We start from the raw sequence: 49,911 nt of genomic DNA on the forward strand, positions 1-49,911 counted from the left end.
GCTCCCATCAGTCCCGATACCCCGACGATTTCCCCCTCTCTTACTTGGAAACTCACATTTTCGAACACACCTTTTCGCGTCAGCCCTTTGACTTCAAGGATGATTTCCCCGGGGTTGCTGGTTCTCTCTGGGAAGCGATCGGTCAATTCCCTCCCGACCATCTTCCTCACCACGTCGTTGAAGTTCGTTTCAGGAATCGGTGTCGTGTCTACCGTCCGTCCATCACGCATGACGGTGATGGTGTCGCAGATGGTGAAGATTTCTTCCATCCGATGAGAAATATAAACAATCGAGACGCCCGACTTTTTCAAGGAGCGGATCACATCAAATAGCTTCTCGATTTCCCTGTCGGTTAGGGCTGCAGTCGGCTCATCCATGATGATCACTTTCGCATCGGTCATCAGGGCCTTGGCAATCTCAATCATCTGCTGCTCCCCGACCGAGCACTTCCCTGCTTCCTTATGAAGCGGGATGGAGATGGCCAGGCGGTCGAACTGCCTTTTGGCAACCGCTTTCATTTTATTGGTCTGAATGAGCCCGAATGACGTGATCGGCTCTTTGTTGATGAAGAGGTTTTCCAGCACCGTCATCTCAGGCCAGATGTTCAACTCCTGGTGGATGAAGGCTATGCCGAACTCTTCTGCCTCTTTTGGGTTATCAAAGGTTCTTTCCACACCGTCGATGGTGATGGTACCCTGATCTTTTTTGTGAAGACCCGTCAAAATGTTCATGAGGGTGGACTTCCCTGCTCCGTTCTCACCCATCAATGCGTGGATTTCTCCTCCACGGATATGGATGTCCACACCTTCAAGGACCTTATTTTGACCGAAGGCTTTATGAATGTGATCCATGCGGATTTCCATGAGATTCCCTCCTTTTAAAACGTTACACCGGCATGCAGGATGCAGTTGGCATACGGGGTGATTTCACCTGTCCGTATGACGGTCCTTGCTGATTGGAGCTGATGCTTCAGCTCTTCATGAGAAATGTATTCGATCTGTTCAAAGCGCTGTTGCAGTCCCTGATGAACATGGGGATTCTGTTCCAGTTCGCCGGCTGCTGTCATTCGCTCCACCACCATCTCATTCAGGAGAATATCCACCACATCAAGGAAGGATGGAACCCCTCCTTTTAATGCCAGATCGATCTTCTTCACATGAGGCGGTATGGGGAGCCCTGCATCTGCAATGACGACTGTATCGGTATGTCCCAGGTCGGCCAGTACTTTGGCGATTTCACTATTGAGGATTCCATTTCGTTTCATTCTTCCAGCCCCCTCTCGACTTCTTCCCGGGTCGGCATTCCACCTTGGGCACCGAAGCCTGTCACGGAAATGGATGCTGCCCGATTGGCAAAACGAAGGCACTCTTCAAGGGGTTTCCCTTCGGCCACTGCCACTCCAAGGGCAGCATTGAACGTATCTCCTGCTCCCGTCGTGTCCACTGCTTCCACCTTGAAGGAGGGTACGAGTTTCTCTTCTGCACCGTCAGAATAGCGCACACCTGCAGAGCCTTCTGTAATGAAGAGCTTGTTCGGATATTTTCTGAGGACTTCCGATAGGTTTGCACCGGGGAAGAGAAGCCCTGCCTCATGTTCATTCGGTGTCAGATAGGCCACCTGTTCAATCACTGTAGCGGGGATTTCCCTTGCCGGCGCCGGGTTCAGCAGCAGTGGCACTCCGATCGCCCTGCACAGCCCCGCCGTCTCGATTACCGTTTCTTCCGGAACTTCCTGCTGGATCATGACCAAATCGCACTCTTTTAAAAGGGGAAGAGCTTTTTTTACGTATGATGGGGTTACATGATCGTTGGCTCCTTTGACGACGATGATGCTATTGTCTCCTTCGGCCAATACGATGTGAGCCGTCCCGCTGCTCACATCTGTAACCGGTTCCACATAGTCTGTCATGACGCCGTTTGCCTTCAGGTTCGCCACAATCTCCTGGCCATATGCGTCATCTCCGACCCTGCCGATCATATGAACGTCGGCCCCGAGTCTCGCAGCTGCTACTGCCTGGTTTGCGCCTTTTCCTCCTGGTACGGTACTGAATGCTTCTCCGAGGATGGTTTCCCCTGCTCCCGGGCGTCTGTCGGCCGTTACAACCAGGTCCATGGAGGAGCTGCCGATCACGGCGATTTTTGGTGGTTTCATCATGGTCATCCCTTTCTTGTCGTGTTTCTTTCTATGAGTTCCACCGGCATCTGGATGGTGGATTGAGTGATGGGTTCTTTTCGTATCATGGTAATGAGCAGCCTTGCCGCTTCCCTTCCCATTTCATAGGCAGGCTGTCGGATCGTCGTCAGCGTCGGATAGGACAGCCTGCTCTGTGGGATGTCATCATACCCGATGATCTGCACGTCTTCAGGGATGCGTTTCCCCCTCTTCAGTGCCTCGTGAATCGCGGCAATCCCCACGATGTCATTGCTTGCAATCACTCCGTCGGTATCAGGGAACTGCTCGAACAATTCCTTTGCCCACACCAAGGCTTCTTCGAAGGAATAAGAGGTGGTGGAGAGAACCGAGAAGTCGACTTCCGCCTGACTCAGTTCTTCAATGGCGCCTTGGAACCGGTCACGCGCCGGTTTGATATGGGCAGGACCTTTCAGGATGGTGATCTTGCGGGAACCCTTTTCGATCAGGGTCCTTGCCGCAAGCTTCCCTCCTTCCCGTCCATCGGCATAGACGGCCGGGTGGTGGTCTGTGGTGCGATCCAGGAGGACCAGCGGTGCTTTCACTTCATCGTATATATGGTAATCGACGTGGTTGGTCGCCGATATAATTCCAACTACATTGTTCTGGATGAACGTCTGGATGTAATCCATTTCTTTTTGCACATGCTCATCACTGTTTCCCAGAAGGAGCCTGAACCCGGATTCACTCAGTTCATCCTCTACTCCACGGGCCAGCTGCGGGAAGAACGGATTCGTGATATCGGGAAGAAGCAGACCGATCAGTCTCGATTCCCGCTTATATAAGGAGCGGGCCACTTCATTCGGGCTGTAGTTCAGCTCTTCGATGGCCTTCATCACTTTTTTTCGTGTATCGGCCCCGACGTATCCATTATCATTGAGCACCCGGGAAACCGTGGCAACGGAAACCCCTGCTTTCTTTGCTACATCTCTGATTGTGACCATGTGCTTTCACTTCTTTCGTGTAACCGGTTACATATAAAATATCATAGACGTTCCAGGAAAAGCAATAGAATAAATTTCCTGATCGTCTCTCGTGATAAAAAAGACACGGGCACAGCGCCCGCGTCCTTATATTCAAGCCTAGCCTATTAGAATAGTTTCGTTGTCCATGATTCACAGTTCCAAACTTCGGTAGCCACATCCTGATAGAAATCAGGTTCATGACTGATGAGGAGGACGCTTCCCTTGTATTCCTTCAAAGCGCGCTTCAACTCTTCCTTCGCTTCCACATCCAAGTGATTCGTTGGTTCATCGAACACAAGGACATTGGATTCGTTGTTCATGAGTTTGCACAGGCGCACCTTCGCTTTTTCCCCACCGCTCAGCACTTCCACCTTGCTCTCGATATGCTTCGTCGTAAGTCCGCATTTGGCCAGGGCGGCACGCACTTCCGCCTGATTGAGGGAAGGGAATTCATTCCACACCTCTTCAATGCAGGTATTGCGGTTTTCGGTTTTGATCTCCTGCTCGAAGTATCCGATATGAAGATACTCACCAAGCTCTACGCTGCCGGAGATCGGCTTGATCTCGCCCAGTATGCTTCTGAGGAGGGTCGTTTTTCCGATTCCGTTGGCTCCTGAGAGGGCGATCTTCTGACCCCGTTCCATTTTCAGGTTAAGGGGTCTTGATAATGGCTCATCATATCCGATGACAAGATCCTTCGTTTCGAAGATGACACGGCCGGCCGTCCTCGCAAGCTTGAAGTTGAATTCAGGCTTCGGCTTTTCGGATGCAAGCTCGATGACTTCCATCTTATCGAGCTTTTTCTGACGGGACATGGCCATATTCCGGGTCGAAACCCTCGCTTTGTTACGGGCCACGAAGTCTTTGAGATTCGAGATCTCCTGCTGCTGTTTCTTATAGGCAGACTCGAGCTGCTGACGCTTCATTTCGTGGACTTTCTTGAATTCATGATAGTCTCCTGCGTAGCGGTTCAGCTCCTGATTTTCCATATGGTAGATCAGGTTGATGACGCTGTTGAGGAACGGGATATCATGGGAGATAAGGATAAAGGCATTCTCATACTCTTGAAGATATCGCTTCAGCCACTCGATGTGCTGCTCATCCAGATAGTTGGTCGGCTCATCGAGAAGCAGGATATCGGGCTTTTCAAGAAGGAGTTTGGCAAGAAGGACCTTCGTCCGCTGTCCGCCGCTCAGGTCGTGGACATCTTTATCAAGGCCGATATCATCAAGCCCCAGTCCACGTCCGATTTCTTCCACCTTGGCATCGATGACGTAAAAATCATTATTCGTCAGTGCTTCTTGCAGGGTACCTGTCTCTTCAAGAAGGTCCTCCAACTCTTCAGGGGATGCGTCCCCCATCTTGCCGAAAAGCTCATTCATCTCGGTTTCCATATCGAAGAGATATTGGAAGGCCGTCTTCAGGACGTCGCGGATTGTCATCCCCTGCTTCAATTGGGCATGCTGATCCAAGTATCCGATCCGGATCCGTTTCGCCCATTCCACCTTTCCTTCGTCTGGTTCAAGCTTGCCTGTAATGATATTCATGAATGTCGATTTACCTTCCCCGTTCGCCCCGATCAGGCCAATGTGTTCCCCTTTCAACAGACGGAAGGACACATCATTGAAGATCGCACGGTCACCGAAGCCGTGGGTCAGGTTTTTGACTGTTAATAGACTCATATCGATTTAACACCTTTTTCTATAAATTCTCAGTTCACTCCCTCTATTATAAAGGGGATGACTTGTAAAAAATAGTGGGAATTACGGGTTACGGACCGCTCCGTTTATATCATAGTCTGCAGGATCCAGATCGGTCTCTTCTCCAAGTGCCAGCTTCGCGAGCTGAGATCCAAGGAACGGGCCAGCCGTCAGACCCGACGCCCCGAGGCCGTTGGCAAAGAGGATCCCGTCGAGGCCTGGCATGTATCCGAACACAGGCAGGAACCCTGGGGTAAATGGGCGATAGCCGACTCGTGTTTCAACCACTTCACTCTCATGTAGACCAGGTGCGATGGCCATCGCTTTTGAAAGGATCTCAAGCATACCTCCTGCGGTGACCCGTCCGTTGACGGCATCATTTTCGTGGGTGGCCCCTGCGACGATCCTTCCTTCAGGAAAAGCAAGCAGGTATTGATCATTGGGCGGCATGACGACGGGCCACTCATCCGTATCAGCTCCCGTTTCATTGAGATGGATGATTTGGGCTTTCTGCGATGTGACATCCATGTCGATTCCGAGTGGAGCAAACAATTCCTTCGCCCACACGCCGGCCGTGACAATCACACGATCTGCTTCAATCTTTTCGTTATCGAGCATGATCCCCCTTCCCTCTTTCAGGAGCCGGGCATTCCCTTGCCTGAGGATCGCACCGCGTTTCTCCGCAGCTGCCAAGAGTGCTTTGCAGATAGCACGTCCGTCCACCCGAGCCGCCCCTGATACATGGACGGCTCTGTATTCATCGGATAGAAGCGGGAAAAGGGCCCGGGTTTCTTCTGCCGTCAATTTTGTCAGTTCTCCGATTTCCGGAGCGTCCTCCCGCCTTTTCAAGGCCCTCTCCATCATTCCATCCAGTTTCTTCTCATCCGTATGGAGACTGAGAGCCCCTACACGTGCATACCCCGTGTCATGCTCGCCATCCTCCTCCAGCATCTTGATGAGTTCCGGATAGTAGGCCGCTCCTCCCTTAGCAAGCTTGTACCATATTTTGTTGCGGCGCTGAGACAACCAGGGACAGACGATACCTGCTGCAGCCGCGGTTGCCTGCCCCGTGTCCCCCCTGTCCACGACCAGGACATCCGCCCCTTTCCTTGCGAGATGATAAGCGGTCGAGGCCCCGAGGATCCCGGCACCGATGACGATCGTCGATTTCATGTATAAACACACTTTCCATTCGTTTTTCTCTTATCTTACTTGAGATTGTCCCTGAACTCAATCTGAGCACATCACGGTCAATTTCAGAAAAGACATTGACAATGTACTTCAATCCATGATAAAAATTGTATAACCTAAATAACGAAAAGCTTTGAAGGAACCAAGTAGCAAACCCTTCCCTGTTCAAGAGAGCCGATGGTTGGTGCAAATCGGTACACATGCGGTAAGTGAATTTCGATTCCCGAGCTTCTTTTGACGAGATCAAAAGACGGTGTATGCCGTTATTTCCGAAGAGTGATGGGCTTGTCCCATAACTAGGGTGGTACCGCGATATCCAATCGTCCCTACGATATGTAGGGGCGATTTTTTTATTGTCTTCGGGCGACAACCATAAACAGAAAGGAGATCAACCCATGAGTCAACGTGAACAATGGTCATCCAAACTCGGCTTCATCCTTGCTGCTGCAGGATCGGCCATCGGTTTAGGCGCAATCTGGAAATTCCCGTATATTGCAGGGCAGAACGGAGGCGGCGCATTCTTCCTGATCTTCATCCTTTTCACTTTATTCCTTGGCCTCCCCCTGTTGCTGGCGGAATTCTCCATCGGAAGGACCGCCCAAAGCAATGCGATCGATTCGTATAAAAAGATTGCCCCGGGAACCCAGTGGCACTGGATCGGAGTCCTCGGGATGGTCGCATCCTTCATCCTGCTATCCTTCTACAGTGTCGTAGGCGGATGGATCGTCATCTATCTGTTCAAGGCCATCACCGGACAACTGAACGGATTGACCTCGGATCAGTACGGTGAGGTATTCGGATCCACCATTGCTGATCCGTGGGTGAGTGTTATCGTACAGCTCATCTTCATCCTGATGACCATCGTCGTCGTAGCCAAAGGCGTTCAGCAGGGAATCGAGCGTGCCAGCAAGATCATGATGCCTGCCCTGTTCGTCCTTTTCATTGTGCTGGTCCTTCGTGCTGTGACCCTTGACGGAGCGGGAGAAGGTGTCCGATTCCTTCTTCTGCCGGATTTCTCCAAGGTCACCCCGCGCACGATCCTGGAAGCCATGGGACAATCGTTCTTCACCCTGAGCGTCGGGGTATCGGTCATGCTGACGTATAGCTCCTATCTTCCGAAAAACCAGAGCCTGCCGCGTTCGGCTGTGTCCATCGTCATCATGAATATCTTCATCGTGCTCCTTGCTGGCCTTGCCATCTTCCCGGCGGTCTTCGCATTCGGACTCGAGCCTAACGCAGGACCTGTTCTCCTGTTCAACGTGCTGCCGACGATCTTCAACCAGCTGCCATTCGGAATGCTGTTCTTCATTGCGTTCCTGATCCTCTTCCTGTTCGCAGCCTTGACTTCAGCATTCTCCATGCTTGAAATCATCGTATCGGTCATCGCGAAGAATGATCCAACAAAGAGGACAAAGTGGGCATGGATCATCGGGATTGCCATCTTCATTTTCGGAATCCCATCCGCTCTCTCTTATGGGGTACTCAGCGACATTACTCTATTCGATAAGATCATCTTTGATCTTGCCGATTTTGCCGTAAGCAACGTATTATTACCGCTCGGGTGCCTGCTGATATCCATCTTTGTCCCTCTGAAGATGAAGAAGACGGCTCTCTATGAAGAGCTGAAAAGCGGGAGCAGCATGAAGAAAGGTATTTTCGAAGTTTGGTTCTTCCTGATCCGCTTCGTTGCACCACTTTTCATCATTGTGGTCATGCTCAATATGCTCGGCTTTTATTAAATAGAAGAAAAAAATCGTACAGCGCGTGTTCTGTACGATTTTTTCTATTATATTGGCGATTTGGTATAGGGAACGATGACTCCGCAGGCTAGGCGTTTACCCGCATCACCTGAAGGCTGTGACCGGAAATCATCTGGACTCTGGTGGATGATCACGCCCTTTCCCACCACATCCTTCACACTGAATTTATTGGTGAAGAAAGACATCCGGGCATACCCCTCATTTGAAAACAGGACGGGAAAATCCCCTGCGTGATTGCCATGCGGCTGGGCTCCTGGATTCCAATGACCGCCCGCAGATGTAAAAGGGTCAGCAGGGTCTCCAATTTCGCATATCCCCTTCTCATGAAGGTGGAAACCATGGGGACCGATTGGTTTCTCTCCATTCTTCCCTTCTTTATAAGGTGGAAGCCCCCTCACCTCTACCATGACTTCCACTCCTCCCTTCACTTCGTGAAAAAAGACGTTCCCATTGAGATTCGGTGCAAGCGGACCTCCCTTGATCACTGCGTACGCAATGTTCCCCGTATCCATTCCATTCATCTTTTTTCCCTCCTTCTCATCTTCATCAATCTATGCCTTCCAGTCCTTTTGCATGACATACGATCGTTTAAACGTAGATTCCTTGAGGCGCAAGGAAGGGACCGTCTTGATCAAACGTTTGTTTAAAAAGGACCTTTCCCCATTGAATCATAAGTAGGTAAATTCCACCTATTACCATATACCCTGTACAATTGTCCAGAAAAATGGTATATTTTCAGAAACTTCAGACTAATAGACATCACGAGAATAATATTTTGGAGGGATGACCATGGCAACCGAAATGAAGCTGATTCCGTATTTCATGAACGAAATGATTGGAGATGTAAATGAGGTTCCGAAAGGCATTGAAATGATTCAGTCCCCCATACTATGGAAAGAAGGATGCAAAGGAAAGGGCACGACCATCGCCGTACTCGATACAGGCTGTGACATCCATCATCCTGACCTTGCCGGACGGGTGAAGGGCGTCAAGAACTTCACCGATGACGATGCAGGGGCAGACGATAATGTGACAGACTACAGTGGACATGGCACCCATGTCTCCGGAACCATCGCCGCCAATGAGGATGGAGATGGAGTGATCGGAGTCGCCCCGCTTGCAGACCTCATGATCATCAAAGTACTCGCCGGAAGTTCCGGGAGAGGACAATACGATTGGATCGTGAAGGGAATCGAGTATGCAACGGAACAGGGAGTCGATATCATCTCCATGTCCCTTGGCGGCCCAACTGATTATAAACCGCTTCATGACGCAATCAAAAAAGCCGTGGCAGCTGGTATCCTGGTGGTTTCTGCAGCCGGGAATGAAGGCGACGGGAACAGCGATACAGATGAATTCTCCTACCCGGCAAGCTATAAGGAAGTCATCGCCGTAGGAGCCATCGACCTCCAGAGAAAATCATCCTACTTCACCAATTCCAATAATGAAATCGACCTTGTAGCCCCTGGAGAGCAGATCCTCTCGACGATCCCAGGGGATAAATACGCCAAGCTCAGCGGGACGTCCATGTCGGCTCCTCATGTAGCAGGAGCGCTGGCCTTGATTAAAGAGTTTGAGGAAGCAGCATTCAAACGGGAACTGAGCGAACCGGAAATCTATGCACAGCTCGTGAAACGGACCATCCCTCTCGGATACCCGAAATCCCTCGAAGGAAACGGATTGCTCTATCTCACAGCTCCGGATCTATTAAGGGAACATCTCCGGTCCCAGCCTCTTGCCCATATAGGATAAAAAAGAAACGGCCGGGGGGTCTCCCGGCCGTTTTCATTATGTAGGGATGACCCAGTCTGCACGTTTCATCGGCTGAACCGTATCGAGGTAATACTCTTCTGCCTTCCAATACCGATTCCTGAACTTTTCAAGCTTCAGCTGCGTCTCCTCCGATTCACGGAGCAACCGTCGCTCTCTCGGACAATCAAGGAATAGGATGCCATCGAAGGCTTCCCTCCATTCCTCCCTCTGAAGGAACACCCCCTCTACAATGATGAGCCCCTTATCCGAAAGCTGCACCTGCCTTTCCGTCACGGTATCCAGCTCCCCATCGTAAAAAGGTAACCTCACATCCACGCAGCCCTCTTTCAGTTTCATAAAGAACCCTTCCCTCAACCGTTTCCGGTCCCACTGCAGACTATAATATTCAAACCACTCCTCATGACCGGTGTCATACCGCGCTTCCCGCTCGACAATGTGGTCATCGATATGAAAGATCTGATGGGTGACCCCCTTACCCTTCAGCCATTCCTCTATCTCTGACACCATGGTCGACTTACCCGACCGGCTCAACCCGTCTATCCCGAGGACGAAACGTGCTTCTGCATTTGCCCCGTCCAAGATCTCTTCCAGCACACGTTGAGGGGAATCCAACAGCCAGCGGGTCGCTTCCTGAAGGTCGTCAGCCACGTAGTCCACGGTGCCTTCAAGGTTCATTCTGTTTTTCTGCCATTCACTCTCACCCGCTCCCGTCCTGACAAGCACCGTCGTACACCCTGCCTTTTTGCCGGCGAGCATATCCTTCCACCTGTCCCCGATCACGGCACATTTGGTGAGATCAAGCCCCCGATCCGCTGCTGCTTGCTTCAGCATGCCGATCTCAGGCTTCCGACATCCGCAGCCCTCCCCTTCTTCATGGGGACAGATGTACACACCATCAAACCCGAACCCGTTCAACTCCCGTTCGAATTCTTCCATCAGCCCGGGTCTTGCAGAGATCCCAGGCTGATTGGTGAAGGATAGGATGGGGATTCCTTTTTCTTTTATCCTCTTTAAAGCGATTGTACTCCGGGGATACACCTCAAACACTCCCGGATATTCAATTTCATTGCTGCCGCCCAGTGTACCGTCACGATCTATGAATAGAGCCTGCCACATGCTGAACCCTCCCTCAATATGGAAATATCATTCATTTTACCATATTGGGGGAAGGCAGACTTTTTATTCAATAAAAAAAGGAAGGCTGTGGCCTCCCTTCCTCTTACATCATTCTGCTGTCGACCTGTTCACATACTTGATCGGCCGTCAGACCGTCCGCTTCAATGACAGATCCTTTGAATGTTGTATTTTGCATTCCCATTACGTTTGTATCCAAGCCTGTCGTGACACAGCAATCACAGCCGTTCACATCTTGTTCGTTCTTGAGTTCAACGACGTCATACCCTTTTTCACGCAAAGCTTGCACTACATTTGAAAGGGATTGTTCAACACCTACACGTTTTGTCATGGCTTAACACCTCCTGTTTCTTATCGTTAGGATTTTCAACCTGGGTAAAAGATATTCATGGAGGTGGCAGTTCTTCTATATTTGTCTTTGTTAGTGTAACTGTGAATGCTCAAGAAGGAATGGGACGTTCCTTTCCGCTTCTAGAGATTTGATTTCTGTGGGGAAATAATAATAATCATCTTGGTTATGATGATAGTTGAAGACAATATCGTCCTAAGTGAAGGGTGAAATGGAAAACTAGTCCGTTCCTTTGCGTTGCAGGGATTTGCTTTCCGCGGGGAGCATGTCGGGTCTGCCGTTGCCTTCGGATTTAAATCACCCAAGTGCAATTAGAATTAATGGCCTCGTAGTTCTTAGTGAAGGCTGTGGTGGAAAGGTAGTCCGTTCCTTTGCGCTGCAGGGATTTGCTTTCCGCGGGGAGCATGTCGAGCCTCCTCGTGCCTGCGGGGTCTCGATCATCCCCCTTTTCCGCAGGAGTCAAATCCCTTACGCTCCAATCCACTTTGTGGTATTGGACTTGGTGAGGTGATCGTTTGTTAATAAGTTAGAAAGTCATTCTAAAAAACAAGAATGGGATGCCCTGTTTCAAATTAGCAAACTCCTCTTCCAACGCACCACCAAATGCAAGGACAGAACAATCTCGTTACCACCCAAAACGAATTGCAAAAACAGGATGCCGATAGCATGTTTCGAAACCGCACATCCCCTCTCCTCCACTCAGAGTGCAGTGCAGCAAAGGCCTCACGACTCCTATGGGAATAGCGGGCAGGGTGAGGCCCTGCAGGCGCAGCCGAAGCGGCTCAACTCCCTCCCCGCCGGAAAGCGGCCACCCGCAGCGGAACGGAACGATCCCTTACCAAAAGAGATGAAACGGATAAGCAACTCAGACAAGCCGCCCCCACCCCCACACAGCAAAAAAGGGGTTTATCTCCATGCGAAACGGGTACATTATAACCATACAACATACACAAAGGGTGGTAATTACAAATGGATCAAGCAAAACTAGACGAACTAATTGATGGACTGAACGAAGATTTAGCAAATGAATATGCCGCAGTTATCCTCTACACGAACTACGCAGCAGTAGTAAGCGGCTTATATAGACAGGTATTGAAACCTTTCTTCGAAGAAGAAATCCCAGATGAGCAAGGACATGCTCTTTACCTTGCAGAAAAAATCAAGACCCTTGGAGGCAGCCCGACAACAACTCCTGCAAAGGTGAAACAAACGGACGATGTGAAGGAAATGCTCCTTGAAGGACGCAAAGCAGAAGCAGATACGATCGAACGCTACAAGAAACGCAAAGAGCAGGCTGAAGAGCTTGGCCTTGTAGAACTCGGAATCAAGCTGGATGATATGATTGCCGATGAAACGCACCACTTGGAAGAATTCGATCGTCTTCTTAAAGACCCTTCTTTCAACTGATTGTAATGTCAAAAAAGACCGCTCCCGTAGCGGTCTTTTTTTATGCCCATTACGTCCATGAACCTCCCACCACGGTGAAGTGTCGCCATTCCTCGAGCAGTAGCTCCTGATATTCCCGTGTCAGATAGCGATCATCAATGAGCCTGAGGACCCCGCGGTCTTCTTCAGTCCGGATCAACCGTCCACCTGACTGGAAGACTTTGTTCAATCCGGGGTATGTGTAGGCATAGGCAAATCCATTCACTCCCAGTGAGTTGAAGTAGGATTTCATCAACTCCCTTTCTTCATCTGGCTGTGGGAGGCCGACTCCTACAACCACTACCTGCTTCAGGCGTTCACCCTTCAGATCGATGCCTTCCGAAAAAATGCCTCCCAGGACGGCAAGACCCAATACCGGCTCCTTGCGTCCAGCTTTGAACTCAGCCAGGAACTCTTCTCTTTCTCTTTCTGACATCATCGGCTCCTGCATGATCAACTTCGCAGGTAACCCATACCCTTCCAAGGCATCAAAGGCTTTCCTCATGAAGGCGTAGGAAGGAAAGAACACCAGGCCATTTCCATTTACCCGCTTAAAGAGGTTGACGATCGACTCCATAAGATGGGGAAAATGGCGATCACGGTCCCTTAACCGGATGGAAAGGGGCTGGATTTCCACTTGCCACTGGCTATGATCGAAGGGGGTCGGGATGACAAATCGATAATCTTCCGCTTCTCCTCCAAGCTGGTGGAAGTAATACGAAAATGGGTGCAAGGTCGCCGAAAAGAAGACCGCCGACTTATACCCTGCCGTCACCCGGTGCAAAAAAGCTGCCGGATCCAGGCAGACGAGCTTGACGGTCATTCCGCCCCCATGCCGAGTGACCAATGTCCGGTGTTCCTTTGAATAGAGCTGAAGGATGCGCAGGAATTGGGTCGATTCAAAGTACGCCTCCAGAAGCGGGCTTTCTCCTTCCACGTGGGGAAGTTCCTTTTCGGCAGCATCGACAAATGCCCTAACTCCATCAGTGACACCGGTATCGACTTCTTCATATGTTCCGGGTCTTACACCCTCCAAGGCACCCGTGAGAGAACGGATCGCAGCACTCAGTTCCCCATTTCCCTTTACATGTGCCGCCAGCGATGTGAAGCCAGTGGACGTCAGGGGAGCAGAGTGCATGTCCCTCCCACGGGGCACGAGATTATGTGCTTCGTCGATGAGGAGTGTTGTTTGCTTTTTCGAAGAGTCGCTGAATCGCTTTAACGACGTTCTTGGATCGAATAGATAATTATAATCACCGATGACCCCTTCAACGAGATACGATAGATCGATGGAGAACTCAAACGGACATACGCGATGAGCTTTTGCGTACTCCTCGATCACCGGTCTGGTCATGAGGGTCTCTTTCTGAAGGATATCCAGGATGGCGCCGTTCACACGATCATAGTGTCCACAGGCGAATTCGCAATGTTCGGGCTGGCAGATGGTTTGATCTTTAAAGCAGATCTTGTCTTTTGCCGTGATGGTCAATGCCTTGGTGGAAAGGCCTCCTTCTTCCATCAGCTTGACGGCGTCTTCTGCGACCGTCCTCGAGATGGTTTTGGCCGTGGCGTAAAACCACCTGCCGCCTTCTTTCACGACGGGGAATAACGTTGAAATCGTCTTCCCTGTCCCCGTGGGGGCGTTGGCAAAAAGAGTCTTTCCTTCTGCGACGGTTTTATAGACGGCTCCCACAAGTTGACGCTGACCCTTCCTGAACGTCTCGAAGGGAAAAGTAAGACGGGGAAGGCTCGCCTCCAGGTTCTCTTTGTTTCTCAATCTCAGTTCCGCAAACGGTGTATAGAGCTGCAAGAGGCCGATCATGATTCCCTGAAGTTCCTCACGATCATATTCCCGTGTGAAAGATTTTGTTTCCTCGGTCCCCGTATGGATATAGGTAAGCCTCACATGTATGGCATCCCAGTCCCGCTCTTCCGTCAGGAGGCAGGCATAACACTCCGCCTGGGCCCAGTGGACCCGCTTCCCTTCCTCCAATTCATCGAGGCTCCTCGCAGTTGATTTGATTTCTTCCACCAGGATCTTTCCCTCACGGTGTATGATTCCATCGCATCTCCCCTCCACCTGGTAGAATATCCCATCCACGACTTTCTCCCCTTTGAGGTGGACCTCTTTTTCATCGGGGTCTTCATAGCGCCGCTGAAGTTTTTGATGGAGCCTTGTCCCTGTGAGCATGGAAGACCTTGGCTGAAATCGTGAGTCGATACTCCCTTCCTTCAGGACAAATTCGACGAGCTCCCTGACGGATAATGTGATATCGGCATCCATGGCATCCACCTCGCTTTCTTCTTCTAATATGTCCCCTGCCGGCATATGTATAGAGACAAGCATCGGTTAACGGAGGTAGACATGATTCGATTCCTTTTTTATAGTATCGGTTTATTGTGCTTATCACTCGGCGTTTCATTTGTGATCCATGCCAATATGGGGGCAGGTCCGTGGGATGCCCTTGCGGTTGGTGAATCACGGTTGTTCCACCTTACAATCGGGACATGCATCTTTTTGAACGGATGCATCCTGATCGGCGTCAATGCGTTTCTATTGAAAGAGCGACCGAGATGGCTCGCCGCCTTGTCAATCTTCCTCATCGGCCAGCTCGTTGATTTCTGGCTGAGGGTGACCGTGACCGTCTTGGTGCCATCTGATCTGACGTCACAGATCCTCTTTGTCGTCATCGGTACAACGCTGATCGGACTTGGGATTTCCATCTATCTTCAGGCCGGGCTGCCTTCGAGTCCGATGGATACACTCATGATGGCCCTTCATCACCGCTTTGGGTTGAACCTAAACCACGCCCGTCTCCTGAACGAGGCCATCGCCATCACCCTGGCCATCGTGGCTGGCGGCTCCATCGGGATCGGCACCCTTATCGTCGCCTGTACGTTAGGTTCCGTCATTCATTTCTTTTATCCTATCATAGAACGTATGTACGGTAAATTAACGTGACACCGGAATGAAAAAACACTTAGATCTTAAGCATCTAAGTGATGGGATAGGACATGTTCCTTTTTCAATTTTTCATTCCGGAGGGGAAGGGTGATCTCGACGGTCGTCCCTTTCTTCACTTCACTCGAATAACTTACATGACCACCGATTGTTTCGATGATTTTAAGGGATACCGACGTCCCTAGTCCTGTTCCCTGGTTCTTTGTGGTATAGAACATCGTACCGATCCTCGCAATCTCTTCTTTCGACATTCCTTTTCCTGTATCCTTCACGGTAATGACGGCATGTTCATCTGACACCCGGAGACCGATCGACACATACCCTTTCGGCGGAGTCGCTTCAATCGCATTTTTTACGAAGTTGATGAGTGCCTGCTTCATTTTATTTCGATCGGTGAGGAGGATCCCGTCATCATCCAGATGACTCTCCAAGAACACATTTTCCTTCACGGCATAAGCGTTCAACAGGATTGACACCTCCGATAGGATCTCCTTTATATGAACCTGCTCCACCTTCTCGAATTGCGGCTTTGCAAAATTCAAATAGTCATTGATGATTTCCTCAGCCCTGCCAAGCTCACTTAAGATGATGGCCAGATATTCATCCTCTTCCCCCTTCGACTGACGTTTCATGAGCTGAAGGAATCCCTTTACGACCGTCAGGGGATTTCGTACTTCATGGGCGATGCTGGCAGCCAATTCGCCCAGCGTATTCAATTTCTCCGATTTGATGATTTCTTCCCTCATCACTTTCTTCTCGACCATCCATTCATTCAAGCGGGCGGCGATCCCGATTCCAATGATCTGAACAAAGCCGAACTGGAGGATGAATGTAATGGAGTGGAGTTCACTCAAAAATTGCGATGGAAGATGGAAGACAAAGAGCATGAGAAAAATGACAGCAATCGGCCAGAGACCGATTAACTGAGCGGCAAGCACCCGTTTGACAGGAGACAGCTTCCAAAACCCTTTAGAAAAGTAATAGGGCACCACTGAGGCCAGCAGCGCACTGGCAAGGCCATGCAAAAGGATATCCCCGCCCATGATCGTCCGCCCCATGAGCATGAAACCAAGAACGATGAGACCAGCTTTTCTTCCACCGTAAACCATGGCAATGATAAGGGGGACGTAGCGGAAATCCCAGTATAAGCCGGCGAACTCATACGTGAATGTAAGGCAAGCAAGAGTGGCGAAACCATTCAGTACACCTGTAAAGATGGGCGATTTACTCCATTTATGATGTTCGAGCAGGGAGGTTTGGATCAGCACCGGAGCAAGGATGATGAACGTATGAAAAAGTAATTTTTCAATTATCACTTGAAACTCTCCCAACGCAGTATGGTCTTTACTTCATACGACAAGAAATGAGAATATTCCTTCTATTATTCTCTGCATTTCAAACTATTTTGGTAAAAATGACAGAATTTTAAGTTCGAAGTCTTAAAAGCCTAACTTTCCAACCACAAATATATTTGTAATACACTCCTAATTACCTATATAAGTATAGGTATATGTCTGTTAGGCTTATCATAAGTCAAATGACGAAAGTAGAATGTATATGACAGTAAATGTGTTTCTCGACGATTATCGCCACTGTCCCCAAGGTTACATTCTTGCAAAAGACATCGATGAGTGCCTGCAGCTCCTGTATGATCATTCCATCGGTCATCTCTCCCTCGATCACGATCTTGAGAGCAAGACCCGAAATGGTTTGATGCTGGTTCATGCCATGGTTGAGCATCAATTGTTTGCAGAACGCATCACGATCCACTCTGCTAATTCCGTAGGTGGAAAGAATATGTTCCGCTATCTCAAAGCGGCACAAGACAACGACCAGATGCCTCATTCGATCAAGATTGTTTTAAGGCCTTTGCCTCTCAGATGAGTTTCTCATATACGGCCTGTCCAAAACGGACAGGCCTTTTCATTACTAAAATTTTATTTCGGGACTCAAAGTAAACACAGATTCTGCGAAAAGCGTTATAATGATAGGTACGTAATCTTTCATCATAAAGAGGGTCCTATATGCAATTTCTCAAACATTTTCGATTAGTCGGCGGCCGCGTTGCAAAGACAGGCATTGCCGTTTTTTTGACTGCACTCATTTGTGAACTATTCAACTGGCCCGCAACATTTGCGGTTATCACGGCCATCGTGACCATTGAGCCGACGGCCACCAATTCAATCAAGAAGGCGTTCATCCGATTTCCCGCGTCGGCGATCGGGGCCCTTTATGCGGTCGCCCTCTCTTCTTTTTTCGGCGATCGCCCCATCACCTACGCATTCGTCGCGCTGCTCACGATCATCACCTGTCATAAGCTGAAGCTTGCCCCCGGTATCCTGGTCGCCACCTTGACAGGGATCGCCATGATTCCGACGATCCACGACCATTATGTGGCCACCTTTTTCATCAGGCTCGGAACCACGACGATCGGACTGATCGTTTCGACCGTAGTCAACATTTGGGTCCTGCCTCCTAAATATTCCGATAAGATCACGGCAAGCATCCATAATTTATATTTCAAAACCGGCAATCTCCTAGAGCGAAGGGGTTCGGAGCTGCTCCAGCAGCATTCCCTTCACCGGGACACGCGCCTCATTTTCGCCGATATCCTCCAGGAAGTCGAAGCCACGGATACCCTTTGCAAATATCAAAAGGAAGAGTGGAAGCTGCACCGTTCAAGTCGTAAAGAACTTCGATTCTTCCACTACGAGTACAAGAAGCTCAATCTGTTGAGGCAGATCCTTTATCATATCGGGAATTTGATCTACCTCCCGATGAATCGCTATTCGTACAGTCCCGATGAAAAAGAGCGGATCATCTCGGCCATCCAGTCCCTGAAGGGGATCCTGCACCATCCAGCTTTCGAGATTCCCGAGCAGCATTTCATCCTGATGAAGGATCTATTGGAAGAATTCTGGGATGATCACGAATTTCTCAGAGGGAAACAAGTGAAACATTTTTCATGTGAATCCGTCCTCTTGTATGAATTGTTATCGATCCATGACCTGCTTGAAGAGCTAAAGGGGATTCAGACCCTGGAAATCCACCATTCCTCCGTACTGGAGAAAAAACTGCAGACGTAAAAAAGCCAAGGATCAGGATCCTTGGCTTTTTTCGCTACTTTCCATCAAGAGCACGCTTTGACAGCAGGGAGATGACCATGTCATCCATTGGCGGATTGTGCAGCCCCGCTCTGACATCCCTGTAATACCGCTGCATCGGGTTCGAACGATACAGGCTCCTGGCCCCTACGATGCGCATGGCGATATCCACGATGCGCGCGGCCCCATTGGTTACGATATGTTTGACAGCTGAAAGCTCCGGACCCATCCCTTTCCGTTTATCCGGTTCCTTCACCCATTTATCCGCAACGGAATAGAGGATCTGTCTTGCCTGGAACAGTTCAAGCTCCATCTCGCCGATTTTCCTCTGCACTTCCGGTACCTCTTTGATCGGTCCCGGCAGGCTATTCGGTGAATAATTCCGTGCGAACTCAATGGCATAGTTCCTCGCAGCCACAGCCACACCGAGATAGCAGGCTGGGATATGAAGAAGCCACGCCTTGGGGATGTCTCCTCCCCTCTCATCTCCTTCCACCATTGCCGATGGGGGGAGGCTGACGTGATCGAGAACCAGATCCTCGCTGCCGGTCCCCTTCATGGCTATGACATCCCAGGTGTCTTCGATACTCACGCCATCCAGTGCATGATCAACCAGGAAGAATCCCTTTTTCCCGGTATCACCGATCCTTGCCAGCACCAATGAATAATCCAATACCTTCGCCATGGAGGTGAAGCTTTTCCTTCCTGTTAGTTCAAACCCATTATCCGTTTCGGTCGCCTTTGTCTCTGGAAGCCCCCCCCTCGTCGGACTTCCCGTAGCAGGTTCGGAGGCCGCCCTGTTGACGAGGGCATGCTCTGTAACGACCGCTTCGCATAGCGCCTGGAACTGCGCTTCATCCCACAGCCTGCTCTCGCTCAGCTCCATTAGGCCACCAAGATGCCACCCGATCGATAGTGCAGTGGCAGCGTCTCCCGTCGCCAGGCGTTCTTGAAGCATCACCATTTCATACAGGCTGATTCCTTCTCCCCCATATTCTTTCGGCACCGTGAGTTTCCCGTAGCCTTTCTTCTTCAAGTCGTTGAAGTTCTCAAAAGGGAAGGAACCTTCCCGATCATGCTCTTCCGCCCTCTCCGCGAATGCATCGGCAAGTTCGCCTGCCAGGGCAAGCAGTTCCCGCTGTCTGTCGTTCTGAATGTACGATTCATATAAATCCAATTGCCCCACACCTCCTGAAAAATATGCTCTCTACTCATCATAATCAAAAAGAGCCTTTTCCTCAAAAGATATTGCCTAGTATTCCAGTAAGGATACTTTATATCCTATAAAAAAAGCATAAAACCCGTCACGGGTTTTATGCTTCTGCATCAAGATGCGTTCTCTTTATTCTTATCGTACTTGTAGTCACCTTCCCAGAACTCGGCATTTTTAACGCCCATCTTCTTGGAGTTATACACTGGATCGAGTCCCTGCTTCTTCTGCTGTTCATAATCCTTGAGGGCATTCAACGCAGGCTTGGCAAGGATCAGGATGGCAATCAGATTCAGCCACACCATGATCCCGAGTCCGATATCCCCCAACGCCCATGCAAGGGCTGCTTCTTTTACGGCTCCATAGAAGGTTGCAGCAAGAATGACGACTTTGAGGACCATCATCCCTACTTTGGCGCTTCTTCCTTTCATCAAGTAGGCGATATTGGTCTCAGCCATGTAATAGTATGCCATGATAGTCGTGAAAGCGAAGAAGAACAATGCAATCGCTACGAATCCGGCACCGAATCCAGGAATGACCGTTTCAATGGCAGCTTGCGTGTAAGCTGGTCCCGCTTCCACCCCTTCAAGGTTGGAGACGATCGTGGACTCATCAGGCGCAACCGTATTATAAGATCCCGTAAACAGGATCATGAAGGCTGTCGCTGTACAAACGAGAAGCGTATCGATATAAACCGATGCTGCTTGCACGAGGCCCTGTTTGGCAGGGTGGGACACTTCAGCCGCAGCCGCAGCATGGGGTCCAGTACCCTGACCGGCTTCATTGGAGTAGATACCGCGTTTTACCCCCCATGAAATGGCTGAACCAAGGATCCCTCCAAAAATGGAGTTCGCACCGAAGGCACTGCTGAAGATCAAAGAGAAGACATCTGGAATCGCTTGAAAATTCACCCCGACAATCACAAGGGAAAGGAGGATATATCCAATGGCCATGAACGGCACCACATAGGAAGCCACCCCCGCGATCCTTTTCACCCCTCCGAGAATGATTACGCCAAGGAGCACGACAAGACCGATACCCGTTACGGTCGTACTCAGTCCGAATGCGTTCTCAAGCCCTAAGGCGATGGAGTTGGATTGAATCCCCGGCATCAGGATACTCATGGCGATCAGCGTGGCAATGGAGAACAGGACAGCGTACCATTTCCAGCCGATCCCCTTTTCGATATAGTAAGCCGGTCCTCCCCTGTATTCACCGTCGCGCTTTTCTTTATAGATCTGCGCAAGGGTGGATTCGATAAAGGCACTGGCCGACCCGATGAACGCGATGGCCCACATCCAGAACACAGCACCCGGTCCACCGAATCCGATGGCCGTCGCCGTACCGGCAATATTCCCGGTACCTACACGTCCCGAGAGCGACAGGGCAAGGGCCTGGAAGGACGATACCCCCTCCTTGGAGCTGCCTCCTTCAAACATCAGTTTGACCATGTCCTTCAAGAATCGGACCTGTACGAATTTTGTTAAGATCGAAAATAATAGTCCCACACCTAAACAAAAGTAAATCATGACCGGTGACCATAATACGTCGACAATGCTTCCTACAAATTCCGCCATTCTTTGTCCCCCTGTTATCTTTTTGATTTATCTAACTATTATGAATTATATTTTATCTGACACAATATAGACAATCTTTTTTTATTTCCACCCTTATACTGAACTGCTGAAAACCCTTGTGTAACAATACCTCACATGCCATTAATTTTTTTGGGGAAAATAGGATGAAGGGGGTGAAAACATGTCGAAACGCAAACTTTTTGTCCCAGGTTCCCGGGACGCCCTCAATGAAATGAAGGCGAGGATTTCCGGTGCCGATCGTCCGTCAGATGCAAAGTTCGAAGCTGCAAGAGAAGTAGGGGTTCCCCTCCAAAAAGGCTACAACGGTCACCTGTCGGCTGCTGAAAACGGGAGAGTCGGGGGACAACTTGGCGGCAAGATGGTCCAGGAACTCATCAAGATAGCCAAGGAAGAGATGGACCGCAACTAAAAGACCCCTTTATCCGAGAGGATCTGCCTGAGCTTGTCCAGGTCCCGGTAGATGTCTTTTTCCAGGGAACGATTATAAAAAATCGAGGCGGGATGGAACGTAGGAAAGAGAGAGTACTCTCCCTCCGTTTCTCCCCACTCCCTGCGTTCATAATCCTTCAGGCACTTCAATTTTGTCCGGATGGAGGTTCCATGGACAGAAGAGATGCTATATTTCCTTCCAACCAACCTCTGGAGACCGATATTCCCAAGGGTGACAACTTGTTTTGGCCTTACATGGGCCAGCTCATAATCCAAGATGGCCGCATGGGCGAACTGTTCTTTCATGTTCGGGGCCCGATTGACCCATTTCCTCTCCACCCTTCCGTCCTTCCTCTTCTTATCCACACGCTTAAATGGTCTGCTCCGCACCGCAGAGGTGAAATATATATCTTCCCTGCCAACCCCAACGTAACGAAACCATTCATCCAGTACCTTCCCGGCCCTGCCGCTGAATGGGATCCCATTATGTATTTCCGTTTCACCCGGCGCTTCCCCGACAATCATCAGGATCGGATCCAACGGTCCACGTCCATTCACGAATCCCTCACAGTCAAAAGGCTCCATTCTTTTCCTGCAGATGGTCGATATTTCTTCCGGTACGACTGTCATCTCGATTCCTCCTATATGCTTTTTTACACTATTCCCCATCCTCCAGCCGATCACGCATGTTTAATCCTCCTGTAAAAAAGGAATAGTAAGGACATAAGATGTTGAATCGAAAAGGAGATGGGATCGTGTCACAGAAAAAAGTGAAAGAGCAAGTATTGAAGGTGTTGGATGAAAGCAAGGTGGGGACACTCGCTACCGTTAAGGATAACAAACCTTATTCCCGCTATATGACCTACTATCACGAGGATCTGGTCCTGTACACACCAACAAGCAAGAAGACCGATAAGACCGATGAAATCGAAGAAAACCCCAACGTTCATATCCTGCTCGGCTACGACGGTGAAGGATACGGTGATACATTCGTGGAAATCGAAGGAAAAGCTTCAGTTGAACAATCGGAAGGATACAAGAAAAAGATATGGAATGATCACATGAAGAACTGGTTTGATGGACCGGAAGATCCGAATCTTGTCGTCCTTAAGATTGAACCCGTGGGGATCAGACTCATGAATAACGAAGAAGATTCTCCACAGACTTTGGATCTTTAAACAGCAGGCTATTGACAGAGTATGGAGCGCATGTTATTATTAGTGATTGTAGACTTGTAACATACTTTCAAACGATAGAGAAGATAATCTGTAATTCTCCAGTTGTTTGACATAAACAACTTATTCACACTGGATCGGCTTCGGAGCCGTTAGGATGTAAGAGAGGTAGGGCTTACGTCGTTTAGGTAGATCAAGCGACTAAGAAGAATTGCCCGCGGCTGTTTAAATTATCTTAAACGTAAAGAAATCAACCATATTCACTTGTGATGTTGCAAGTTACATGCACGCTCCTCTCCATAATAGAGAGCGTGGGAGAAGGCCGGTCGGGATGACCGCCTCCTCCGATGTAAAAGAACCCGAAGCGGGATCCCGCTTCGGGTTCTTTTTTATATGCTTTCCTTCAGCTGACTCTGATAGAGGCCCGCATAGAATCCACCCATCTTGATCAGGTGTTCGTGTGAACCGCGTTCAATGATCTTCCCGCCGTCCAGAACAAGGATCTGATCTGCCTGACGGATCGTGTTCAGCCTGTGTGCCACCACCACACTGGTACGCCCTTCCATCAATCGTTTAAGTGCTTCCTGGATTTTCATTTCTGTGATCGTGTCGATGCTGCTCGTAGCTTCATCCAAAACAAGGATGGAAGGCTCGGAAAGGATTGCCCTCGCAATGGACAGCAGCTGCTTCTGCCCCTGACTGATGCTCCCCTCGGTCAACACCGTATGATAACCTCCTGGAAGCTTCCGGATAAAGGAATGGGCATTAGCGAGTTTTGCCGCTTCTTTCACTTCTTCGTCTGTCGCATCAAGGCGGCCATAGCGGATGTTTTCCATGATCGAGCCCTGGAACAGGAAACTATCCTGCAGGACGAACCCCATATGGGAACGGAGGCTCTTCCGCTTAACCGAAGACAGATCCACTCCATCTATGAGGATGTCACCTGCATTGCGTTCGTAAAACCTGGAGATCAGATTTGTGATGGTCGTCTTGCCCGCTCCAGTCGGGCCGACAAGCGCTACGGTTTCACCGGGAGAAATCACAAATGAAACATCATCGAGGATCATTTCGTCTTCGCTGTATCCAAAGGACACATGATCGAAGACCACTTCCCCCGTCACTCTGGACAGTTCAATCGCGTCTCCCTCATCGACTGCCTCAGGTTCCTCATCAATAATCTGGAACACCCTTTCAGCACCGGCTATGGCCGAGAGGAGCGTATTATACTGATTGGCCAGTTCATTCAGCGGCCTGGTGAATTGCCTTGCATACTCTGCAAAAATCACAATGACCCCGATCGTGATGTAACCCCTTATGGCAAAGAGCCCTCCGATCCCGGCAATGACAGCAAAACTCAAGTTGTTCAATACATTCATGAGCTTAGGGATGAACCCCGAATACGTGTCTGCCCAAAAGCCAGCCTTCCTCAGCTTTTCATTCTTTTCCTTGAATTCCTGTATGGCAGTCTCTTCCCGGGAAAAGGTTTTGATGATGCTGTGACCGGAAATCGTCTCCTCGATATACCCGTTCAGTTCACCGATGTTTCCTTGGTATTCCTTGAAAAGGGGACCCGTCCTCTTCGTAATCCACTTCATCCCGAACACCATGAGGGGTACGACCGTCAGGGTGATCAACGTCAACAGCGGACTCAACCAGAGCATGACCGAAATGGTACCGAGGAGGGTCAGGAAACTTGAAATGATCTGAATGAACGAACTATTCAGCGTAGCACTCACGTTGTCGATATCATTCGTCACACGGCTCATCAGCTCCCCGTGCTTCCGCTTATCGAAGAATGGGATCGAAAGCTGATGCAGTTGATGGAACAAATCTTTCCTCATCCGGTGTACCGTTTCCTGAGCAATTCCGATCATCCAATAATTTTGGAACCATACAGAGATGGAATGAAGAATATAAATCAGGATCAACGCAATGAGCAAACGTCCGAGACCGGTGATTTCACGCGTGACGACATAGTCATCAATTGCCTTCCCTACGAGGAACGGACCTAGGAGGGACGCGGCAGAACTGATGACCACCATGACAATGACCATATAGAGAAGGACCCGCTGGCGTGAAAGGTAATCCCATATCCTGTGGAGTGTACCTTTCATGTCCTTCGCTTTATCATTTTTACCGAGTGTCTTTCTAGCGTGTCTCGACATGCCGTTCCTCCTCTCCGAATTGCGATCTGTAAATGTCCTGGTATAACGGGGAGTCGGTCAAAAGTGATTGATGATTCCCCTGGGCGATCAGCTTTCCGTCTTCAAGGAGAAGGATGATATCAGCCCCTATGGCGGTCCCTACTTTTTGGGTAATGATCAACGTTGTACATTCATACCCTTTTAACGCCTCGATGAGCTTCGCCTCGGTCTTCATATCCAGGGCACTCGTACTATCGTCGAGCATGAGGATCGTCGGTTTCCTGATCAATGCACGCGCAATGGAAAGACGCTGCTTTTGACCACCGGAAAGATTCACTCCCTTTTGACCGAGAACCGTTTCATATCCTCGGGGAAGCTCTCGGATGGTGTCGTGGATCTGCGCATCCTTTGCCGCCTGTTCCATCTCTTCTTGAGATGCCCCCTCTTTCCCCCAAAGGAGATTTTCGGCAATGGATCCCGAGAATAAGACAGCTTCCTGCGGGACGTAGCCGATGGACGTCCGGAGTGAATCGAGTGGAATCCTGCCGTGGGGCTGGCCATCGATTTCAATCTCGCCAGATTGAGGGTCATACAGCCTGGGGATCAGCTGGAACATGGACGTCTTGCCCGCACCAGTCGCCCCGAGTACTGCCATCGTCTCACCAGGCTGAAGGGTGAATGTGATATCCTCAAGGGCATATTCTTCCGTGCCCGGGTATCGAAAGGAAACATCCTTGAATTCGACCTTCCCCTTTACCACCTGACCTGCCGTCCCTTCAAGATCCGTAATATCCACAGTGGTGTTCAACACTTCTCCCACTCGGCCTGACGATGCCTTCGCCCGCGAAAAGCTCGTGATGATAAAGGAGAAGATGGAGAACACCGACGAAATTCGGGTTACATAGGTGACAATGGCAACTACTTCCCCTACCTGTACCCCTCCGGTTGCCACCCGCTCACTTCCATGCCAAAGGATATACAGGAGGACCATATTCATGACGAGCATGAGTAAAGGCATGATGATTTCCATGAAGCGGAGGGCTTTCATCGTTCGATCCTTCAGTGAATCATTGGCTTCACCAAAGCGGGATTCTTCATATTGTCCCCTCGTATACGCCTTGATCAGTCTCATGCCCGAGAGGTTCTCTTTCATCACTTCATTCACCCGGTCAAGACGGATCTGGACCTTCCCGAACAAGCCCCACCCCTTTTTGAGGACCCATACAAGGAACAGCCAAAGCACAGGGATGACCAGAATCAGGATCATGGTAAGCCGGGCATTGACCAGAAGGGCCATGATGGTGGAACCGATGACCAGGAGCGGCGCCCTGAGCATGATCCGGAGACTCATGAAAATGGTATTTTGAATCTGCCTGACATCATTGGTCATCCTCGTGATGAGGGAAGACGCGGGAAGGTTTTGAAAGCTCGATTTGGAGAATGACTGGACCTTTTCGTACAGGGCCCCTCGCAAATCATATCCGAAGCCCTGAGAGGTATGGGCTGCGAAAAAAGAGTTGGCGATGCCGGAGAGGAAGGCGAACAGGGACATGGCCACCATGATGGCGCCCCATTTCAGCACGAGATCCAGATCCCCGGTCATGACGCCGTCATCAATGATCTTCGCCATGAATAACGGGTTGAAAAGCTCTACTGCAAGTTCTGTGAGCATGAACAGCCACGCTACAGCCATGGCCATGCGATAAGGTTTCAGAAAATGTATGACCTTCATATGTACTCCCTTCATTCCGGCGATCATATGTGGAGGAACCGCCGGCAATACCGATATATCGTTCCTTTCATCATAGCGCGTTTCTTGATTGTACGGAAGCCGAAAGATTTGCCCGAAGTCCTTTTCTCACCACCTGCGCCCCCAAAGATCCAATGACTACGAATGAAACTTTTTCAGCCCTGTTTCCGTATACTATGTTACGGATCAACCGATAAAGGGGGAGATAATATGGGTGAAACAGGGGACATCATGTTCAACATTATGCCTGTCATAGTGGGGCTGGGCATCACCGTTGTAATAGGCATCTTTTTGTTTCAATCTTTTAAAGGTGTGAGCGAATGGAATAGTAACAATCAGTCTCCGCGCCTGTCATCCAGGGCCGAAGTCGTGTCGAAGCGGACAGAGGTTCACGGCGGCGGCGGAGATACGCGGGCACACACCAGCTATTACATGACATTTCAAGTAGAAAACGGCGATCGGATGGAGATGCACGTCAAGGGCCCAGAATACGGCATGCTTGCAGAAGGCGATGAGGGACTCCTCACCTTCCAGGGCACACGCTATCTCGGCTTCGAAAGGGATGGGCAATAAGTTGAAAAGAGGATGCCGCCACCGGCACCCTCTTCTTTTCTATATTGTTTCATCTCATCCTGCGCGCAGAGGAACTGAGCTTTGCGTTCCGGATCACCTGATTGATGACCTCGGAGAAGACGAGGCCGATCGCAATTGACCCGGAGATCATGAACGCCTTAGCCGCCAGATTCATGGCCATATTGTAGTCATTCTGGACAAAGTTCCTCATGGCATCATAGGCAATCCCGCCCGGAACAAGGGGGATGATCCCGGCAACACTGAATATGATCACCGGGGTTTTGTACATCTTGGCAAATATCTGCGATACCACCGCCACGACGAATGAAGCCGCAAGCGTCGCAATGACGGTATCGATTTCTACGGTGAACAGGACGATATAGATCATCCATCCGAGCATCCCGACGATACCGCATTTGAACAGCGATTGTTTCGGGGCATTGAAGATGATCCCGAAAGCGGCAGCCGAAATGAAGCTCGTCACCATATGTTCAACAACAAACATCACTCTTTATTCCCCTTCCGTTACAACAATGTGAAAACAACTGCAACCCCGCCTCCGATGGCAAACGCCGTCAGAAATGCTTCTGCACCCTTGCTCAAGCCAGATACAAGATGACCTGCCATCAGATCCCTGACAGCGTTGGTGATCAAGAGCCCTGGTACCAGTGGCATGACGGAGCCGATGACGATTTTATCAAGCTGGTGCCCGATGCCTGATTGGACGAATCCGAAGGCCAGCATGCCGATGATCAAACTGGACAAGAACTCGGAGAAGAACTTGATCGGCACGACCCGTTGGAAATAGATCAGGCAGATATATCCGACACCGCCCGTGATGGCAGCCGGAATAAAGTCATTCCAGGATCCAAGGAACATGATAAGGAAACAACCGCTTGCGATGGTGGCTGCCAAGAGCTGAAGTTTGAACGGGTAAGAAAGATCCGATTCATCCAGCTTCTCAAGCGCATGAAAGGCCTCTTCCACAGACAGATGCCCTTTGCTGATCTGCCTGGAGAGGCTGTTGACGAGCGTCACTTTCTCAAGGTCAGTGGAGCGCTCGTTGATCCTGATCAATTTGGTCTTGGTCGGCTCTTCTGTTTCAATTGAAAAGATGATACCCGTGGGCGTCACATAACTGTGGGATTCCTTGATCCCGTAGGAGGCTGCGATCCGCATCATGGTATCTTCCACCCTGTACGTTTCCGCGCCGCTTTGCAGCATGATTTTACCTGCAAGGAGACATACCTCCATGATATCGTATCTTCGCATCATTTTTGCTTCCATAGAATCTCTCCACACGATTGATTTAAGAATAGGTTTAGTTTAAAGGAAAGGAATTATGTTCGCAATGAGGACTCATCATCGTTCTTTATCGAAGAGGGTCCGCCGTCTGTGACGGATCTTTTTTTCCTGAGGGGTTTCCACTTCCATTTATAGAGGATATAGACGCTTGTGGCAGCGACAACAGCGCCGATTACAAGGTTTTGATAATGATCGATTGTACGCATGACGGTTTCAGGATCTCCTCCATAGAATTTCCCGAAGCTCAGGAGAATGAAGGTGGAGGGTGTGATCCCGAGCATGGTGAGGAAGGAATAGAGTTTCACATCCATCTTGGACATCCCGGCAACAAAAGGGACGACATTCCCCAGATGCAGAGGACTCGCAATCGCCACGCTCCAAATGCCATACTTCGTGAACTGATCCTGTGCAGCCCGAAGCTTTTGCCTGCGTTCAGGGCTGAGGCGTGCCTCCACCCTTTCACCGAGCTTATAACTAAGGAAGTAAGGGATATAGCTCCCTAAGACATAGAGGGCGCTTCCTGCAACGGAGACGAAAAAGAGCTCAAGCCACGATAGCTCCAACAAGAACCCGACGGTCACGATGAATAACGTACCTACAAATGGGAAGGCACTCCCTTCGATGAACAGGGAGAGGAGGATCCCCCACACTCCCCAATCCTGGGCAGCCTCCAGCATATATTCCGTCATGATCACCCCTCCTTCCATAGTCCTATTCCTGTTCATTTACCCCTGCTCTCCCCAAGTGAAACCCCCGCCAGCACAATAGAAAAAGACCGGCCTCAGCCGATCTTCACACTCACGCAGCTTTACGATTCATGGAACGTCCATCCTCCACTTTGACAAGTCGGGGTGCTGTAGCCACCAACGCGCATAAAACAATGGCGCAAAGGATCGCCGAACCGAGCATCGAAGCTCCGTTGGCAGCAAATGAAAACAGAACCGGCGACAGGTTATCCGGCGCCAAATACCCGAAGAAGAACACACCCGCGATGAAATGCCAGAAATAACGGGCCACGCTTCCGACCAAAATCGCGAGAAGCATCCAACTCAGCAGACCTTTCTTCCCCCCATCGCGCACAGCGCTCTGGATCCGGCTGCTGAATAGTCCGGCCCCACCGATAAAGGCGAAAGCCACGAAATACTCAAGGAAGACCTGTACCGGATGAACGACCCAGGCTTCCCCGAGGGCGACCTGTAACAATCCCCAGATGAAACCGGCCAGCGTGGCCGCCTTGAAGCCCCTTCTGAATGCCAGCAGGAAGATCGGCACCATGGCCACATTAAATGAAATCGACGGTGTAAGCTTGATGGATGGAATCAGATCGACCACGACGGCAAGGGCAGCCATGATCGCCACTTCGATCAAGACGATGAGCTTCATATTCTTCATAAAAAAATCCCCCTTTTCTATGAACGAAACCATTAGGGAGAATGCATGTACTACAAGGCAAAAAACTGCCTTCCACATCCCTACGCTAGTGCTAACTAACAGGTTCAAAGGGTCAGAACGGATCGACCGTTCACTCTCAGCAAAACAGCTCCCCTTGTGGTTACGTTTATGAAATTGATTACCTGTCCATTATAACGGAAGAGCGGGAAAAGGGCAAAATCATTCCGGCGCAGGCTCCAACGGATCGTGGCGGATGAAGATCGGCATGGCTTTCGGTGTGACCATGAAGCCATAGCGTTTCCCTTCCCCATCTTTATACGCAACGGAGTAGTCACCGAGCTGCGGGGAAAATTCCACAGAATCATACGATAATTTCAAATGCTCATATTTAAAGTTGATATACACGTTGGTCGCGATGCGGGCCGTGACGTGCTGTACTCCAGGAATCTGGTTTGCTGTCACGAAAAGGATTGCAACCAAAAGGATGCTCAGTGTCTTCTTCGACTCGGCGATCAGCTTCATTCCATCCCCTCCAACCAGTTCTTTCATACTAAATGAATCCCTTTTTATTATAGTATAAAAGAATCTGAATGATATGACAAAAAGATTCACCGATAATAGGTCTTTCGACTCTTTTTCCAGATATTACGACATCCTTCGGGGTAAAACGCCCCTGACAAGCACGTAAAAAGCACCCTGAAAGTTCAGGATGCTCTCTCTTAACCCAACGATACGTCCAAGATCATCATCACGACAAACCCCGCCATCAGACCCAGGGTGGCAAGATCCGTACTTCCTGAAGATTGGGATTCCGGTATCAATTCCTCGACAACGACAAATATCATGGCGCCTGCCGCGAATGCCAGGGCATATGGGAGGAGCGGCTGGATCATCAGTACGGCCGCTGCTCCGATGACTGCCGCGATGGGCTCTACGATAGCAGACATCTGACCGTAGTTGAAGGCGCGCCTCCGAGACATCCCCTCCCCTCTCAGAGGGATGGATAACGCGGCCCCTTCCGGCATATTCTGAATCCCGATTCCGATGGCAAGACCTATGGCCCCGATCAGGGTCGCATCGCCAAGACCGAGTGCCGCAGCCCCGAATGCCACCCCGATTGCAAGACCCTCTGGAATATTATGAAGCGTGATGGCAAGGAATAAGAGCGTGGATTTCTTGAACTTCGTCGGTGGTCCCTCCGCCTTTTCCGATGCGTTCCCGAGATGCAGATGGGGAACGACAAAATCCAGGAGCCGGATGAAAAGTCCTCCAAGAAGGAAGCCGACTGCCGGTGCAAGCCACGGAATCTGCCCGTTCTGCTCGCTGAACTCTATGGAAGGAGCGAGAAGGGACCAGAAGGAAGCCGCAATCATGACCCCCGCAGCAAAGCCTAACATCATATTCAATGTATGTTTCTCGATCTTTCTGAAGAAGAAGACCGCAGAGGCCCCCAATGCCGTAAGCCCCCAGGTCACCATTCCGCCAAAAAGAGCCTGAAGAGCAGGATTAAGTCCACCTAACCAATCAAGGAACACATTAAGCCCTCCCTTTCGTCCTCTATCATCATTCCACTTTACGACGTTACCCATTCTCCCCTATGTATATGCCTATATCTGCAAATGGTGTTATCCGAGTGGATTTCCAGGCAGGCCAAAAAAAGCCGGATGCGCCTAAAGGCGTTCCGGCTCATTCCGGCCCTTGATCAACCATTTCCAGCAGCCAAGGTTCACCGCAGCCACTAACAACCCATACCCGTAGATGCCAAAAGGAATCTTGAGTACCAAGTAGTGCAGACCTGCCAATGCTCCAGCTAGGAAGAAGAAGGGGATGATTTTGAAGGTTTCGCTCTGGGCCATCCCCTCGAAACTCTCTGAAAATGGAAGAACCTGATTCATCCACACACTGCAGATGACCGTAATGATACACATGATCATGAAGATGACAATGAGATCCGGGATGATCACCGGTCCATAAAGGAAAATACATGCAAGGGCAAGGACCATGTACACCGGAAGGAACAGCTTCACAAGGAAGGCTTTCAAAGTCCCTTTATAGACCGATTCCACCCGGGTCACGGGAGCCACCCTGTAGATCCAGGACCCTTTATGCCTTCCGGAATAATTCAGCATCATGACGACCGACGGGGCAACGATGAGACTGACATAGACGGCCAGATAAGATTTACTTCCATGAAGATCCCAGATGGAAAGGCCAGGCCTCGTAAAAATGAAAAGAAACGGAAGGATCAAGGCAAAGCCCAATGAAGGATAGACTTTGAGCTTGAAGTCCCTCTCCGTCCTCATCATTTTTTGGGCAAATCGGTAAAACGCACGTTCCTCCTGATTCCGGCAAAGCACCTTAAGGAATCGATTGCTTTTCACCCTCCGCTTCCTTCCGCCGGCTTGTGCCGAGAGCTTATGAAGATTGCGCTCGAACTGTGGAAGTGCCTTGATGTAGATGAACAGTGCAGCGAGAGGTACCAGCACAAAAAGAATCGACATGATGAGTACCACGCTGGAGTGATTCCCATTGAGGACATATTCAAACGGCGCACCGAACCAAAGGGGCGGGATCAACACCGTCCACCACTCCGGTGAAAAGGACATATTCACATCCACGAGGTCAAACGCCCTCGCTGCCAGCTGATAGGCTATGGCAATCCCGACGGAGAGACCGATCTGGACATAGTTGATCATATCCTTCAGCTTCTCACCATCAAAAAACTTCAAAACATAATAGTACATCAGGGCCGTCATGGCCAGGATGAGAAGATCGAGAAGCACGATTCCCACCAGGAATAAAAGGAAAAAGACAAACCCATTTAAGAAGAACGAAACCACAAGTGGGATGATCGTCAATGCTCCGGTCAGGAAGAACAGGTAAAAGAATACATGGAGCGCCTTCGCCATCGAGATATCCTTCCGCTGGACCGGTTTGGTGAAAAGGATCGTGGAATCACGCACATCCAGGATCACCACGGAAAAATCCGAAATCATCGAGGTGCTGGTCATGAAGAAGATGACGGAGAAAATCAGCGTCATTTGAAACAGATACATATCCCCGAAGAACAGGATCGGAAGCAGGAGCAATCCATATAAGGCATACACCCAAAGCGATTTGATGAACCGGTTCCCGTCCTTTTCATTTTTCACCTTCCCTTGCTGGAAGATGGTAGGGACCCTCCTACCGTCCATGGTCCACTTCATGTGGAGGATCTTGCGGATCACAGGATAATCAAAGCCGAAAATCGCGAACAGCCCCTTGAATGCATCAAGGACCTTCAACGTTGGAAATGTCCTCATGATTACACTCCCCTTACGACAGAAACAATCTCAGACGCCGTCTCCTTATGCTCTGTGAAGCCTGTCAGCTGATTGAAGATCTCTTCGAGGGAACCTTCTAAATTCTGATTCTTCAACTCTTCAAAACTCCCATCCGCAGCGACCGCCCCCTGATGAAGGAGGATGATGCGACTGCTGATCTTTTCGACTACATCCATGATGTGGGAGGAGTAAAAAATCGTCTTGCCTTCCGCAGCAAGCAGTGCCAGGAGTTCTTTGAAGATCATCACAGAATTGGCGTCGAGACCATTGATCGGTTCATCAAGGAACAGGATATCAGGATCATGAAGAAGACTCGCGATGATGAGGGTTTTCTGTTTCATCCCCTTTGAGTAGGATGCGATCCTGGAATGATACACGTCGGACAAACCAAAGAGGCTCATCAGCTTTTCCGCTTTCGCATCAGCCTCAACCGGGTCCATCCCATAAAGCTCCCCACTGAAGGTCAGATACTCCTGGCCCGTGAGATTATCATAAAGGTCGGCAAGCTCAGGCACATACCCTATCCTTTTTTTGTATTCAACAGAGGTAGAGGTGATTTCTTCACCGAACAGCCTCACCGAGCCGGAATCACTTTCTTCAAGGCCGAGGATGATTTTCACCGTCGTGCTCTTACCGGCCCCGTTTCGACCGATGTACCCGATGATCTGCCCCGGGAACACGTCAAGGTCTACTCCTTTTAATACTTCCTTTCCATTGTAGGTTTTCTTCAGTTGATGCAGTGAGAGAATTGGTTGATTCGTTTCCATGCTATACTCCTTTGCTAAAACAGTATCTTCCAATGGTAACATAAATTCATATCCATTTCTTTTCCTTCTGCGCCATTCATTGACAAAGACTGGCATTCGATAGACAATGAGTACAGTAGATTTGCGAAGGAGAGCCCTATGACGACACATTCACTAGCACTATATGAGTATCTGAACGAAAATGCCTATCATTTCACAGAGGAATGGGCCAACCGTCAACGTGTAAAGTACGGATCCCATTACTCCTCTGATGCACCGCGGGATGTGCAGGAGAGGGTGAAGGAGCAGAACGCCACCTATGCCAGGCTCCTGGCAAAATGCCTCATCCGTCCCGAAGAAGAGATGAAAGAAGCGATTGATGAGTGGACGAAGAAAACAGCTGCCGATCGAAGCCGCTCCACCACCACCCTTGATGAAGTGGTACGGAATTCCGCTGTCTTCAGGAGGGTCTATTGGAACTTCGTCAAAAAATTCGTCAACGAATCCGATCTTGAAATCGGTGTAGAGGAAATCTTCCTTTGGGAAGAACAGCTGAACAGCTCCCTCGACTACGTACTCGAACGCTTCACTTCCCATTATTTGACATACATCATGGATAGACTTCAAGCCCAGTCCGATCTGATTAATGAATTGAGCTCGCCCGTCATCTCCCTTACGGATGAGATCGGCCTCCTCCCCCTCATCGGTGAGATCGACACAGCAAGGGCAAGGAGCATACTGGAAGGAACGCTTCAGCAGAGCTCCGACTCACAGCTCTCCACCCTGATCATCGACCTTTCCGGTGTCCTTCTCATCGACACGATGGTCGCGCAGCAGCTGTTCCATCTCGTGGATGCCCTTAACCTTCTCGGCGTGAAATCGATCTTGACCGGGATCCGCCCCGAAGTGGCCCAGACAGCGATTCATCTAGGACTGGACTTCTCGGAAGTGCGCACGGAGAATTCACTGAAACGGATCATGACGTCTATCTTTGCCATATAAAAAAGAGGGTAGGACAAAACAAAAAAGGGATCATACAATGACGAACAATAGCAGTGTAGGTTCTTAATACCGCTAATGATTTCCGTGCAAGACTTCGCTTTCCGCGGGTAGCCCGTGAGCATCCTCGGCATGCCTGCGGGGTCTCACATCAGCTACACCTCCCGCAGGAGTCTTCGTCTTGCACTCCAATCAACCGCTGGAAACAATGAAATAGTAATGTTCTTTAAATAACTTAAAAACCCGAATTCATTTGCCTTATTGCAAGCAAGTGAATTCGGGTTTTACTATGACTAATACACTTTCGTCACAGCTTTTTCATCGGGTATACTTTTGGGAAGGCTGGTAGCTTGCCTTCATCATATATTCATATTGCAGGAGTTTCACTTCGAATAAGGTGATCGGGTCGAAATATCTTTCGGGATCCGCCTTCATCTCGCTCAGAAGTTCCTTGTCCTCCTTGATTTCCCCTTCCGTGCCTTTGATGGTCAAAGACAGCTGATGGAAAGGTTCTGCATAGAAGGAGCGGATATCCTGTTCCAATGATTTTTCGAAAAGATCGAACTGAAGGAAGAATTTCGTCACAACGGATTCTGTGATATCCCCGTAGTCCTCATTCTCCAAGTACCGTTTGTACTGATTGTAGAGGAGCGTCTTGTTCTGAGGCAGTACGCCCAAGAGCTTCCCGGCGCTCTTTAATAGGAACTGGGCAGGCTTGAAGCGGAGAAGGATATTCTCCTTATCGATCTGCGCCCTCGTTCCCATGCGGCTTACATCCCGTCTCCAGTCATCGAGCACCTGATCATCACATTGAAGGACGACGCGTTCTTCCCCGAACAGTCCATTAAAAGTCGAACTCATCTCGTAGAGATACTCCTGGCTTTCCTGCAGTTCATGCTTCGAAGCTGCCATCCATTCCTGAAGGGAATCGAGGTATCTCGGCATGAGATCGTTCTGGAGATATTCCTGTATCCGCGTATTCATCGCTTCATTGAGCTCGGTATGGATATTTTTATAGTCACTTTCCTCGTTAATCAGTTCAGAGCACTTATGCAGGATATTCGGGATTTCCGTCCTGATTTCCTTTTTGACCGCTTCTTTGCGCTCGTGGAAGGAATCTTTGATCAGAGCGATTTTCTCTCCCTGCATATCACCGAGATGATTGTGGAATCCATTCAGTCGTGACAGGATGTCTTCATTTTTTGCAATGCTTTCTTTCAAGGCGATTTCTTTATTCTTGCGGATCGAATACAGATCCTTCAAGGTTTTACGCACGAGGTAGAAGAGCTTCGTCCCTCTCTCTGCTTTGATATACGCGGGACTCATATCATAATGGCGGGTCATGAATGCTTCTACACCTGTACGCTGGATGGAAACGGCCTCAAGGGACGAATACGGCAGCACTTCCGCTTCAGGGAACCACTCCTTCGCCTTTCGTTCCACGGACTCGATCACATCATCGGGATGTACCCCCACCTTATCCATTTTGTTCAGCAGGAAGTTGATCTTGACGGGCTGATCGATTTCCTGCAGCCTGCGGAGCACTTGACGGTCCTCGGCATTGAACGGAGCCTCGGCGTTCAGCACGTACAGCAGACCGTCTGCCACCGGATAGAACGAAGCAAGATCATCCTGATGCCTTTGACCGACCTGGACATCGATAAGTACGGCACTGTTTTTCTTCAGGAAGTCTGAAGGGATCTTGTACTCAACGAACGCTTCCCTGTGCATCACTTCTTCGAAATCAGCGATGCTCTCCACCCGGCGGACGCCTTCCCCATGGATTTCACTTACTTCGACAGGCTGGTCGTGATAGGTGTAGACCACAGTGGAGCCTTCTGATTCCCCGATACTCTCACCAAGGACAGACTGCACGAAGGAAGACTTTCCACTTGAAACGCTTCCTGCGACGACAATATGGTTCCTGCTGTAATCCATCAGCTGCTCGGACATCCATTTTGTCTTGTAGCCTACAGGTACGCGGTTCGATTCAGACCAGGCCATGATCCGGTTAAGGAAGAGGAGGACATCCTCAAAGCGGGCATCTTCTGCCGACTCGATGAGCAGCGCCTCGGCTTCTTCCGCAACCCCGGGCTCAAGGGAATACGAGAACACATCGTTCCATGCAAGCACGGCAGAAGCCGCAAGCAGGGAAGATCCGGCACGGCTCACTTTGAGCCAGTTTGTCACAAGACCAGGCATGAAGGGCTGCAGATCATGGATAAGATGACCACTTTCCATGAAGCCGTTGAAGGATTCCTTATAAAGGGAAAGGATATCATCCCACGATTCATGGGTCTCGACCTGGACGTATTCAAAAATGGTGTTGATCGTCTGCATCCACTCGATATGCAGGGCAGGTTCCACCTTATAGCTGTTCCAGAACGCCGAGACAAGTCCGCGGAATTGTCTTGAATCGCTCTCGTAGGAAGCAATGAGGAGGTCGTGGAAGTACGCAGGGGCAAACGATGTGATATACCCTTTGACCGCGTATTCCTCAAGAACGGAAAACCATTTGCCGTCCTTCGTGCGGAGCGCTTCCCTCACTGCAAGCTCGATGGCATTATTCCAATCCTGCTGGCCCTCGTAGAACGCACGGGCGATCGATGAAACATTTGGATAGTCCGGGTCGATGCCGAGCGCCTTCTCGATGACACGGTATGCTTCCTGAATCTTCTCACGTTCAATGTAAAGGGAGAATAATTGCAGGGATACCTCCATCGTCAGTACGACTCCGTCGGTTTGGATGGCCGTATATACATCTTCGGCGGAAGATAGCATCCCGAGCTCGTAATAAGCATCTGCGATATTCTTCTTCGCCCATGGCTCACGCTCGTTCTGTATGCTCTCCCACTTGAAGATGGCCGCTTCATAATCCTTGCAGTGGAAGTAGACTTCCCCTTGCGCAAAGCGGATATCAGTCAGGTCATAAGGCTCATTCTTCTGTTCTTCGACGAATGCAGCACCCAGGACCTCGATGGGATGGAGATTCCTTCCGGTGTCCCCTGTGAATGTTTCATGGAATGTTTTTTCCATTAGCAGTTTTTCTTCTGTCATAATATCCTCCGTTAAATGCGGAACCAACGATCCGCAGACTGATCTATTTCTATCATTCTAACAGAATTTCACCGTGATAAAATGTCATTTCCTTTTCATTTTGCGAATGGTCCTTTATACCATGGTCGCATAGACCTTCATTCATTACAGAACAAAGGACTATCCACTTCCAATGGCGGCATAACCGCATTGAAAAGGGATAGTCCTATCATCATACCACTGTCGCGCGACTCGTAAACTACGAGGCAGCCTGATGCACCAATTTCTTCTTCCTCCCGTGGAAAATCGCGATAAAAAAGGCAGCCAGCAGGAAAACACTTGAGATCTGGAACAAGATCCCGATCTCGATATACTGTGCCAGTACACCGAATACGAGCCCGCTCAGCCCGATTCCGAGATCGATGGATGAGAAGAACATTCCATTTGCGACTCCGCGTCTGTGCTCCGGTGTCAACGACAAGGTCCAGGATTGAAGCGTCGGAATCAGGGAACCGAAACCTATTCCGAATAAAACTCCTGCAATGGAGATCATGACATCCGAATGGGCATACGAGAGCACCCACATTCCGATGAACGTCACGGCAATGCAGAACAGGACGAGCCCCTTCGGCCCCTTCTGATCGAACCATTTCCCCGCAATCGGCCTTGAGAGCGACGCCAAGATCGCATTGAAGAGGTAGAAGAGGAAGATATGGTCGATGCCCCGTTCGTCTCCGAATATCACGATGAATGTCACGATCGTGCCGTAGCCGAAGGTGATGACGATCGTGATGAAAGCCGGGAACCAACTTGACTTTTCAATAAGGGAGTCCCGATAGGAAAAGGTCAGGTTCTCTTTTTTCGTCTCCTTGACGACCTTCGGGGTCTGATAGCGCACAACCGCCAGCAGTAGCACCGCAATGAGTCCCAATATACCAGAGGTGATGATCAGATTCGTGAAGGTCGTGACCTGGTAAAGGTAGATTCCGAGACTCGGAGCGATGATCATGCCGATCGTGATCGACAACCCGTAATAGCCCATCCCCTCACCAAGCCTTGATTTCGGGACCACATCAACGGCCGCAGTGCCGTTGACCGTCGTGGACCATCCCCACACCAGACCGTGAACGAACCTGAACAACAGGAAGATCAGGACGACGCTGGATAGAGGATAGATGATCGTGATGGCGAGGAGCATGGCCGCTCCCCCCAAGACGAGGGGCTTCCTTTCTTTATACTCAAGCATGAAACCGATGAACGGACGGCTGAGGACCGCACCGAGGGAAAATAATGTTGTGACCAGTCCGATTTCAAAACCCGATGCCCCAATCGATTTGATATAGGGCGGAAGCGTCGGGATGAGCATCTGGAATGACATGAATACAAACAGGTTCCCTACCATCAACATCACAAAAGACCGTGTCCACAAGGGATCTTTTGCATGAATCATAGAAACCCTCCTCTCTTCTGACTTCGTTCCGCTGGGGAGGCAGGTTTTTGCCGGAGCCGTAACCACCTCCGGCTTCCCTTACCCGACTGGGATACATCCTCCCTCCCCTGCGATACGACTATTTCGAATTACTAAATAATAACACAAAGTTGTAGGAAGATGGCGCTTTTATAAGGAAAGTCCGGATTTTTCCACTATTTCAAGGAACCCTTGGACCTTCACCGTTGAAATGACTGGGTATTCCACTATAATGAGAGTCAGACAAGTGGAAAAATTCAAACAGAATGGAGGATGACATGTGGATTATTCCTTACGTCATTTAGGAGATCATGCCCTCGTCATCGAGGCAGGTTCCTCCATCGATCACGCTACCCATGTGAAAGTCAGGAGCATCTGTTCTGCCATCGAAGAAGCCGATCCAGCCTGGATCACCGATATCGTACCAGCTTTCACCACGGTCACACTTCACTACGATCCTATGAAGCTCGAACACCCGGACCGCCTCCCTTACGAAACGGTAATGAATAGAATACATACGATCCTTTCTTCCATCCCTCCCGGAGCCGAGGAAGAGCCAAGGACAATCGAGATACCGGTCTGCTATGGGGGCGACTTCGGACCGGACTTGGAGTCTGTGGCAGAATGGAATGACCTGACTCCCGAAAAGGTGATAGAGTTGCACTCCGGTTCTCCTTACCTGGTTCATATGATTGGTTTTTCCCCCGGATTTCCGTATCTCGGCGGCATGCCTGAAGAAATCGCTACTCCGCGAAGAAAGGAGCCGCGTCTCCGGGTTCCACGTGGCTCCGTCGGCATCGCCGGAAGCCAGACAGGCATCTATCCCCTGGAAAGCCCGGGTGGCTGGCAGCTGATCGGCCGGACACCTGTCGCTCTGTTCGACACTCAGGCTTGTCCCCCCGGCATATTACAGGCAGGCGACCGCCTCCGATTCAAACCCATTACCCCTCAAGAATATAAAGAAATGGAGGCCAGCCGATGATTGAAGTCTTAAAACCCGGATTACTGACGACCATACAGGATTTGGGAAGGACGGGGTTCCAGCAGTACGGAGTCTCCGTAAGCGGCAGCATCGATCACCTTGCCCATAAAGTGGCGAATTTATTAGCGGGTAACGAGAGCGGTGCAGCCTTGATCGAAATCACCCTTACAGGACCTCACCTGCGTTTCCACGGGCAGACCCTCCTCTCCATTTGCGGAGCCGATTTCTCCCCGACCATCAACGGGGTTCCACAGCCGCTCTGGAAGCCCCTTAGAGTGGATGAGGGGGACATCCTCCGGTTCGGCACCCCGAAAGAAGGATGCCGTGCTTATCTGGCCGTTGCCGGCGGGATCGAAGTACCTGAAGTGATGGGTAGCCATAGCACCTACCTCCGGACAGGGATCGGGGGGTATAGGGGCAGGGCGTTACAAAAGGGTGACAGGCTTACTGTTGGCACCCCCTCATGCCTTGCCAAGGAAATGAGCAATGAGCTCTCCATGAACCCCCAAACGGACTGGTCGATCCCATATGAGCTCATCGGTCACGCCCGTTCGCGGACAATCCGTATCATGCCGGGAAATGAGTATGGCCACTTCCAGAAGGAAAGTCGGGAGGCACTTTTCAATCAAATCTACACTGTGTCTCCCCGGTCGGACCGGATGGGCTGCCGCTTATCGGGACCCGCCCTTCAGACCGAAGCTCATCGGGACATGATTTCCGAAGCCGTCACATCCGGTACCATCCAGGTACCACCTGACGGGCAGCCCATCATCCTCCTTGCCGACCGGCAGACCACAGGGGGGTACCCAAAGATTGCCGAAGTTGCTTCAATCGATTTGCCGCGGATCGCCCAGGCGAAGCCCGGGGATGAACTGAGATTTGCCCCCATCACCCACGAAGAGGCCCAGGGACTGTATCTCCAGCGCGAAAGACAGCTAAGGGAACTCCGGCAGGGAATCTCCCTCAAATACGTGTGAAGACAGCGAAAGCGCCCTTCAAAAAGAAGGACGCTTTTGTTTATTCCGTTATGATCTGTTTCACGCGACCCACTTGTCCGTCTTGCAGGCGGACCTTGATGCCGTGCGGATGCTGAGGCGAATTGGTCAGGATATCTTTGACGATCCCCCTGGTCAACGCACCGGAGCGCTGATCTTTCTTCAGGACGATATCCACTTCGATACCCGGTTTGATATTCACACGCTGTTGTCCGTTCATGTTCACTGCTCCTATCTTAGGACCTGTCAGTCCTCGTCTTTCACATCAGGGTCTTCCGGTATCGGCTCATTCCAATACTCGGCAAGCTGACGCTTCATCTTCTCCATCTGTTCAAGATGATGGGTGAATTGCTCTTTATAGATCAAATACCGCTCTCCATCGTGTACAGCCCGGACCTTCCGTTCAAGGATGAGGCTTTCGATATAGGCAACAGGGAGGGAGAGATACTCTGCTGTTTCTTCAATCGTCAGATACATGGGGGTCCCCTTCCCATTCAATACGCGCGACGGCTTCGCAATGCATCGTTTGCGGGAACATATCCACCGGCTGTACCTCTTTCGTCCGGTAGCCGCCTGCTTCAAGGATCTTCAGATCCCTTGCCAAGGTGGCGGGGTTGCAAGACACGTAGACCACCTTCTTCGGCTTCATGGAAAGGATGGTGTTCAAGAGTGCCTCATCACAGCCTTTACGTGGAGGGTCGACGACTAGGACATCGGCTTTGATGCCCTTCTCATACCAGGAAGGAATGACGACTTCGGCGGGACCTGCCTCGAATTCTACATTATCCATCCCGTTCAACACCGCATTCTTCCGCGCATCCTCGATGGCCTGAGGGACAATTTCCACTCCATACACTTTCTTCGCCTTCTGCGCAAGGAATAATGAAATGGTACCGATTCCGCAGTAGGCATCGATGACTGTTTCTTCTCCCTGCAGGTCGGCAAATGTCAAAGCCTGATCATAAAGGACCTTGGTCTGCTCGGGATTCACCTGATAGAATGACCGTGCCGAGATGGCGAACTTCACATCCCCGATGCTGTCATGGATGACTTCTTCTCCCCAGAGCACCCGGGTGTCGTCCCCCATAATCACATTCGTCCGTTTGCCGTTTACATTGTGGACGATGGATTTCAGACCGCTGATCGATTCGGTGAGCCCCTTGATCAAGGTCTCTTTATGAGGAAGATCTTTGGTCCGCGTGACAATGACCACCATGACTTCACCCGTGGTGAATGCGGTCCTCGTCATGATGTGACGGAGGACACCCTTGTGGGCCTGTTCATTATAGGGCTGGATACCAAGCTCTGCGCAAAGCTCCTTCACCTTCTGGATGACCTCATCATTCTTCTCATACTGGATGATGCAGTGATCCATATCAATGATTTCATGGCTTCGCTTCTGATAGAATCCGGCCACCAACCTGCCATCTTGAAGCCCGACGGGTACCTGTGCCTTGTTACGGTAACGCCACGGATCTTCCATACCAAGGACAGGATGGACAGGGAGATCGCGAAGCTTCCCGATTCTCTCGAGGACATCGCGGACGTTCTTTTCTTTTGCCTGAAGCTGCCCGTCATACGTCATATGCTGGATTTGGCACCCGCCACATTCCGAATAGATCGGACAGGGAGGCTCCTGCCTGAAGGGACTGTCACTGTGCCTTTCCACCAGGCGCCCGAATCCGAAGCCTTTTCCGACCTTCACAACTTTGACGCGACCGGTTTCCCCAGGAAGGGCGTCCGGCACGAAAATCGGGAACCCCTCCACTTTTGTCACGCCATTTCCATCATGGGTCAAATCCTCGAATCGTGCATCTTCTATATATTCATTTTTTGTAATGGGTACTATTCTTTTCATGTCGATCTTCCTTTTCAGATTTCATCTCATGATTGTACCATAAACACGTCCGCGGGACGAAATTAGGAAGGGGTTTCAGCCTTCATCCCCGGACGGATGGACCGGATGGCCGCCTGCAGATAGGAGATGAAACGCTCGTCGCCCTCCCCTTCTTCGATCGCTTCCTGGATGCAGACAAAATTATCGATCAGATGGTCTGGTTTCATGCCTCTGCTCACCAGGACGCTGTTCAACCAAACGGCGTAGTCGACGAAAACCTTCTCTTCCCCCACATCCGCAGCCGATTGTAGATAGTTGAAATGGTGGACATTGTCCTCCCGGCACTTTCTCCGCCCTTCTTCACCGAATCGATCCTGAAGTTCCGGATAACGCTTATATAGCTTTTCCACGACATCATCAATCAAGAGTTGGTCCTGCATCAGTATGCCACCACCTTGAACTTATCGATGGATGGCACGATGGCAGCAAGCCCCTGATCCGGGTATTTCTTCTCAAGCTCATGAATCCTCTTGAAATCTTCCCCCTGAACCCAAGTCAGGAAATGTTTCTTTGTATCCCATTCCATATGTACTGTTATTTCCCCAGACTTCTTCTCATTTTGCAAAAGCAGGAAGCGCTGAAATCCTTCCGCCTGATCCACCAGTCCGGAACGATTTTGGTAGATGGAGATGACTTCATCGGCTTTTTCCGGCGGAACATTGAATGTTGAATGAACGATATACATGGCCCTCACCCTTTCATGGCTCATTGGTCGTACTTGTTTCATACACTGTACCACACGAGGTATTAGTCAGGAAACAATTCCTATTGACCGGAAGCCGGATTTACGAGAATATGAGGGCGATGAACCCCATCCCCTAGGGCTTTTCAGTGGAAAGTCTGTCAATTCCTGACTCGTTTACCTTCACCGCTCAAGGGGAATGGTGGTAGGTAGAAACCAGCATCGTGCCGGAACAAAGTAGGTAGATACTATGAATGAAGAATTTCTTGTAAATATGATCTTGCTCATGAACGTCCTGATAGGGGTATTCCTCACCCTGAAGACCCGCAGCTGGTGGCTCCCATACATACTGATAGGCCTGACATTCCTCGTCCTGACATTCGGATTCGGCGTTTCGCTCCTGTTGAAATCGGAAACCATACTCGCCTACCTTTTCGTTTTCGTAGTCAGCCAGCTTATCTGGGTTTTCTTCTACGTCATGGCCGCCCACATCCTTTCATGGGTCGTCCGGAAGGTCCCTTTTCGTCATAAGCAGCAGATCGGATGGATTTTCCTGATCGGCTTCCCGGTCGTCTTTTATCTGGTCGTCCTCATGTAGAAGAATAACGGATCACGACAAAAAACCGGATTCCATGCATTTCGATTGAAATCGCAATGGTCATCCGGTTTTTTAATTCTTCATCACAGTGCCTTGTCTTCCGGTCGGATCTTATCTAACGGGACAAACACCTGGAGATGGCGGTAAAGATTCTCGAATTCGGCTGGAAGGACACCACCGAGCTCGCCGTCTACGTTCAGCTGCACTTTTTCCTTCGCCTTGATCTTGATGCGGTTGGCCTGCGTATAAATGACGTGCGGATCCTTGACATGATCCCCTCTTAGGGCCATGGACGCAATCCGGATGAATTCTGCCAGGTTGGTCTTTTTCAGTATCAACAAAGAGAATAATCCATCATTGATCGACGCATCCGGGGCAAGCTTCTCAAAGCCGCCGACAGAGTTTGTCAGACCGATCAAAAACAGCATCGCTTCCCCTTCGAACAGTTTCCCGTCATACTCGATCGATACATCGGTCGGCTTGATGGAAGGGAGCATTTCGATGCCTTTCAAGTAATAGGCGAGCTGTCCGATCATCGTCTTCAGCTTGCTCGGCACTTCATATGTAAGTTCCGTGATCCTTCCGCCACCTGCGATATTGATGAAGTAGCGATCATTCATACGTCCGATATCGACCGGTATCGACTCGCCCTTCGTGATGATATCGATGGCAGAACTGATATCCCTCGGAATATGGAGGGCCCTGGCAAAGTCATTCGTCGTTCCCATAGGGACGATCCCAAGCTTGGGACGGTAGTCCTGTTCGGCAAGACCGTTCACGACTTCATTGAGCGTGCCGTCCCCGCCTGCAGCCACCACGATATCATAACGCCGCTCCACGGCGATCTGAGCAGCCTTTGTTGCATCCCCTTCACAGATCGTTGCATGGACAGAGGTTTCGTAACCTGCCTGTTCCAGCTTGATCAGTACTTCGGCAAGATGCTTCTTGAAGAGCTCCCTCCCGGAAGTAGGATTATATATAATTCTTGCTCGTTTCATCCATCATCATCCTAATCTTATTTGAATTCCATAAGTCTGTTCGTTTCCACTAGTACCATCATACACATATACGTCCGAAATATTCATTTGGGCATCTGACCCGACGCACAATATCATACCTCTTTTCAAAAGAAAAATCTAATGAATTGTCAATGTGTGGAGGATTGTCACGGAAAAAGATCAATCTTCCTGTCTTCAAGGAAGCGGATTGAATCACGGAGAGCCAAGGAATCGAATTGATACACTTCCTGGATGATTTCCTTCCATTTTTCAAAGTCCTTCATTTGATATTCGCGGATATTCCGGTAGGTCATGACCTTCAGGGACCGGTTCCTGAGGAAGTAGCATTGATTGCCTTGGAAGCGGACCGCAGTGATCCTCCTCATCGTGACATTTTCGTCCGTATCGGCATAGGAAGCTTCGATATCCGGTACAAGCTCTTCCTCATCAAGGGGCACCCATTCGATCACTTTTTTTACGAACGATTTCCCATTGGAGCGCCTGTCGATTTCGAACTCGACATGGTCCTTCTTCGAGAAGATGATCTCTTCACCGAATCCATGGAGGATGTGCTTTTGTCTGGACTCAAGCTCGATCGGCTTCATGATGGGGGATCCATACCCTACATCGACATATAGTTTCCTGCCGTCTATGGTGACCATCAGACCGAGATGACCGGGCTTGACACGTACAAAGTGGCATTCAAACCCGAGACGCGTCAGAAGCCTGCCAAAGTTGATGTTCAATGTGAAACACGTCCCGCCCCACCCCCTTGAATGGAGATTGTCCACAAAGGTATCAAGGGACGGCACATACGTCTCGCCTGAATTAAAGTAATGGAATTTGCTGAATGTCTCATAGGGGATCTTAAGAAGATGCTGGCCAATGAGGCGCTGGAGATAATTGAGCGTCGGCTTTTCTATTTTCATATGTAAAAATTCCACATAGTTCGCTACTGCATGCATGCTATCACTCTTTCTGCATAATCATTTCCTTCAGGGCTGCAGACCCCTTCTCTTCATGATAAAGGATTTTGCCCAGGGATTCCCGTTACGAAATTGTTTCAGTAGGTTCATGATAGCAAAAAAGCGGCCATACGGCCGCTCTTTAATTCTTTGTCCCTTCCGACATCTGTCTCACATTTCGATCAACGGTCTTGTTCAGGTCGGGGGTGAATCCATTCTTCATTCGTTCATTCTCTTGTTGGAAGTAGGCTTTGACTTCGTCATCGAATTCAATCTCGATGAGATCACGCAGGTCCGTGATCCTGAGGGCGATCATGATGGATACAAGATGGGCGACGGTGAGTGACTTTTTCTTAAAGTTCACCAACTCATTGATCGTTGCCACACGCAACCCGGTCAAGCGATGAAGGTCCCCCTGCGTCAATCCTCTTTCTTTTAGGATATCTCCTAATTTTATGTGAATTTTATGGGGAAATTTATTCAGTGATTCAATCACGATTGAATTTGTCTTCTGGTGGATCACATTGCTTCAACTCCTCATTCATAAACATCTTACCGTGAATGTCAGTGTTCGTGAACCGGCAAAAACTACCAATATATGAGGTACTAATTACCATTACCCCATGTATTCGCATCCAAAACAAAAAGGTACGGTTTTCCCATACCTTTTGTCATCTCCCGTTACATCAGGATGCTCTGAACGAGGCTTGTTTTCAGGCTGTCATAGACTTCCTGCCAAATTGTCTTGTCCGTAGAATATAAATTCCCGAGTCGTTGAATCATTTCCTTTTTCTTCAGTGGGAAATCCTCATGATCCTTAGGTGGCAGCTTGGCGTTCTCATCATCTACCACTTTCTTCACCATAGGGGCCCTCGGTCCCCAGACCATGCGTTCCTTTCCTTCTCCATCGATAAAGATGAAGATCGGGATCGAACGCGACGTCCCGTTGGTCAGATACTGATCCATGAGTTCAAGATTTTCATCCCTCAGAATCATCTTCACCTCGATACCAGCCGCTTCGGCAAGCTTCAACAGAATGGGGATATTGACCATGGCATCTCCGCACCAATCTTCTGTGATGGCAATCACCTTCAGGGAATGCTCCCCGATCCGCTCCAGCAACTCACGGTCCTCTTCAGGAATCGAGAATTTTTCCAGGATCGAAGCCGTCCGTTCTTTGTTTTCCTTCATATATTCTAAATAGGCGTCAGATGACATCGCCTTTTGATACCACTGCATCAAGTCCATAAAAGGTTCCTCCTTCAATCGGCATAGTGAGAAATGAATTGTCTCATTATGCCTATAAGCATATAATATAAGAAAACGTGAGATAAGGGTAGATTTATTATCGTCCGGTTCACTTTTGTTCACATGTAGACAGTATTCGTGTAGAGTGCCCGTTTTCTAGGGGTCATGGAAAATCATTCTCACCCTTTCCACCTCTCACTATACCAAATAACGGTAAAAACACCTTGACATAACAATGACCATCCACTACATTTATTTTTGTCGATATCTGTTCGTCCACCCCGGGAGAAAAAAAAAGAATAGCGCGAGGCTATCCGGAATTTCGGTACTCCAGAGGGTGAATGGGTCAAGAAGAGAAGTATCCCCGGTACATCTTTCCTTTACAGAAAAAAAGCTGACTCATCGTCAGTGGTTGATTCTCACACATTTTGTGACTTACCTAATATTTGTGCAACTTTTTTGTAGTAGTAGTTCAGCTCGACCAGGTTATCTGCCTCCTTCAGCCGTTCTAGATACTGCTGGGCTTTGGCATACTGCTCAGGTGGCAGTTCAACCTTGATTCTTTTGTTCTTCCACATCGTCAACAGGTTTCACCTCATTATGATTTGAAGATCCTCCCTTAGAGGTCAGTTCGAGCTGATAATGAGATAGCTCTTGAATATAAGACGCCTTCGTCTCTGCAAGATTTTGTTCGATTTTTCGCGTGATGACGGAACTTCCCCCGATTCCCGATAATAAACTGATATAGATGATATACCAGACCGGGACTGTATCAACAACTGGCAGCACGGATATGAATCCGGCCAATACCCCGATGATGATGTCCTTGACCGAACCAAACACATAGTGTTTCTCACCCTGGTCATCGATGAATTTCCGTGGGAAAGTGAAATGACCATTCTTGAATACCAGGATATGTCCCAAGCCCCCAATACCACCCATCAACATTGGTAACAGAATCACTTCGATTATGGACATTCTATCCACCCTCTGGAATCATTTACTATTATTATATTTTATTTACAGAAAATTCAGAATAAGCAATTGGACGCAATTTTGTCCATCAAAGGAGCAGGAAAATGAGGAAAATCGTGATGAAAGTCTCGTCTGTCGACAAACTTCGATTCCAAAACTATATGATGCACTTAAAACGGGCAGAATCCAAGATCGAAGCCGATACGTATTACCGTCTCGCCAAGCAGATCCTCGAAAAGGCCAAACGAAACAACAAGTGATGCTGACGCATGAATTTATCGCGCTCTGACCCGGAGCACCATAACTTGATGCGTCACCTGCACTCTACACTATCTTATTCACCCCAAACTCGTCTCATAACCCACACCTTACCCCGCCCTCACACTGCACACTGATAAAACGTCCAAGGAACAACAACAATCCACCCAACCAAAAAGCCCCCGCAACATGCAGGGGCCCTCCAACTTGCCACACCCTGAACATTCAAACCAAGAAAGCGGCACCTTCACCTATACATAAACAGCTCGATGAAATCCATTCCCCTTCCACTCCCAAATTCAAAACCAAAAGAGTGAATTGAAATACGCTCGACTCCAGCGGGATAGAAGGAGAAGCGAGACACCGCAGGCACGAGGAGGCTCGACACCCTCCCCGCGGAAAGCAAGCACCTGTGGCGAAAAGGAACGGTCCATATACGACCACTTACTTATTAAGAATCGGAAATGCAAGATCCAGCCTCAATACGCCCCGCAAGATCCAATGTAATCCCCCACCTCCAATCCACATCCAGAACCAAAGAGTGCATTGAAGCGGAAGGCGCTTGACTCCAGCGGAATAGGAGGAGAAGCGAGACACCGCAGGCACGAGGAG

At 49.7% G+C, this 49,911-nt stretch carries 51 protein-coding genes, 1 riboswitch and 1 other annotated feature (1 of these 53 cut by a window edge); of the genes, 14 read left to right on the plus strand and 37 right to left on the minus strand.

Going from position 1 to position 49,911, the window contains the following annotated elements; translation table 11 throughout:
• From ACNA6I_RS16055 to ACNA6I_RS16080, 6 genes are all read right to left on the minus strand, one after another.
• A protein-coding gene (locus ACNA6I_RS16055; RefSeq protein WP_048012179.1) for a sugar ABC transporter ATP-binding protein crosses the window boundary here: on the minus strand, positions 1-863 show its 5' portion. The gene continues 628 nt to the left of window position 1, outside the view; the window shows 863 of its 1,491 coding nt (coding positions 1-863); the start codon lies at positions 861-863; its stop codon lies beyond the left edge, outside the window.
• Between the two features lie 14 nt (positions 864-877).
• The gene (rbsD, locus tag ACNA6I_RS16060; RefSeq protein WP_048005749.1) at positions 878-1,264 is read right to left on the minus strand and encodes a D-ribose pyranase; all 387 of its coding nucleotides are present in this window, start codon (positions 1,262-1,264) and stop codon (positions 878-880) included.
• Complete coding sequence (gene rbsK / locus ACNA6I_RS16065) at positions 1,261-2,151, minus strand: ribokinase (RefSeq protein ID WP_048012383.1); 891 nt, start codon at positions 2,149-2,151, stop codon at positions 1,261-1,263. The genes rbsD and rbsK overlap by 4 nt, the downstream gene beginning before the upstream one ends.
• A 5-nt stretch (positions 2,152-2,156) precedes the next feature.
• Positions 2,157-3,134 (minus strand): LacI family DNA-binding transcriptional regulator, encoded by a 978-nt coding sequence (locus tag ACNA6I_RS16070; protein ID WP_048005750.1) that lies wholly within the window; start codon positions 3,132-3,134, stop codon positions 2,157-2,159.
• 146 nt (positions 3,135-3,280) lie between these two features.
• A complete protein-coding gene (locus tag ACNA6I_RS16075) occupies positions 3,281-4,837 on the minus strand; it encodes an ABC-F family ATP-binding cassette domain-containing protein (protein ID WP_048005751.1) in 1,557 nt (518 codons plus the stop codon).
• Positions 4,838-4,918: 81 nt separating this feature from the next.
• Complete coding sequence (locus ACNA6I_RS16080) at positions 4,919-6,028, minus strand: NAD(P)/FAD-dependent oxidoreductase (RefSeq protein WP_048005752.1); 1,110 nt, start codon at positions 6,026-6,028, stop codon at positions 4,919-4,921.
• Positions 6,029-6,170: 142 nt separating this feature from the next.
• Positions 6,171-6,377: a binding site (T-box leader), on the plus strand.
• Positions 6,378-6,441: 64 nt separating this feature from the next.
• Here ACNA6I_RS16080 and ACNA6I_RS16085 point away from each other — a divergent pair.
• Positions 6,442-7,785 (plus strand): sodium-dependent transporter, encoded by a 1,344-nt coding sequence (locus tag ACNA6I_RS16085; protein WP_048005753.1) that lies wholly within the window; start codon positions 6,442-6,444, stop codon positions 7,783-7,785.
• Between the two features lie 47 nt (positions 7,786-7,832).
• Here the strand turns inward: ACNA6I_RS16085 and ACNA6I_RS16090 are convergent, their stop codons facing one another.
• Complete coding sequence (locus ACNA6I_RS16090; RefSeq protein ID WP_063190557.1) at positions 7,833-8,327, minus strand: superoxide dismutase family protein; 495 nt, start codon at positions 8,325-8,327, stop codon at positions 7,833-7,835.
• 268 nt (positions 8,328-8,595) lie between these two features.
• Here ACNA6I_RS16090 and ACNA6I_RS16095 point away from each other — a divergent pair, with 268 nt between their 5' ends.
• Entirely contained in the window at positions 8,596-9,558 is a 963-nt protein-coding gene (locus ACNA6I_RS16095) for a S8 family peptidase (RefSeq protein WP_048005755.1), read from the plus strand.
• Between the two features lie 36 nt (positions 9,559-9,594).
• Here ACNA6I_RS16095 and ACNA6I_RS16100 read toward each other — a convergent pair whose 3' ends face one another.
• On the minus strand, positions 9,595-10,695 hold the full coding sequence (locus ACNA6I_RS16100) for a kinase (protein WP_082139303.1): 1,101 nt from the start codon (positions 10,693-10,695) through the stop codon (positions 9,595-9,597).
• 103 nt (positions 10,696-10,798) lie between these two features.
• Positions 10,799-11,044 carry a YkuS family protein gene (locus tag ACNA6I_RS16105; RefSeq protein WP_048005756.1) on the minus strand — a complete coding sequence of 82 codons (246 nt, stop codon included), beginning with the start codon at positions 11,042-11,044 and terminating at the stop codon, positions 10,799-10,801.
• Between the two features lie 987 nt (positions 11,045-12,031).
• On the opposite strand from ACNA6I_RS16105, the gene ACNA6I_RS16110 reads away from it, so the two are divergent.
• Positions 12,032-12,469 carry a ferritin-like domain-containing protein gene (locus tag ACNA6I_RS16110; RefSeq protein WP_048005757.1) on the plus strand — a complete coding sequence of 146 codons (438 nt, stop codon included), beginning with the start codon at positions 12,032-12,034 and terminating at the stop codon, positions 12,467-12,469.
• A 49-nt stretch (positions 12,470-12,518) separates the two neighbouring features.
• On the opposite strand, the gene ACNA6I_RS16115 is transcribed toward ACNA6I_RS16110, so the two are convergent.
• Positions 12,519-14,834 carry a helicase C-terminal domain-containing protein gene (locus ACNA6I_RS16115; RefSeq protein ID WP_262370587.1) on the minus strand — a complete coding sequence of 772 codons (2,316 nt, stop codon included), beginning with the start codon at positions 14,832-14,834 and terminating at the stop codon, positions 12,519-12,521.
• A gap of 18 nt (positions 14,835-14,852) precedes the next feature.
• Between ACNA6I_RS16115 and ACNA6I_RS16120 the strand changes: the two genes are divergently transcribed.
• Positions 14,853-15,449 (plus strand): YczE/YyaS/YitT family protein, encoded by a 597-nt coding sequence (locus ACNA6I_RS16120; RefSeq protein WP_079514656.1) that lies wholly within the window; start codon positions 14,853-14,855, stop codon positions 15,447-15,449.
• A 26-nt stretch (positions 15,450-15,475) separates the two neighbouring features.
• On the opposite strand, the gene ACNA6I_RS16125 is transcribed toward ACNA6I_RS16120, so the two are convergent.
• Positions 15,476-16,765 carry an ATP-binding protein gene (locus tag ACNA6I_RS16125; protein ID WP_048012175.1) on the minus strand — a complete coding sequence of 430 codons (1,290 nt, stop codon included), beginning with the start codon at positions 16,763-16,765 and terminating at the stop codon, positions 15,476-15,478.
• Between the two features lie 241 nt (positions 16,766-17,006).
• On the opposite strand from ACNA6I_RS16125, the gene ACNA6I_RS16130 reads away from it, so the two are divergent.
• Positions 17,007-17,333 carry a cyclic-phosphate processing receiver domain-containing protein gene (locus tag ACNA6I_RS16130; protein WP_048005760.1) on the plus strand — a complete coding sequence of 109 codons (327 nt, stop codon included), beginning with the start codon at positions 17,007-17,009 and terminating at the stop codon, positions 17,331-17,333.
• Between the two features lie 140 nt (positions 17,334-17,473).
• Positions 17,474-18,535, plus strand: coding sequence for an aromatic acid exporter family protein (locus tag ACNA6I_RS16135; protein ID WP_048005761.1), 1,062 nt, complete (start codon positions 17,474-17,476; stop codon positions 18,533-18,535).
• 34 nt (positions 18,536-18,569) lie between these two features.
• Here ACNA6I_RS16135 and ACNA6I_RS16140 read toward each other — a convergent pair whose 3' ends face one another.
• Positions 18,570-19,730: an acyl-CoA dehydrogenase family protein gene (locus ACNA6I_RS16140; RefSeq protein ID WP_231579097.1), complete on the minus strand. Its 1,161-nt coding sequence runs from the start codon at positions 19,728-19,730 to the stop codon at positions 18,570-18,572.
• A 149-nt stretch (positions 19,731-19,879) separates the two neighbouring features.
• Complete coding sequence (locus tag ACNA6I_RS16145; RefSeq protein ID WP_048005763.1) at positions 19,880-21,340, minus strand: alanine/glycine:cation symporter family protein; 1,461 nt, start codon at positions 21,338-21,340, stop codon at positions 19,880-19,882.
• A 181-nt stretch (positions 21,341-21,521) separates the two neighbouring features.
• On the opposite strand from ACNA6I_RS16145, the gene ACNA6I_RS16150 reads away from it, so the two are divergent.
• Positions 21,522-21,770 carry an alpha/beta-type small acid-soluble spore protein gene (locus ACNA6I_RS16150; protein WP_063190558.1) on the plus strand — a complete coding sequence of 83 codons (249 nt, stop codon included), beginning with the start codon at positions 21,522-21,524 and terminating at the stop codon, positions 21,768-21,770.
• On the opposite strand, the gene ACNA6I_RS16155 is transcribed toward ACNA6I_RS16150, so the two are convergent.
• On the minus strand, positions 21,767-22,420 hold the full coding sequence (locus ACNA6I_RS16155; RefSeq protein ID WP_048005765.1) for a uracil-DNA glycosylase: 654 nt from the start codon (positions 22,418-22,420) through the stop codon (positions 21,767-21,769). The genes ACNA6I_RS16150 and ACNA6I_RS16155 overlap by 4 nt on opposite strands.
• A 125-nt stretch (positions 22,421-22,545) precedes the next feature.
• Here ACNA6I_RS16155 and ACNA6I_RS16160 point away from each other — a divergent pair, with 125 nt between their 5' ends.
• Entirely contained in the window at positions 22,546-22,968 is a 423-nt protein-coding gene (locus ACNA6I_RS16160) for a pyridoxamine 5'-phosphate oxidase family protein (RefSeq protein ID WP_048012171.1), read from the plus strand.
• A 386-nt stretch (positions 22,969-23,354) separates the two neighbouring features.
• Here ACNA6I_RS16160 and ACNA6I_RS16165 read toward each other — a convergent pair whose 3' ends face one another.
• Together ACNA6I_RS16165 and ACNA6I_RS16170 are read right to left on the minus strand one after the other, a co-directional pair.
• On the minus strand, positions 23,355-25,130 hold the full coding sequence (locus tag ACNA6I_RS16165; protein WP_063190559.1) for an ABC transporter ATP-binding protein: 1,776 nt from the start codon (positions 25,128-25,130) through the stop codon (positions 23,355-23,357).
• Entirely contained in the window at positions 25,114-26,841 is a 1,728-nt protein-coding gene (locus tag ACNA6I_RS16170) for an ABC transporter ATP-binding protein (protein WP_416313747.1), read from the minus strand. Before ACNA6I_RS16170 ends, ACNA6I_RS16165 begins: the two co-directional genes overlap by 17 nt.
• Before the next feature lie 228 nt (positions 26,842-27,069).
• Here ACNA6I_RS16170 and ACNA6I_RS16175 point away from each other — a divergent pair, with 228 nt between their 5' ends.
• Complete coding sequence (locus ACNA6I_RS16175; protein ID WP_048005769.1) at positions 27,070-27,432, plus strand: DUF2500 domain-containing protein; 363 nt, start codon at positions 27,070-27,072, stop codon at positions 27,430-27,432.
• Between the two features lie 49 nt (positions 27,433-27,481).
• Here the strand turns inward: ACNA6I_RS16175 and ACNA6I_RS16180 are convergent, their stop codons facing one another.
• The 8 genes from ACNA6I_RS16180 to ACNA6I_RS16215 form a co-directional block, all read right to left on the minus strand.
• Entirely contained in the window at positions 27,482-27,937 is a 456-nt protein-coding gene (locus ACNA6I_RS16180; protein ID WP_048005770.1) for a threonine/serine exporter family protein, read from the minus strand.
• 20 nt (positions 27,938-27,957) lie between these two features.
• Entirely contained in the window at positions 27,958-28,719 is a 762-nt protein-coding gene (locus ACNA6I_RS16185; RefSeq protein ID WP_048005771.1) for a threonine/serine exporter family protein, read from the minus strand.
• Between the two features lie 53 nt (positions 28,720-28,772).
• Positions 28,773-29,426 carry a DedA family protein gene (locus ACNA6I_RS16190; RefSeq protein WP_159129142.1) on the minus strand — a complete coding sequence of 218 codons (654 nt, stop codon included), beginning with the start codon at positions 29,424-29,426 and terminating at the stop codon, positions 28,773-28,775.
• Between the two features lie 109 nt (positions 29,427-29,535).
• On the minus strand, positions 29,536-30,129 hold the full coding sequence (gene thiT / locus ACNA6I_RS16195) for an energy-coupled thiamine transporter ThiT (RefSeq protein ID WP_048005773.1): 594 nt from the start codon (positions 30,127-30,129) through the stop codon (positions 29,536-29,538).
• 60 nt (positions 30,130-30,189) lie between these two features.
• Positions 30,190-30,294: riboswitch (TPP riboswitch) on the minus strand.
• 54 nt (positions 30,295-30,348) lie between these two features.
• The gene (locus ACNA6I_RS16200; RefSeq protein ID WP_048012166.1) at positions 30,349-30,678 is read right to left on the minus strand and encodes a hypothetical protein; all 330 of its coding nucleotides are present in this window, start codon (positions 30,676-30,678) and stop codon (positions 30,349-30,351) included.
• A gap of 170 nt (positions 30,679-30,848) precedes the next feature.
• The gene (locus ACNA6I_RS16205; RefSeq protein WP_048005783.1) at positions 30,849-31,607 is read right to left on the minus strand and encodes a ZIP family metal transporter; all 759 of its coding nucleotides are present in this window, start codon (positions 31,605-31,607) and stop codon (positions 30,849-30,851) included.
• 192 nt (positions 31,608-31,799) lie between these two features.
• Positions 31,800-33,431 carry a hypothetical protein gene (locus ACNA6I_RS16210; RefSeq protein WP_416313748.1) on the minus strand — a complete coding sequence of 544 codons (1,632 nt, stop codon included), beginning with the start codon at positions 33,429-33,431 and terminating at the stop codon, positions 31,800-31,802.
• Positions 33,432-33,433: 2 nt separating this feature from the next.
• Positions 33,434-34,219 (minus strand): ABC transporter ATP-binding protein, encoded by a 786-nt coding sequence (locus tag ACNA6I_RS16215; protein WP_148797200.1) that lies wholly within the window; start codon positions 34,217-34,219, stop codon positions 33,434-33,436.
• Between the two features lie 138 nt (positions 34,220-34,357).
• On the opposite strand from ACNA6I_RS16215, the gene ACNA6I_RS16220 reads away from it, so the two are divergent.
• A complete protein-coding gene (locus tag ACNA6I_RS16220) occupies positions 34,358-35,200 on the plus strand; it encodes an STAS domain-containing protein (RefSeq protein ID WP_048005777.1) in 843 nt (280 codons plus the stop codon).
• 315 nt (positions 35,201-35,515) lie between these two features.
• On the opposite strand, the gene ACNA6I_RS16225 is transcribed toward ACNA6I_RS16220, so the two are convergent.
• Positions 35,516-38,254 (minus strand): hypothetical protein, encoded by a 2,739-nt coding sequence (locus ACNA6I_RS16225; protein ID WP_048014884.1) that lies wholly within the window; start codon positions 38,252-38,254, stop codon positions 35,516-35,518.
• 238 nt (positions 38,255-38,492) lie between these two features.
• Positions 38,493-39,683, minus strand: a complete 1,191-nt coding sequence (locus ACNA6I_RS16230; protein ID WP_048012162.1) for an MFS transporter — start codon at positions 39,681-39,683, stop codon at positions 38,493-38,495.
• Positions 39,684-39,981: 298 nt separating this feature from the next.
• Between ACNA6I_RS16230 and pxpB the strand changes: the two genes are divergently transcribed.
• Together pxpB and ACNA6I_RS16240 are read left to right on the plus strand one after the other, a co-directional pair.
• Positions 39,982-40,683 carry a 5-oxoprolinase subunit PxpB gene (gene pxpB, locus ACNA6I_RS16235; protein WP_148797203.1) on the plus strand — a complete coding sequence of 234 codons (702 nt, stop codon included), beginning with the start codon at positions 39,982-39,984 and terminating at the stop codon, positions 40,681-40,683.
• Complete coding sequence (locus ACNA6I_RS16240; protein ID WP_416313749.1) at positions 40,680-41,660, plus strand: biotin-dependent carboxyltransferase family protein; 981 nt, start codon at positions 40,680-40,682, stop codon at positions 41,658-41,660. Before pxpB ends, ACNA6I_RS16240 begins: the two co-directional genes overlap by 4 nt.
• A gap of 40 nt (positions 41,661-41,700) precedes the next feature.
• Here the strand turns inward: ACNA6I_RS16240 and ACNA6I_RS16245 are convergent, their stop codons facing one another.
• From ACNA6I_RS16245 to ACNA6I_RS16265, 5 genes are all read right to left on the minus strand, one after another.
• Positions 41,701-41,898, minus strand: coding sequence for a YwbE family protein (locus ACNA6I_RS16245; RefSeq protein ID WP_048007545.1), 198 nt, complete (start codon positions 41,896-41,898; stop codon positions 41,701-41,703).
• 26 nt (positions 41,899-41,924) lie between these two features.
• The gene (locus ACNA6I_RS16250) at positions 41,925-42,155 is read right to left on the minus strand and encodes an excisionase family DNA-binding protein (RefSeq protein WP_048007544.1); all 231 of its coding nucleotides are present in this window, start codon (positions 42,153-42,155) and stop codon (positions 41,925-41,927) included.
• A complete protein-coding gene (gene rlmD / locus ACNA6I_RS16255) occupies positions 42,139-43,536 on the minus strand; it encodes a 23S rRNA (uracil(1939)-C(5))-methyltransferase RlmD (protein ID WP_148797209.1) in 1,398 nt (465 codons plus the stop codon). Before rlmD ends, ACNA6I_RS16250 begins: the two co-directional genes overlap by 17 nt.
• A 62-nt stretch (positions 43,537-43,598) precedes the next feature.
• Positions 43,599-43,955 carry a hypothetical protein gene (locus ACNA6I_RS16260; protein WP_048007542.1) on the minus strand — a complete coding sequence of 119 codons (357 nt, stop codon included), beginning with the start codon at positions 43,953-43,955 and terminating at the stop codon, positions 43,599-43,601.
• Positions 43,955-44,260 carry an antibiotic biosynthesis monooxygenase family protein gene (locus ACNA6I_RS16265; RefSeq protein ID WP_048012157.1) on the minus strand — a complete coding sequence of 102 codons (306 nt, stop codon included), beginning with the start codon at positions 44,258-44,260 and terminating at the stop codon, positions 43,955-43,957. Before ACNA6I_RS16265 ends, ACNA6I_RS16260 begins: the two co-directional genes overlap by 1 nt.
• Positions 44,261-44,507: 247 nt before the next feature.
• On the opposite strand from ACNA6I_RS16265, the gene ACNA6I_RS16270 reads away from it, so the two are divergent.
• Positions 44,508-44,855 (plus strand): hypothetical protein, encoded by a 348-nt coding sequence (locus tag ACNA6I_RS16270; RefSeq protein ID WP_048012156.1) that lies wholly within the window; start codon positions 44,508-44,510, stop codon positions 44,853-44,855.
• A gap of 83 nt (positions 44,856-44,938) precedes the next feature.
• Here the strand turns inward: ACNA6I_RS16270 and ACNA6I_RS16275 are convergent, their stop codons facing one another.
• From ACNA6I_RS16275 to ACNA6I_RS16300, 6 genes are all read right to left on the minus strand, one after another.
• A complete protein-coding gene (locus tag ACNA6I_RS16275; RefSeq protein ID WP_048007539.1) occupies positions 44,939-45,853 on the minus strand; it encodes a diacylglycerol kinase in 915 nt (304 codons plus the stop codon).
• Between the two features lie 167 nt (positions 45,854-46,020).
• Entirely contained in the window at positions 46,021-46,818 is a 798-nt protein-coding gene (locus tag ACNA6I_RS16280) for an arylamine N-acetyltransferase (RefSeq protein WP_048007538.1), read from the minus strand.
• 142 nt (positions 46,819-46,960) lie between these two features.
• A complete protein-coding gene (locus tag ACNA6I_RS16285) occupies positions 46,961-47,341 on the minus strand; it encodes a helix-turn-helix domain-containing protein (RefSeq protein ID WP_048007537.1) in 381 nt (126 codons plus the stop codon).
• Between the two features lie 158 nt (positions 47,342-47,499).
• Positions 47,500-48,066 (minus strand): thioredoxin family protein, encoded by a 567-nt coding sequence (locus ACNA6I_RS16290; RefSeq protein WP_048007536.1) that lies wholly within the window; start codon positions 48,064-48,066, stop codon positions 47,500-47,502.
• A 419-nt stretch (positions 48,067-48,485) separates the two neighbouring features.
• Positions 48,486-48,644, minus strand: coding sequence for a hypothetical protein (locus ACNA6I_RS16295; protein WP_156450566.1), 159 nt, complete (start codon positions 48,642-48,644; stop codon positions 48,486-48,488).
• Complete coding sequence (locus tag ACNA6I_RS16300) at positions 48,616-49,044, minus strand: DUF4257 domain-containing protein (RefSeq protein ID WP_048007535.1); 429 nt, start codon at positions 49,042-49,044, stop codon at positions 48,616-48,618. The genes ACNA6I_RS16295 and ACNA6I_RS16300 overlap by 29 nt, the downstream gene beginning before the upstream one ends.
• Before the next feature lie 101 nt (positions 49,045-49,145).
• Here ACNA6I_RS16300 and ACNA6I_RS16305 point away from each other — a divergent pair, with 101 nt between their 5' ends.
• Positions 49,146-49,301: a hypothetical protein gene (locus ACNA6I_RS16305; protein WP_156183310.1), complete on the plus strand. Its 156-nt coding sequence runs from the start codon at positions 49,146-49,148 to the stop codon at positions 49,299-49,301.
• Positions 49,302-49,911: the final 610 nt, after the last annotated feature.

The organism is Rossellomorea sp. FS2, assembly GCF_047915635.1.
GTDB lineage: Bacteria > Bacillota > Bacilli > Bacillales > Bacillaceae_B > Rossellomorea > Rossellomorea marisflavi_A.

What these genes read in the sequence shown, in the direction of transcription:
- rbsD (WP_048005749.1), bottom strand. Translation starts at nt 1,264, where the DNA reads ATGAAACGAAATGGAATCCTCAATAGTGAAATCGCCAAAGTACTGGCC.
- rbsK (WP_048012383.1), bottom strand. Translation starts at nt 2,151, where the DNA reads ATGAAACCACCAAAAATCGCCGTGATCGGCAGCTCCTCCATGGACCTG.
- ACNA6I_RS16070 (WP_048005750.1), bottom strand. Translation starts at nt 3,134, where the DNA reads ATGGTCACAATCAGAGATGTAGCAAAGAAAGCAGGGGTTTCCGTTGCC.
- ACNA6I_RS16075 (WP_048005751.1), bottom strand. Translation starts at nt 4,837, where the DNA reads ATGAGTCTATTAACAGTCAAAAACCTGACCCACGGCTTCGGTGACCGT.
- ACNA6I_RS16080 (WP_048005752.1), bottom strand. Translation starts at nt 6,028, where the DNA reads ATGAAATCGACGATCGTCATCGGTGCCGGGATCCTCGGGGCCTCGACC.
- ACNA6I_RS16085 (WP_048005753.1), top strand. Translation starts at nt 6,442, where the DNA reads ATGAGTCAACGTGAACAATGGTCATCCAAACTCGGCTTCATCCTTGCT.
- ACNA6I_RS16090 (WP_063190557.1), bottom strand. Translation starts at nt 8,327, where the DNA reads ATGAATGGAATGGATACGGGGAACATTGCGTACGCAGTGATCAAGGGA.
- ACNA6I_RS16095 (WP_048005755.1), top strand. Translation starts at nt 8,596, where the DNA reads ATGGCAACCGAAATGAAGCTGATTCCGTATTTCATGAACGAAATGATT.
- ACNA6I_RS16100 (WP_082139303.1), bottom strand. Translation starts at nt 10,695, where the DNA reads ATGTGGCAGGCTCTATTCATAGATCGTGACGGTACACTGGGCGGCAGC.
- ACNA6I_RS16105 (WP_048005756.1), bottom strand. Translation starts at nt 11,044, where the DNA reads ATGACAAAACGTGTAGGTGTTGAACAATCCCTTTCAAATGTAGTGCAA.
- ACNA6I_RS16110 (WP_048005757.1), top strand. Translation starts at nt 12,032, where the DNA reads ATGGATCAAGCAAAACTAGACGAACTAATTGATGGACTGAACGAAGAT.
- ACNA6I_RS16115 (WP_262370587.1), bottom strand. Translation starts at nt 14,834, where the DNA reads ATGCTTGTCTCTATACATATGCCGGCAGGGGACATATTAGAAGAAGAA.
- ACNA6I_RS16120 (WP_079514656.1), top strand. Translation starts at nt 14,853, where the DNA reads ATGATTCGATTCCTTTTTTATAGTATCGGTTTATTGTGCTTATCACTC.
- ACNA6I_RS16130 (WP_048005760.1), top strand. Translation starts at nt 17,007, where the DNA reads ATGACAGTAAATGTGTTTCTCGACGATTATCGCCACTGTCCCCAAGGT.
- ACNA6I_RS16135 (WP_048005761.1), top strand. Translation starts at nt 17,474, where the DNA reads ATGCAATTTCTCAAACATTTTCGATTAGTCGGCGGCCGCGTTGCAAAG.
- ACNA6I_RS16145 (WP_048005763.1), bottom strand. Translation starts at nt 21,340, where the DNA reads ATGGCGGAATTTGTAGGAAGCATTGTCGACGTATTATGGTCACCGGTC.
- ACNA6I_RS16150 (WP_063190558.1), top strand. Translation starts at nt 21,522, where the DNA reads ATGTCGAAACGCAAACTTTTTGTCCCAGGTTCCCGGGACGCCCTCAAT.
- ACNA6I_RS16155 (WP_048005765.1), bottom strand. Translation starts at nt 22,420, where the DNA reads ATGACAGTCGTACCGGAAGAAATATCGACCATCTGCAGGAAAAGAATG.
- ACNA6I_RS16165 (WP_063190559.1), bottom strand. Translation starts at nt 25,130, where the DNA reads ATGTCGAGACACGCTAGAAAGACACTCGGTAAAAATGATAAAGCGAAG.
- ACNA6I_RS16170 (WP_416313747.1), bottom strand. Translation starts at nt 26,841, where the DNA reads ATGAAGGTCATACATTTTCTGAAACCTTATCGCATGGCCATGGCTGTA.
- ACNA6I_RS16175 (WP_048005769.1), top strand. Translation starts at nt 27,070, where the DNA reads ATGGGTGAAACAGGGGACATCATGTTCAACATTATGCCTGTCATAGTG.
- ACNA6I_RS16180 (WP_048005770.1), bottom strand. Translation starts at nt 27,937, where the DNA reads ATGTTTGTTGTTGAACATATGGTGACGAGCTTCATTTCGGCTGCCGCT.
- ACNA6I_RS16185 (WP_048005771.1), bottom strand. Translation starts at nt 28,719, where the DNA reads ATGGAAGCAAAAATGATGCGAAGATACGATATCATGGAGGTATGTCTC.
- ACNA6I_RS16190 (WP_159129142.1), bottom strand. Translation starts at nt 29,426, where the DNA reads ATGACGGAATATATGCTGGAGGCTGCCCAGGATTGGGGAGTGTGGGGG.
- thiT (WP_048005773.1), bottom strand. Translation starts at nt 30,129, where the DNA reads ATGAAGAATATGAAGCTCATCGTCTTGATCGAAGTGGCGATCATGGCT.
- ACNA6I_RS16200 (WP_048012166.1), bottom strand. Translation starts at nt 30,678, where the DNA reads ATGAAAGAACTGGTTGGAGGGGATGGAATGAAGCTGATCGCCGAGTCG.
- ACNA6I_RS16205 (WP_048005783.1), bottom strand. Translation starts at nt 31,607, where the DNA reads ATGGTGACCTGGGGGCTTACGGCATTGGGGGCCTCTGCGGTCTTCTTC.
- ACNA6I_RS16210 (WP_416313748.1), bottom strand. Translation starts at nt 33,431, where the DNA reads ATGAGGACATTTCCAACGTTGAAGGTCCTTGATGCATTCAAGGGGCTG.
- ACNA6I_RS16215 (WP_148797200.1), bottom strand. Translation starts at nt 34,219, where the DNA reads ATGGAAACGAATCAACCAATTCTCTCACTGCATCAACTGAAGAAAACC.
- ACNA6I_RS16220 (WP_048005777.1), top strand. Translation starts at nt 34,358, where the DNA reads ATGACGACACATTCACTAGCACTATATGAGTATCTGAACGAAAATGCC.
- ACNA6I_RS16225 (WP_048014884.1), bottom strand. Translation starts at nt 38,254, where the DNA reads ATGACAGAAGAAAAACTGCTAATGGAAAAAACATTCCATGAAACATTC.
- ACNA6I_RS16230 (WP_048012162.1), bottom strand. Translation starts at nt 39,683, where the DNA reads ATGATTCATGCAAAAGATCCCTTGTGGACACGGTCTTTTGTGATGTTG.
- ACNA6I_RS16240 (WP_416313749.1), top strand. Translation starts at nt 40,680, where the DNA reads ATGATTGAAGTCTTAAAACCCGGATTACTGACGACCATACAGGATTTG.
- ACNA6I_RS16245 (WP_048007545.1), bottom strand. Translation starts at nt 41,898, where the DNA reads ATGAACGGACAACAGCGTGTGAATATCAAACCGGGTATCGAAGTGGAT.
- ACNA6I_RS16250 (WP_048007544.1), bottom strand. Translation starts at nt 42,155, where the DNA reads ATGTATCTGACGATTGAAGAAACAGCAGAGTATCTCTCCCTCCCTGTT.
- rlmD (WP_148797209.1), bottom strand. Translation starts at nt 43,536, where the DNA reads ATGAAAAGAATAGTACCCATTACAAAAAATGAATATATAGAAGATGCA.
- ACNA6I_RS16260 (WP_048007542.1), bottom strand. Translation starts at nt 43,955, where the DNA reads ATGCAGGACCAACTCTTGATTGATGATGTCGTGGAAAAGCTATATAAG.
- ACNA6I_RS16265 (WP_048012157.1), bottom strand. Translation starts at nt 44,260, where the DNA reads ATGTATATCGTTCATTCAACATTCAATGTTCCGCCGGAAAAAGCCGAT.
- ACNA6I_RS16270 (WP_048012156.1), top strand. Translation starts at nt 44,508, where the DNA reads ATGAATGAAGAATTTCTTGTAAATATGATCTTGCTCATGAACGTCCTG.
- ACNA6I_RS16275 (WP_048007539.1), bottom strand. Translation starts at nt 45,853, where the DNA reads ATGAAACGAGCAAGAATTATATATAATCCTACTTCCGGGAGGGAGCTC.
- ACNA6I_RS16280 (WP_048007538.1), bottom strand. Translation starts at nt 46,818, where the DNA reads ATGCATGCAGTAGCGAACTATGTGGAATTTTTACATATGAAAATAGAA.
- ACNA6I_RS16290 (WP_048007536.1), bottom strand. Translation starts at nt 48,066, where the DNA reads ATGGACTTGATGCAGTGGTATCAAAAGGCGATGTCATCTGACGCCTAT.
- ACNA6I_RS16295 (WP_156450566.1), bottom strand. Translation starts at nt 48,644, where the DNA reads ATGTGGAAGAACAAAAGAATCAAGGTTGAACTGCCACCTGAGCAGTAT.
- ACNA6I_RS16300 (WP_048007535.1), bottom strand. Translation starts at nt 49,044, where the DNA reads ATGTCCATAATCGAAGTGATTCTGTTACCAATGTTGATGGGTGGTATT.
- ACNA6I_RS16305 (WP_156183310.1), top strand. Translation starts at nt 49,146, where the DNA reads ATGAGGAAAATCGTGATGAAAGTCTCGTCTGTCGACAAACTTCGATTC.